This is a genomic window from Micromonospora acroterricola, from assembly GCF_003172955.1.
GTDB classification, from domain to species: Bacteria; Actinomycetota; Actinomycetes; order Mycobacteriales; family Micromonosporaceae; genus Micromonospora; species Micromonospora acroterricola.
Genome location: NZ_QGKR01000178.1, coordinates 57,672 through 115,053, shown reverse-complemented (window position 1 = coordinate 115,053; position 57,382 = coordinate 57,672). Strand labels below are relative to the sequence as shown.

The following is a 57,382-nucleotide window of genomic DNA, read 5'->3' as shown; positions in this document are numbered from 1 at the left end:
GCCGGGCCGAACCACTCCTCGGCGGCAACCTGCCGCGACCCTTCGGGCCCCCTGCGCCGTCGGCCACATCTCAGAGCCGTTGGACGTTGCGTCCCGTCGATACCGTGCAGGTCGTGGCCACGGGGACGCTCATCTTTCTGATCATCGGTGGGGCGGGTGTCGGGGTGCTGGCGCTCGCCCTGCTCGGCACCGAACTCTTCCAGTTCGGGCACGGTGACGTGGACGGGCCGATCTCGATCGAGACGGTCGCCGGCTTCGCCGGGGCCTTCGGGTTCGGTGGGGCCATCGTCAACGAGCTGCTCGGCGCCCGTACCCCCAGCATGATCGCGGGCGCGGCGGCCGGTGGCCTGCTCGCCGCCGTGCCCACCGCCTGGTTGGCGTCGCGACTGAGCCGGGCGGCGCGGAACATGCGCACCGACCCCACTCCCACCCGGGACGACCTGGTCGGCGCCCTCGGCCTGGTGGTCACGCCGGTGCCCGCCAACGGCTACGGCGAGGTCCGGGTACGCGTGGCCGGCCAGCCGGTCAAGCTCAACGCCCGCGCCGACCAGCCGATCCCGGTCGGCGCCCAGGTCTTCGTCGTGCAGGCGCTCAGCGAGACCAGCGTGCACGTCGAGACCTACTGACTCCTCTTCGCAGACGGGACTCCTCCATGCCCCTGTTAATCGCCATCGGCGGCGCGATCCTCCTCGTGCTCGTCCTGGTGTTCTTCGTGCTCTCCCGGATCAAGGTGGCCGGGCCGAACGAGGCGTTCATCGTCACCGGCCGCAAGGGCCGCACCACCCAGACCGCCGACGGCGGCCGGTCGACCGACATGTCCGGGCAGAAGGTCGTGCTGGGCGCCTCGGTCTTCGTGCTGCCGGTGGTGCAGAAGCTCCAGTCGCTCGACCTGTCCAGCCGGCGGATCGACGTCGGCATCCGGGGCGCAGTGAGCAAGCAGGGCATCCGCACCGACCTGCACGGCGTCGCGATCGTCAAGGTGGGCGGCACCGAGGACGCGATCCGGGCCGCCGCCCAGCGCTTCCTGCACCAGCAGGACGAGATCGACAACTTCACGCGGGAGGTGCTGGCCGGCGCGTTGCGCTCGATCGTCGGCCGGCTCACCGTCGAGGAGGTGATCCGGGACCGGGCGGCGTTCGCCAGCGCGGTGGCCGAGGAGGCCGAGCACTCGATGACCAACCAGGGCCTGGTGCTGGACACCTTCCAGCTCCAGGACATCCTCGCCGAGGGCTCCTACCTGCAGGACCTGGGCCGGCCGGAGGCCGCCCGGGTGCTCAAGGACGCGGCGATCGCCGAGGCGCGGGCCCGGCAGCAGGCCGAGCAGGAGCGGCTGCTCGCCGAGGAGGCCATCGCCGAGGCGAACCGGAACCTCTCCCTCAAGCAGGCCGGCATCCAGGCGGAGATCGACGCGGCCAAGGCGAAGTCGGCCGCGGCTGGGCCACTCGCCCAGGCCGAGCGGGATCAGGCGATCCTCTCCGAGCAGCAGAAGGTGGCCGAACGCAACGCGGAACTCAAGCAGCGCCAGTTGGACACCGAGGTCCGCAAGCCGGCCGACGCCGCCCGGTACAAGGTGGAACAGGAGGCCGAGGCATCCCGCAACGCGGCGGTGCTGCACGCGGACGCCCAGCGGCAGTCGGTCATCGCCGCCGCGCAGGCCTCCGCCGAGCAGGCTCGGCTCACGGGTGAGGGCGAGCGCGCCCGGCGCGCCGCGCTCGCCGAGGCGAACGCCATCGAGGGCGCCAAGGAGGGTGAAGCCGAGCAGCGCCGACGCTCCGCGATCGCCGAGGCGGTGGAGCGCGAGGGACAGGCCGAGGCGGCGGCCATCCTCGCGAAGGGGCAGGCCGAGGCGGACGCGATGGCGCGCAAGGCGGAGGCGTTCGCCGCGTACGGGGAGGCGGCGGTGCTGGACCTGCTGGTCAAGGTGCTGCCGCAGGTGGTCGAGGCCGCCAGCGCACCGATCGGGGCGATCGACAAGATGACCGTCATCTCCACCGACGGCGCGTCGTCGCTGACCAGGTCGGTGGCCGGCAACGTGGCCCAGGGGCTTCAGCTCGGCAGCGACCTGACCGGGATCGACCTCGCCGGGCTGCTGGCCCGGCTCGGTGCCGGGCGGACCGACGCCACCGCGCCGGCCACCGGGGTCGGCACGGTGGACGGCAGCGCCGTCTCGCGCTGAGCCCGAGGGGCCGGCCGACCGTCAGCGGTTCGGCCGGCACCGGATGACCCACGAACGGCCGGCGCCCGCCGGCACCGTCTCCCGAGGGAGGGGTGCCGGCGGGCGCCGGGGGTGGTTCCGTAGCTGGTTCAGGCGAGGTTGATGACGTAGCGTTCGCCCGCCGAGAGACCGAAGTCCGGAGTCCAGAAGTCGAAGTCCTTGTTCGGGATCAGCTGGCTGGTGCCGGCGCTGCCGGCACTGACCGCCTGGCCGTCGACGTTCGCGTAGATCCAGCCCGACCCGTCCGTGGCACCAACACCGCGGTGCCAGAAGGTGAAGGCCTCCCAGGCATCGATCGTGGGGGCCGAGGCGAGCATCGGCTTCGTTCCCGCACCGGTCGCCGAGACGTACTTGCCATTGGCCAGTGAACGCAGGCCGAAGTAGCCGTAGTAGTCCAGATCGAACAGCTCGAACTTCTCCCAGGTACCGACTGACGAGACCAGCGGGATCAAGGGCTTACTCCCGGCACCGTCCGCGGAGACATACTTGCCACTGGCGGCCGACTTGAAGCTGACGATCAGGTTCGTCTCGAGGTCGAACTTCTCCCAGGTGCTGGCGGTAGCAGCACTGGCAACCAGCGGGCCACCGTTGTTGGGAGCACTGACGAACTTGTTGTTGACCGTGGCCTTCAGGCTCACCGTGCCGTCGATGTTGTGAAGCAGCTGGAACCTCTCCCAGGTGCTCACCGACGCGGCCACGGCGATCAGTGGCTTGGTGCCGGCACCGGTGGCGCTGACGTACTTACCGTTGACGTTCGCCCGCAGTGCGACCAAGCCGTTGCCGGCGTCGACGATGTCAAGCTTCTCCCAGCCGCCGAGCACCGGGCCGACGGCGGCCAGAGGCTTGCTGCCCGCACCGTCAGCCGAGACGAAATAGCCGTTGGAGCGCGCCAGCAGGCCGTGCGAGGTGCGCGCGGGAGAGAGGGCCGACGCAACGTTGAGCAGACGGTCCACCCCGCCCTGAGGGTTCAGCACCGCGCCAGCGAGCCCTCTGGTCACGATCGTGTTGCGCACCTGGGACGGGGACCACGACGGGTTCGACTGAAGCAGAAGCGCAGCGGCTCCGGCCACGTGCGGCGCTGCCATCGAGGTACCGCTGAAGGCCACCGACCCATCAGTGGTTCCGCTTGCCGCCGAGACGATGTCCACGCCCGGCGCCCAGACGTCGACACACGGACCGAAGTTCGAATCGAAGTATTCGGTCGAGGCCCGACGGTCGATCCTGTCGGTGGCTCCGACGGTGATCGCCGCCGACACCCTGGCCGGGGTGTATGAGCAGGCGTCGTCCGCTTCGTTGCCGGCGGCCACCGCATAGGTGAGACCGGTGGCGATGGAGTTGCTGACCGCGTTGGAGATAGCGGGGTAGTTCGGGTCGTGCGGCCCACCGAGGCTCATGTTGACCACAGCAGGCTTCTGTGCGTTGGCGGTCACCCAGTCGATCCCGGCCAAGACCTGCTCGGTGGTGCCAGAACCCTCGCAGTCAAGGACCCGGACGGCGACCAGGTTGACGTTCTTGGCCACGCCAAACTTCGTGCCACCGACGGTGCCCGCCACGTGCGTGCCGTGACCGTTGCAGTCCTGCGCCACGTTGTCCTGGTCGACCGCGTCGTAGCCGTGGGAGGCACGGCCACCGAAGTCGCTGTGATTGATGTCGATGCCGGTGTCTACGATGTACGCCTTCACCCCCGCACCGGTGTTGGGGTAGGTGTAGGAGCCACTCAGCTTGGGCGAAACCTGATCGATCCGGTCCAGGCCCCAAGAGGGGGGCGAGGTCTGCGTGCCGCTCTTGTGGAAGCGGACCACCGGCTCCACGGACGCGACATCCGGGTCGGCGGCCAGCTTGCCGGCCTGCTTGACGGACATGGCGGCGGAGTAGCCGTTGACGGCGCTGCTGTACAGCCGGCGGACGCTGCCGCCGTTCTCCTTGGCCAGAGCCGAAGCGGCAGCCTTGATCTTGGCCGGGGTGGCCTTCTTGTCCTTGAGGACCACGATGTAGCGATCCGGCACGACCTCGGCCGGCTTGGCTGCGGCCAACTTGGCGGTCGGCTTGGCGCCGGTCAACTTGCTTGCGGGTTTCGGCGGCAACGGAGCGGACGGTTCGGCCATGGCGGCCCCACCGGTGCCGACGCTGACGATGACGGTTGCGGAGACGAGAGCAAGGCTCGCCACCGCCGAGCGGCGTATCACGCCACGGCGTTTCACTAGGTGATCTCCCCGTTGGTCGTCGCCCGTCCGATCCGGACGGCCGGACGGGCGGTGGGGTCGGCGGCGGTGTCAGTGCACCGGTAGCCGACGGACGCCAAGCCATCATGGATGACGATCAAAGCGCTCCACCTCAGCCATTCGGTCGATCCGAGCGCGTTTGGTCGCCGACCAGACAGCTGTCCGTTCCGCGTGGACGCGGGGGCGGCGGGCGAACCGACCTCAGCCGAGGATGCCCTCGGCGCGGGCCCAGCGCAGCAGCTCCGCCTCGGCGGCGTCGCGGTCCAGTGGGCCGTGCTCGAGGCGCTGCTCCTTGAGGTGCTTCCAGGCCCGTCCCACGACCGGCCCCGGCGGTACGCCGAGCAGCTCCATGATCGCGTTGCCGTCCAGGTCCGGGCGGACCCGGGCCAGGTCCTCCTCGGCCGCGATCCGGGCGATCCGGTCCTCCAACGCGTCGTAGTCGGCGCCGAGCTGGGCGGCCTTGCGACGGTTGCGGGTGGTGCAGTCCGAGCGGGTCAGCTTGTGCAGTTGCGGCAGCAGGTCACCGGCGTCGGCGACGTAGCGGCGGACGGCCGAGTCGGTCCACTCGCCCCGCCCGTACCCGTAGAAGCGCAGGTGCAGCGCGACCAGCCCGGTCACCTTCGCGGTGAGGTCCTTCGGGTAGCGCAACGCCTTCATCCTGGCCTTGGTCAGCCGGGCGCCGACCACCTCGTGGTGGTGGAAGCTGACCCGGCCGTCGGGCCCGACGGCCTTGGTCGCCGGCTTGCCCACGTCGTGCATGAGGGCGGCCATCCGCAGGACGAAGTCGCAGCCGTCCTCCTCGTAGGAGACCGCGTTCTCGACGACCGTCAGGGTGTGCTCGTAAACGTCCTTGTGCTGTGCGTGCTCGTCGATCTCCAGCTTGAGCCCGGTCAGCTCCGGCAGGAACCGCTCGGCCAGCCCGGTGTCGACCAGCAGCCGCAGCCCGGTGATCGGGTCGGCGCCGCAGAGCAGCTTGGTGAACTCGTCCCGGATCCGCTCGGCGGTGATCCGGTCCAGGTCGGCCGCCATCCGGCTCATCGCCGCGTGCACGTCCGGGTGTACGGCGAAGCGCAGCTGGGCGGCGAACCGGGCGGCCCGCAGCATCCGCAGCGGGTCGTCGCCGAACGACTCCCGCGGAGCGGCGGGTGTACGGATCACCTTGGCCGAGAGGTCGTCCAGCCCGCCGTGCGGGTCGGTGAACCGGTGTTCCGGCAGGCTGACCGCCATCGCGTTGATGGTGAAGTCGCGCCGCTTCAGGTCCTCCGTGAGGTTGGTGCCGTACACCACCACCGGGTTGCGGGTGACCTGGTCGTACGACTCGGCGCGGAAGGTGGTGATCTCCAGCCGGAGGCCGTCGCGCTGGGCGCCGATGGTGCCGAACTCCCGGCCGGTCTCCCAGATCGACTCGGCCCAGCCCTTGAGGATGCGCAACGTCTCGTCGGGGTGGGCGTCGGTGCAGAAGTCCAGGTCGTCCCCGAGCCGGCCGAGCAGCGCGTCCCGCACGGAACCGCCCACCAGGTGCAACTCGTGACCGGCACGGACGAACCGGCGGCCCAACTCGTCGGCGACCGGGGAGACCCGGAGCAGTTCGGCGACGGCGTTGCGCTGCGCTGCGGTGAGTTCGCGGCGGTCGGCGGCGTGGGGAGCGGAGGCTTCGGACATGGGATCGCCAGCCTATCGGGCCGGGTCCGCATCCCCTCCGCCGGGCGCGGGTAACGGGTAGCGGTTGACTATCGTCTGTGACGTGCGGGTCGGTGCCCGGCTCGACGTACCCCTGGGAGGCTGGAGATGAGCGGCGGGCTCTACCGCAGCGCGAACGCCGCGCAGGACGGCGGTGCGGGCGGCGGTGCGGGCTCCGGCGTGCGCCCGGGGGACGGCGCGACGTTCATCTCCGCCGAGCCGCTGAACCAGCCGGCCCTGGAGTCGACCGCGCCACCACAGGAGCAGGTGGGCGAGGCGAGTGCGGCGACCAACAGCGCGGTCATGGCGATCGGCAGCCTGGTCAGCCGGGGTACGGGCTTCCTGCGGACGCTGGTGCTGACCGCCGCGCTGGGTGGCGCGCTGGTCGGTGACGCGTACACGACCGCGCAGATCCTGCCGGGGATGGTCTACGAGTTCCTGCTCGGCGGCATCCTCACGAGCGTGCTGATTCCGGTGCTGGTCCGCCGGCGCAGGGTCGACACCGACGGCGGCCAGGCGTACGCCCAGCGGCTCCTGACCCTCGCGGTGCTCACCCTCGCTGGGGCGGCGCTGCTCGCGGTGCTCGCCGCACCTTTGCTGACCTCTCTCTACGCCAGCGACAACACCGGGGGCGACTACCAGAAACTGGTCACTGCGCTGTCGTACCTGATGTTGCCGATGATCTTCTTCACCGGTCTCAGCGCGCTGATCAGTGCGGTGCTGAACACCCGTGGCCACTTCGCGGCCCCGATGTGGGCGCCGATCCTCAACAACATCGTGGTGATCGCCACCGCGGGGCTCTACATCGCGATCTTCGGTGCGGAGATCATCCGACCCGAGCAGATGACCCCCGGCCGGATCCTGCTGATCGGCGGCGGCACCCTGCTCGGCGTCGCGATCCAGGCCGCCGGGCTGCTGCCGGCCCTGCGCAAGGTCGGCTTCCGCTGGCGGTTCCGCTTCGACTTCCGCACTCTCGGGCTGCGGGAGCTGGGCCGCCTCGGCGGCTGGATGTTCTGCTACGTCGCGGTCAGCCAGATCGGCCTGATCGTGCTGTTCAACCTGCTAAACCGGGCGGGCAAGGAGAACGCCGCCGGTCCACTGATCTACAACAACGTCTTCCTGCTGCTGATGATGGCTCACGGCATCATCGCCGTCTCGATCATCACGGCGCTCATGCCCCGGATGAGCGCGGCCGCCGCCGACGGCCGGTACGCCGACGTCGCCGCCGACCTGTCCCGGGGCACGCGCACCGTCTCGGCGGTGCTCGCCCCCATCGCGGTCTGTTACGCGGTGCTGGCCACCCCGTTGGCCGTGGCGCTGTTCCGCTACGGGGCGTTCAGCGACGAGAACGCGGCGGACACCTCGCTGGTGCTGCTGCTGGCCGCGCTGGCGCTCGTGCCGTTCGCGATCAGTCAGCTCTTCACCTTCGCCTTCTACGCCCTGCCCGACACCCGGACGCCGGCGCTGATCAACATTCCGGTGGTGGCGTTGCGGATCGGCGTGCAGGTGGTGCTCTTCGTCGCCTTCGCCGCCCACTTCGCGGCGGCCGGCATGATGATCGGCAACGCTGTCTCCTATCTGGCTGCGGCGTTCGCCTCGGCGTGGCTGCTGCGGCCCCGGATCGGCCGGATCGGGATGGGTGCCATCCTGCGCACCCTCGGCCGGGTCGCGGTCGCCGCGCTTGGTTCCGCGCTGGTCGGCCTGCTGGTGGTGCACCTGCTGCCCGGCGGCGACACGCCGAGCTGGATCCAGGCCGTCATCCAGCTGGTGATCGGCGGGGCGGTCATCGGTGGCACCTACCTCGGGCTGGCCATGGTGCTGAAGATCGGGGAGATCACCGAGGTGGTCGGCATGGTCCGCCGCAGGATCGGTCGCTGAGCGCGAGCATCCGGGCACCGACAGTCGTACTCACACGTAGGGTGACGGCGGATCACCAGCCTGGGGATGCACCTGTGGATAACTCCGCGATTCGCCGGTCAGCAACCGATTCGACTGTGGATAACCAACCGTACGGATGAGCGTGCGGGTCCGTACGGGGGGAACACGCCTGCTCGTGGGAGCGCCGAACCGGCCCGGCCCCGGCGTCGGTCACTTGCGGTGAAGCCGTAGATTGGCTAGTACATGTGCCAGCAACGTGGCTGACAACGGTCGTAACCGGACGACTCTCCCGACTCCCGGCACCCCGGTGGGTACGGCGGGAAGATGACATGTCGGGGAGACGGGCAACCCGGGTAAGGTCGCTCTGACGGGTACGGCAGGCGCCGACGCTGGGCGTCGACACCGGTCGGCCGGTTCCTTCGACGGCAGAGCGGGAAGCCACATGCCCAGCAGTGCGGGTCCATCGATCGACACGATCACCGAGGGAGGACGGGTGACCCAGGTCGGCGAGGGTCAGGAGGCGGACGAGAGCGCTCCGCCGGTCATGACCTTCGGTGCTCCCACGGCCGGTGAAATCCTCGCCGAGCGGTACGAGCTGGTCGAGCACATCAACAACGACAGCGCGGGTCGGCTGGTCTGGCGCGGGGTCGATGTCATCCTGCGCCGTCCCGTCGCGGTGGTGCTGCGCTACCCGGGTGGCGACTCCGCCACCGAGATGCTCCAGGCCGCCGTCGCGGCCAGCCGGGTCATCCACCCCAACCTGGTCGGCGTCTACGACGCCATCGACGAGGCCGAGCGGGCGTACGTGGTGCGCGAGTGGGTGGACGGGCAGTCGCTGCGCGACCTGGCGACGGAGGGCCCGCTGGACCCGGCCCGGGCCACCGCGATCGGCAACGCCGTCGCCAGCGCGCTCGCCGCCGTGCACGCCACCGGGATGGTGCACGGCAACGTGCATCCCGGCACCGTCATGATCAGCGACGAGGGTCGGGTGGTCCTGGCCGACGCGCGCACCGACGGCGCCGACAGCCAGGAGAACGACATCCGCGCGGTCGGCGGTGTCCTCTACTTCGCTCTGACCGGCCACTGGCCGCACGCCGAGGCGCCGCTGCACGGTGCCACCGCCGGCCACGGCCGCGCCGCCATCCCGGACGCGGTCCGCGACGCCAGCGGCGGCATCGCCGCGCCCCGCCAGGTCCGGGCCGGGGTGCCCGCGTACCTGGACGACCTGACCATGGACCTGCTCGACGCGGAGATCGCGCCGCCCTCCTCGGACGTGCTCGCGGCCGAGCTGGCCCGGCTGGACGTGCCGGCCGAGGAGGAGCACTACCTGGACAGCACCGGGCCGCTGCGGTTCACCGCCGACACCGAGGACGAGCCGTCCCCGTTGGCCGCGGCCGGCGGTCGCAAGGTGGCCGTGGGCATCGCCAGCCTGCTGGCGGTCGCGCTCGTCGGTCTGCTGATCGGCATCAGCGCGCTGAACGGCGACGACAAGGACCCGCAGGGCAACGCCGGGGCCGCACCCACCTCCAGCGCCCCGGCCGGCGAGGCCACCCCGGCCGCCGCCACCGTCCGCAACCTCAACGTGCAGGGCATCCGGATCATCGACCCGGACAGCCGGAAGCGGGACGAGCTCGACGACGCCGACAAGATCATCGACGGCGACAACGACAAGGGTTGGGAGACCGACCGCTACCCGAACGCCACGTACGGCAACCTCAAGGACGGCATGGGCGTCTGGCTGGACCTGGGCTCGCCGCACACGGTGAAGTCGGTGCAGGCCGTGCTCTCCGGTCGAGGCGCCACCGCGCGGCTGCTCGCCGGCACCGGCACCTTCCCGTCCAGCTCCAACGGGGACAAGCAGTTGGTGGAGAGCTACAAGACCGAGATCGGTGTGTTGAAGGAGCACGACGGCACCACGATGACCTTCAACGGCTTCAACGCCGACGAGAAGTACCGCTACCTGCTGCTCTGGTTCACCGAGCTGCCGCCCACCGGCGACGAGGACGGCTTCCGGCTCGGGGTGCAGGAGATTACGGTCCAGGGGTCGTGAGCCGAGCACCACGGACCGGGCGCCGCATCCGCTGGACGTGGTGATGGACGGGCGCGACGCCGCAACGGATCTGGAGCTGCTGCGCGCCCACGCCGCGGGTGAACCGGACGCCTTCGCGACGCTGTTCCACCGACACCGGGACCGGCTCTGGGCGGTGGCCCTGCGGACGCTCGGCGACCGGGAGGAGGCCGCCGACGCCCTCCAGGACGCCCTGCTGTCGGCGCACCGGGCCGCCGGCCGCTTCCGGGGCGACTCCGCCGTCACCACCTGGCTGCACCGCATCGTGGTGAACGCCTGCCTGGACCGGATCCGACGCCGGCAGGCGCACCCCACCGTTCCGCTGCCCGACGGCAACCGCGCCGGGGACGCCTCGGGCACCGGAGGCGTGGAGCCGGCCGCACCCGCGCACGACCACGACACCGTGTTGGTGGTCCGCGAGGCGCTCGCCGCACTGCCCGCCGAGCAGCGTGCCGCCCTGGTGCTGGTGGACGTGCAGGGTTACCCCGTCGCCGAGGTCGCCCGCATCCTCGGTGTCGCCGAGGGCACGGTGAAGAGCCGGTGCGCCCGTGGTCGGGCCCGGCTGGCGGTGCTGCTCGGGCATCTCCGCCCGGCGGCCGGCGCGGCGACGCCATCGGCTCGCCCGGAGCCGACCGGCCCGGTCGCGGACGTGCCCGGCGTCACGCTGGGGAACCCACGGCCGGCGGAGGGCGTCGGATCGGGGTCGGGCCGGTACCGGCGGGACGCCAATCAGGAGGACACGTGACGACCGAGGGGTTCAGGGAGGTCGACGACGACCTGCTCGCTGACTACCTCGGCGGGGCGTTGGACGGCACGCCCCAGCAGGCGGAGGTCGCTCGGCTGGTGGACGAGGACCCGGCCTGGGCCGAGGCGTACGCGCTGCTGGCCCCCGCGGTGACGGAGGTCCGCGCCGACCTGGCCCGGTGGGCCGAGTCGTCCCCCGAACTGCCGCCGGCGGTCGCCGAGCGGCTCGCCGCCGCGCTGGCCGCGGCGGACCCGGTGCCGACCGACGCCACGGCCGACGAGGCGACCCGCACCGGCGCGGCCGACGTCGAGCCGGACGCCGGCACCGCGACGCCGATGGTCGTTCCCGCCCAGGGCGGCAGCGGCCCTGGTCGACGGCCCGCCGGCCCGTCCCCGGCCGATCCGGGACACGGCACACGAACCGGTCCGGGCCGCAGCCGGCGCCGCTGGGCCCGACGCGCCGCTCCGGTGGCCGTCGCGGCGGCCGCCGTCGTCGCGGTCGGGCTGGGCCTCAACCAGTTGTCGATGAACGCCTCGGACACCACCGGCACCAGCGCCCTGGACCGGCCGGCCAGCGCCCCCGAGGGCGCCGCGGCGGCCGGGGCCGTCCGCACCACGGGGCCGTCCCTGCGCAGCGGCACGAATTACACGCCGCAGACGCTCGGCGTGTCGAAGGGGGACCCGTCTCCCCTGCGGGCCGCCAGCAGCGGCCCCGGGGAGCAGCCCGGGGTGGACGCCGAGGGGGGCCGGCGACCCGCGCCGAACGGGCTGAACCAGCTCGCCCGGCTGACCGACGAGGCGGCGCTGACCACCTGTCTGGCCGACGTGGCGACGGAACACGGCTCCGGCCCGCTGGTGGTCGAAGTGATCGACTACGCGCAGTTCCAGGGCGAGCAGGCGTTGGTCATCCGCTTCACCGACGCGACCGGCGCCCGCTGGGCGTGGGTCAGCGGCCCGGAGTGCGGAGTCCCCGGGTCCGGCTCGGACAACCGGTATTCGGCGCGGGTAGGGTGAATCCGCGGTCACCGGCGCGTTCAACGTCCAGTGACCTGACCCACCGGATGTCCTGCTCGGGAATCCCCGGTTCGTACGATGACGTTCTGGAAGTCAGCTGCCGGCACCCTCCAGGCGTCGGCACTCGAATCGGCATCGGTGCGTGCGCCGACGCCGACACACACAACTCGGGAGACGGCAGTGGACGAGGTCCGCAACCTGATCATCATCGGCTCCGGGCCGGCCGGTTACACGGCGGCGGTCTACGCCGCTCGCGCCAACCTCAAGCCGCTGATCATCGAGGGCGTGCAGTCGGGCGGCGCGCTGATGACCACTACCGAGGTGGAAAACTTTCCCGGCTTCGCCGACGGCATCCTCGGCCCCGAGCTGATGGACAACATGCGCAAGCAGGCCGAGCGGTTCGGCGCCGAGTTCCTCACCGACGACGTGACCCGGGTGGAGCTGGTGGACACCGGCGACATCGGCTCCGGCGCGGTGAGCACCGTCTGGGTCGGCGAGACCGCCTACCGGGCCCGCGCGATCATCCTCTCCACCGGTTCGGCCTGGCGTCCGCTGGGCGTGCCCGGCGAGCAGGAGTACCTGGGCCACGGCGTCTCCTCGTGCGCCACCTGTGACGGGTTCTTCTTCCGCAACCAGCACATCGTGGTCGTCGGCGGCGGCGACTCGGCGATGGAGGAGGCCAGCTTCCTCACCCGCTTCGCCGACTCCGTCACCATCATCCACCGGCGCGACTCGTTCCGCGCCAGCAAGATCATGGCTGACCGGGCGCTGAACAACGAGAAGATCAAGGTCGAGTGGAACAGCACCGTCGAGGAGATCCTGGGCGCCGACGGCAAGGTCACCGGCGTACGGGTCCGCAACGTGCACACCGGCGAGACCAAGGTGATGGACGTGACCGGCGTCTTCGTGGCCATCGGCCACGACCCCCGCAGCGAACTCTTCCGTGACCAGGTCGAGCTGGACGACGAGGGCTACGTGAAGGTCCAGGCCCCCAGCACCCGGACCAGCGTGCCCGGCGTCTTCGCCGCCGGCGACGTGGTCGACCACACCTACCGTCAGGCGATCACCGCGGCCGGCACCGGCTGTGCCGCCGCGCTCGACGCCGAGCGGTTCATCGCGACGATCAGCTGAAAACAGAACACATCCCGGAGGAGGGGCATAGTGGGTACAACCAAGGCGGTCACCGACGCGAGCTTCGTCGCTGACGTGCTGCAGGCCGACAAGCCGGTGCTGGTGGACTTCTGGGCCGAGTGGTGCGGGCCCTGCCGCAAGGTGTCGCCGCTGCTCGAGGAGATCGCCGGCGAGATGGGCGACCAGGTCACCATCGTCAAGCTCAACATCGACGAGAACCCGGAGACCGCCCGCGCCTACCGGGTGATGTCGGTGCCGACGCTCACCGTCTTCAAGAACGGCCAGCCGGTGCAGTCGATCGCTGGCGCCAAGCCGAAGGGCGAGCTGGTCCGGCTCATCGAATCGGCGCTCTGACCAGCAGAAACATCACCGAACCCCGTACCCGCTCGCCGGGTGCGGGGTTTCGTGTCTTCCCGGCCCCCGGCCATCGGCGTTTTTCCCGCCCGAGCCACCTCGCCGCCCCGGAACGCATAACCTCAAGCCGGGGCCGCCCGGCCAGCCAGCGTCGTGCAGAGGGGGTCGTGCGTGCGTCCGATCCGACCCGGTGACCGGGGACCAGCGGTCACGGAGATCCGTACCATCCTTACCGGCCTCGACCTGCTCGCCTCCACCGCCGGCCCGCATCTCGACGAGTTCGACCTCGACACCGAGCGAGCGGTCCGCGCGTTCCAGCAGTCCCGCGGGCTCAGCGTGGACGGCCGGGTCGGCAAGGAGACCTGGGGGGCCCTCGACGCCGCCCGCTGGCGGCTCGGCGCCCGCACCCTCTACCACGCGGTGCCCGAGCCGCTCACCGGCGAGGATGTCCGGTCGCTCCAGGAGCGACTGCTGGAGATGGGGTACGACGTGGGCCGCGCGGACGCCATCTACGGCATCCGCACCTCCCGGGCGGTGGCCCAGTTCCAGCGCGAGGTCGGGCTCACGCCCGACGGGGCGTGCGGTCCGCACACGATGAACGCCCTGCGCCGGATCGGCCGCAAGGTGGTCGGCGGCCGCCCCCAGTGGCTTCGGGAGTCGGACGCGATCCGGCAGTCCGGGCCGGCGCTGGTCGGCAAAACGGTCGTCATCGATCCAGGCCACGGTGGCACCGACCCGGGGGTGGTGGTGCCGGACGGGTCGCTGCGCTGGACGGAGGCCGACCTGATGCACGACCTCGCCAGCCGGCTGGAGGGGCGGCTCGCCGCGTCCGGGGTGCGGGTGCAGCTCACCCGGGGTCCTGCTCCGGACAGCTGCCTGCCGGACACGGACCGGGCGCTGCTGGCCAACTCGCTCGGCGCCGACGTGTTCATCTCCCTGCACCTGGACGGGCATGCCAACCCGGACGCCGAGGGGGTGGCGACCTACCACTACGGCACCAACAACGGGGTGACCTCAGCGACCGGCGAGCGGCTGGCCGGGCTGGTGCAGCGGGAGATCGTCGCGCGGACCGGGCTGCGGGACTGCCGTACCCATGCCAAGGCCTGGGATCTGCTGAGGCTGACCCGGATGCCGGCGGTCCGGGTCGAGGTCGGCTACCTCACCTCGCCCACGGACCGCGCCCAGCTGGTCGACCCCCGCTTCCGGGACCGGGTGGTGGAGGCGATCGTCGCCGCGGTGCAGCGGATGTACTTCCCGATCGAGCGTGACGTGCCGACCGGCTCGATCGACGTCAGCGAGCTGCGCGCGGTGGTGACCGCCGGAACGGTCATCGACTGAGACGGTCGGCGCCGCACGGGGTGGCGGGGTCGCCGTTCAGTTGCCGGTGGAGCGGGTCGCCGGGGCGGGGCGGACCGGGCGGAGCAGGGTCTCCGGGCTCATCGAGCCGAGCAGCTTCTCCAGCGCGTACTCCACGTCGGACTTCCAGCTCAGCGCGGTGCGCAGCTCCAGCCGCAGCCGGGGGAACCGAGGATGCGGACGGACGGTCTTGAACCCGACGGAGAGGAAGAAATCGGCCGGCGCCACGCATCCCCCCGCCGGATCGTCCGCGTCACCGAACTTCGCGTCACCGAACGCCTCGATCGCCTTGATCCCCCGCTTCGTCAGATCCCGGGCGACGCCCTGGACCAGCATTCGGCCCAGCCCGCCGCCGGCGAACGCGGCGACCACGTTGGCGGTCATCAGCAGCGCCGCGTCAGCGGAGACCGGCGAGGTGGGGAAGGCCATCGAGCGAGGCACGTAGGCCGGCGGGGCGTACATCACGAAGCCCGCCGGCATGCCGTCGACGTACGCGAGCTTGCCGCACGAGCCCCACTCCAGCAGCGTCTGGGAGACCCACGCCTCCTTCTCCAGGCCGGGATCACCGGCGGCGCAGGCCCGGTCCGCGGAGACCGGGTCCAGCTCCCAGTAGACGCACTGGCGGCACGGGCGAGGAAGGTCTTCCAACGTGTCGAGGGTCAGGCTGACCAGACGTCGCGACATATGGCGCATCCCCACAATAGGCTCGGTGGTGAGACCGGCACGGAACGACAGCGCCGCCTTCCTGCCCCCGACGAGCGATCGTACGCCGCCGATCGACGGTACGGGAGGGGACGCGCAGATGCTCACCGCACCGGGGGACGCCGGCCAAGCCGGTCCGGGATGTGGAAGGTCCACCGCCGCAGGCCGACGACCGGGCTCCGGGCGACTAGGATCGACAATCGGTGTCCCCGCCGCCGCCATGGTCGCCAGCGTCCGGGGTACCCGGGGCGGGAGCCACCCGAGCAGCGATCGAGGTGAGGTCATGACCGGCACGACGCTCGACGACTACACCGACCGGTACGCCCGGCGGGTACGCGGGATGACCGCCTCCGAGATCCGAGCACTTTTCGCGGTGGCCAGTCGACCGGAGGTCGTCTCGCTCGCCGGCGGCGCCCCGTACATTGCCGCCCTGCCGCTCGACGCGGTGGGTGAGATGCTCGGCCGGCTCGGCTCCGAGCACGGCGTGACCACCCTCCAGTACGGCATCGGTCAGGGCACCCTCGAGCTGCGCGAACGGATCTGCGAGGTGATGACGCTCTCCGGGATCGACGCCGGCTGCGGCGCATCCCCGGAGGACGTGGTGGTCACCGTGGGCGGGCAGCAGGCCCTCGACCTGGTGGCCCGACTCTTCCTCGACCCCGGTGACGTGGTGCTCGCCGAGGGTCCGACGTACGTCGGCGCGCTCGGGGTCTTCCAGGCCGCTCAGGCGCAGGTGGCGCACGTGCCGATGGACGCCGACGGGCTGATCCCCGAGGCGCTGGAGGCGGCCATCGACGACCTGGCCCGGGCCGGCCGCCGGGTCAAGTTCCTCTACACCATCCCCACCTACCAGAACCCGACCGGTGTGACGCTCAGCGAGGAGCGCCGGGAACGGGTGCTCGACATCTGTGAGCGCGCCGGCCTGCTCGTGGTCGAGGACGACCCGTACGGCCAGCTCGGGTTCGAGGGCGAGGCGCCGGCGCCGTTGCGGGCCCGCCGCCGCGAGGGGGTCTTCTACCTCAGCACGTTCTCCAAGACCTTCGCCCCCGGCCTGCGGGTCGGCTGGATCCTGGCACCGCACGCGGTCCGCGACAAGCTGGTCATCGCCAGCGAGGCGCAGATCCTCTGCCCCAGCGGCTACGCCCAGGCCGCGGTCGCCACCTACCTGGGCACGATGCCGTGGCGGCAGCAGCTCAAGGTCTACCGCGAGGTCTACCGGGAACGTCGGGACGCGATGCTCGACGCGCTGGCCGACCTGATGCCCGAGGGCACCAGCTGGACCACACCGGCCGGCGGCCTCTTCGTCTGGGCCAGCCTGCCCGACGGGCTCGACTCGAAGGCCATGATGCCGCGCGCCGTCGCCGCGCGGGTCGCCTACGTGCCCGGCACCGGCTTCTACGCCGACGGCACCGGCACAGACGCCATGCGGCTGAACTTCAGCTTCCCGCCACCCGAGCGGATCCGGGAGGGCGTCCGCCGCCTCGCCGGCGTGATGGAGCAGGAGATCGCGATGCGGCGCGTCTTCGGCGCCGTGGGCGGCGCCGGCGGGCGACGCGGCCGGCCCGGCTCCGACGTGCCGGGTCCCGACTTGGCATGATGCCGGCATGGGTACGACCGCTGCCGAGCGCCTCCACGTGACCGACACCGCCGTCGCGGCCGACCTGCGCGTGCTGGTACTCGCCGGTGGGCTCTCCTACGAACGGGACGTGTCGCTGCGCTCCGGCCGCCGGGTGCTCGACGCGCTGCGCGCCGTCGGCGTGGAGGCCGAGCTGCGGGACGCGGACGTCGCCCTGCTGCCGGCGCTGACCGCCGACCCACCGGACGCCGTGGTGATCGCGCTGCACGGCGCCACCGGCGAGGACGGCTCGCTGCGTGGCGTGCTGGACCTGTGCGCCGTCCCGTACGTCGGCTGCGACGCCCGTGCCTCCCGGCTCGCCTGGGACAAGCCCTCCGCCAAGGCGGTGCTCCGCGAGGCCGGCATCCCCACTCCGGACTGGGTGGCCCTGCCGCACGACCGCTTCTCCGAGCTGGGTGCGGTGGCCGTGCTGGACCGCATCGCCGATCGACTGGGCCTGCCCCTGATGGTCAAGCCGACGCAGGGTGGCTCGGGGCTGGGTGCCGCCGTGGTTCGGGATGCCGCGTCGTTGCCGGCCGCGATGGTCGGCTGCTTCGCGTACGACTCCACCGCGCTGGTGGAGCGCTACGTGCCCGGCATGGACGTGGCGGTCTCCGTGGTCGACCTCGGCGACGGACCGCACGCGCTGCCGCCGGTGGAGATCGTGCCGCGCAACGGGGTGTACGACTACGCCGCCCGCTACACCGCCGGCCGCACCACGTGGCACGCCCCGGCCCGGCTCGACCCGGAGGTGGCCGCCACGGTGGCGGACGTGGCGCTCGCCGCGCACGCCGCGCTCGGCCTGCGTGACCTCTCCCGGGTCGACGTGATCGTCGACGCCGCCGGTCAGCCGCACGTGCTGGAGGTCAACGTCTCGCCCGGGATGACGGAGACGTCGTTGCTCCCGCTCGCCGTGCAGGCGGCCGGGCTGGACTTCGGTCGACTTCTCGGCTCCCTGGTCACCCGGGCAGCCTCCCGTCACACCGCTGTCTGACACTCGCTGACCCGCTCGCCGCCGTGCTCAGCCTCCGCGCGGTGCTGCCGGTTGTCGGTCATGGGGTTGGCGGGTGCCGTACGGCCTGCCGCCAACCCCATGGCCGGTCGAGGGTCAGCGGCCGGTGCCTGCGTCCTCCGGCGTGCCGCGGTCGGTGCGTGGAGCGTCGGCCGCAGCGGCCGTGACGGTGCGGCCGGCGGGGGTGTCGGCCCGGTCGGGTGCAGATGCGACGGTGGAGTCGGCCGGGTCCGATGCTGATCCAACGGTGCGCGTGGTTGCCCGGTCGATGTCGGCGGCGGCCTGGTCGGCGTCTGTAGTGGTCGGGTCGGTCGCGCGGTCGGCGTCCGTGGCGGCGGTTGGGTCGGTCGCCGGGCCGGCGTCTGCGGCGGTCGGGTCGATCGCCGGGCCGGCGTCTGCGGTGGTCGGGTCGGTCGGTCGGTCGGCGTCCGTGGCGGTTGGGTCGGTCGCCCGGTCGGCGTCCGTGGCGGTCGGCTCTGTTGGACGGTTGCGGTCCGCGGCGGTCGGCTTGGTTGGCGAGCCGGTGTCAGCGGTGGGCGGCTCGGTAGCCGGGTCCTCGATGGCTGTGGGCCCGGCCGCCGAGCGGGATTCGGCGGCGGTCGGGTCGCCGGTGGATCTCTCTCCGACCTCCGACGCGGCGTCAGGACCACTGCCAAAGGCGGCCTCAGAGGACGGCTCGGGAATCTCCTCGGCAGCCTCGATGATCGACGCCGCCGCGGCCTCCGCTGCGGCGGCGTCCGCGGCGGCGGACTGGGCCAGCAAGCTGGACGGCGCCTGCCACTGGATGCGAGGCGGCTCGGCGAGCGGCCGCCCACCGAACTCTGCGAGCCAGGCAGCGACGAGCGCCAGATTCTCCCGCCACTGCGCCTCGGAGATCGGCGGCAGGATCGAGTCCCAGAGCGACAGGAAGGTGCCCCGCAGCTGAAGCCGGCCGTACGGCCGGGCGAGGAACCACATGTGCAGATGGGCCGAGCCATCTCCCCAACGATTGACGTGCACCCGTGCCACGCCGTCCAGTGACCGGATGGCCCGTTCCAGACGGACGGTCATCACGCCCAGCTCGGCGGCGAGCAGGTTCGGCAGGTCACCGAGGTCGAGGTGGGTCCGCGATTCCAGGATGAGCACCATGGGCAGGCCGGTTGGCCGGTCCATGGCGCGTACCCGCCACCGCTCTCCCACCCAGATGTAGGCGTCGTCGGGTGCGTTGCAGGCGGTGCATTCCCGGAGACCCTCGCCCTTGCGTGGCGGTTCGACCGGGACCGGGTCGTCGAGCTGCTTCACGCGCAGGTCACCCTCGAAGGGAAAAGAGGGCCACTGGGTGAAGTCCGGGACTGAGGGAGGGGTGTCGTGCACGACGCTGACCCTAACCGAGTCTGGCACCGCTGTCCCTACCTGTTCGATCGGTCCGGACCGGCCCGATCAGCGCTCTTCGTCGATCGATGCCGGGGCCATCACCGCCCGGGTCGAGCGATATCCACAGGCTGCCGAGATCGCGAACACGGGCCGTCATCCACAGGCTGGCACCCGCTTTCACGCGGTGTTTCACGTGAAACAGGGGGTGCCTGTGGACAACGGGTGTGGATAACTTTTTGGCCGGCCGGTCGTTGCTCGCGCACCGCTCGTACGCGGCGGCTGTGACCACGCCGACATGGCGTCGAGCCCGGTACCGAGAAGCGAGCGGCGCGGGCGCGCGACTCGCTCGCCTGGCTGCCCCGACCACCCGCACGAGGCAGCAGTTTCACCGATGTTGTCTTCTCCCTCGCGGCGGAGACCGCAGTATCCCTGTAGTTGTTCGGATCTTCGCCTGAGGACGGAGGGGGATGGGCGGCGAGCCGGACGCGGTCACGGGCACCGGACACGAGCATCGGGCGCGGGCACCGGCGCGGGCGCATCGGGCGCGGGCGCCGGCGCGGGCACATCCGGAGCGGGCGCGGGCACATCGGGCGCGGGAGCGGGCGCGGGCGCGGGCGCGGGCGCGGAAGCGGGAGCAGGCGCGGGAGCAGCGGGCGCGGGAGCGACCTGCGGGCGCGGCGCGGATACCGACCTGCGGCACGGGAGCGAGGGCCCGGGTGGGCGCCGGCAGGATCGCCCAGCACAAGAACGGCCACGGGCGCTCGGCACGAGCCCAGGCGCTCGGCACGAGGGCCGGGCTACAGGACTCCGATGCGCAGCATCCAAACCCGGCAAGGCGCCGGTGCAGTAGGCGTGCGCGCGCTGGCGCGAGGAACGACCCACGGCCAACAGGGGCGCGGCACGGCTCAGGTCCGGAGACGGGGGCGAAGCGCACCGAGCGCGGGACACCGCAGCTCGGGACCGGAGACCGGAGCACCGGCACCACACAGCAGCGAACGGGCGCGGGCGATAGGCCGACACGTCGCGCCGAGAGCGCTGCGGATACAGGCGTGGGGCAGCCACGCTCGCCCGCTGGTGAAGCACGGCCGGAAGGCCGCCGCACAAGACCACACCGCGGTGGAACATCCGGGCCCGGTGAGACGGCGGATCGACCCGGCCACAGGCGGGCGAGCCGAGCGGATGAGACCCACGTCCATGGCCCGACCGAGGAGAGGTCGACACGCCCCAGGAGCGGGCCCTGGAGTGGCCAGCCAACACACGACCACCCGCAAGGTCATGGAAGGCCGCAGCATGCCGCTGAGCGGGCCACAGGACATCTTCCTCGCGATCTCCGGACCGCCCCCCGATCGAAGGGCGGGATCCCTGTTTCACGTGAAACGACCCGGTGCGCCGTGCCAACAGTGACCGACCGCGCCGCGCCCGCCGATAGGACACCGCCGACCAGGAAACACCGCCGGAGCCAGCACCCGCCGGGGCACCGTTTCACGTGAAACAGCCAGAGCGGTATGCAGAACGGCCGCGCCCCCCGAGAGGAAGGCGCGGCCGCGCAGGCGGAAGGGGCGATCAGTCCCCGGCTTCCTCCTGCTGCACTCCGATGATGCCGACGATCCGCTCCAGGTCGTCCACCGTCGCGAACTCAATCGTGATCTTGCCCTTGCTTCGGCCGATGTCCACCTTGACCCGGGTGTCGAAGCGGTCCGACAGCCGGTCGGCGAGGTCGGTCAGGGCGGGCGCGTGCGGCTTCGGCCGCCGCTTCGCCGCCTGGCCCTTCGCCGGCCCGTCGTTCAGCGTTAGGGCAACGATCTCCTCGGTCGCCCGGACCGACAGGCCCTCGGCCACGATCCGCAGCGCCAACTGCTCCTGGGCCTCCGACTCGTCGAGGCTCAGGAGCGCACGGGCGTGGCCGGCGGACAGGATCCCCGCGGCGACCCGGCGCTGCACCTGCGGCGGGAGGTTCAGCAGCCGGATGGTGTTGGAGATCTGCGGGCGACTCCGACCGATCCGGCGGGCCAACTCCTCGTGGGTGGCGCCGAACTCCTCCAGCAACTGCTGGTACGCGGCGGCCTCTTCGAGGGGGTTGAGATTGGCCCGGTGGATGTTCTCCAGCAGCGCGTCCCGGAGCATGGCGTCGTCGCGCGTGTCTCGGACGATCGCCGGGATGTTCTCGCGCCCCACGGCCTGGGCGGCGCGCCAACGCCGCTCGCCCATCACCAGCTCGTACTTCTCGTCGTCGAGCTGACGGACGACGATGGGCTGGAGGAAGCCCACCTCCTGGATGGAGGTCTTCAGCTCCTCCAGGGCCTCCTCGTCGAAGACCTGGCGGGGCTGCTTCGGGTTCGGCACGATCGCGTCGACGGGGATCTCGGCGAACCGGGCTCCCGGCACCGGGCTGAGCGTGGGCTCGGGCTGTTGTGCCGCAGCTTCGGCGGGCGCCGCCGATACGGCCTCGACGGCCTCGACCGCCTCGTCGTCCACGTGCCCGTTCTCCGGCTCGGCCGTCATGGTGCCGGCGGCACCCGGTGCCGGCCCGGTCGGGATGAGCGCCCCAAGGCCCCGTCCCAGACCGCCCCGAGGACGGTTCTTCATGCCACGCCTCCCAGCGAATCGTCCGCACTACGCATTCCGGCCCACCGGCTCCTTGACGCCCCGCTCGGCGATCTCCTGAGCGGCCTCGAAGTAACTCGTGGCACCTCGCGAACCGGGATCGTAGGTCATCACCGACTGCCCGTAGCTGGGCGCCTCGGAGACCCGGACGTTGCGGGGGATGACCGCCTGGAGAACCTTGTCGCCGAAGTGGTTCCGGACGTCCTGCTCGACCGCGTCCGCGAGGCGGGTACGACGGTCGTACATGGTCAGCAGGATGGTGGAGACGTCGAGCTTCGGGTTGAGGTGTTGCCGCACCAGGTTGATGTTGTTGATCAGCTGGTTGAGCCCCTCCAGGGCGTAGTACTCGCACTGGATCGGGATCAGCACCTCCTGCGCGGCGACCAGGGCGTTGACCGTGAGCAGGCCGAGCGAGGGCGGGCAGTCGATGAAGACGTAGTCGAACTGGCCCGGGTAGGCGGTGATGGCCCGGTCGAGGCGCGACTCCCGCGCCACGACCGACACCAGCTCGATCTCAGCGCCGGCGAGGTCGATCGTCGCGGGTACGCACCAGAGGTTGGGGATGCCCTCGACCGCCTGGGCCACCTCGGCCAGCGGCACACTGTTGATCAGGCAGTCGTACACGTCGGGTATGCCGGTGTGGTGCGGGACGTTGAGGCCGGTCGAGGCATTGCCCTGCGGGTCGAGGTCCACCACGAGTACCCGGTTGCCATGCAGGGCGAGCGCCACCGCAAGGTTGACCGTGGTCGTGGTCTTGCCCACGCCGCCCTTCTGGTTCGCGACGCACATGACCCGGGTCCGGTCCGGCCGAGGCATGGTCACCTCGCCACTGGGATTCAGGATCTGCACGGCGCGCATCGCCTCCATAGCCAACGGTGGGTCATCCTCTTCGCGCGTCGGGGTTTCACGTGAAACGTACGTGGGATCGGACGCCACGGCGGCCAGCGACTCGGCTGACGCGACCGGCACGTCGGCAACCACCGGCTCGGTGTCCCGAGCCAGCGCCGCAGTGGGTTGGTGCGGGACCGCGGCTTCGAAGCGAACCGCCGCGACAGTGTTCCGCGGACCCGAGGTCGACCGCACGTCGGCGGCGTTGGCCGGTCGGGTCAACCCGTCCGATGCCCGCCGAGCGGATTTCGGGGTGTCCGTTCCAGCCACCTGGCCGGCGGCCTCCTCGTGCATTGCCAGCGAATCGCTGTCCGCCGGCCGAGGCGACGGCCCGGACGCGCCGGGAGACCAGCCTGGGTAGTCGGTTTCACGTGAAACGGGGTCGCTGGTTGACCCGGTCACGCGTGGATCGTCGTACCTGCCGTCGTCATGCACCTGTCATCCCTGCCCGCTTCGGATGGTCGGTCCGCGCCCCGGTCAACTTGGCCGCACCCGTGCTCGCACTCCGGAGCGTACGGCCCCTCGGGAGCGGTCGGAGACCTCGCGACGCCTGCCGCCCGCTCCACACTATCGACGCGCGGTCAGCCTACGGCGGACGGGCGTGGCCGGTCCACGTCGGGTTCTCATCCCCTCGTTCCATCCGTACCGGTACAACGAGGCAACCCGCCGGCCGGACGCCCGATGGCGCCCGGCGTCAACGACGGCGCGGCCGTGCGCCGTGCGATCGCTTGCCGCCGGCCGGGCGAGGCGGACCGACCATCCGCTCGCGAACGATCTCCACGACGGTGGTGGGTGGGTCGATCACCCCGACGCCGCACAGGTGCACCGCCGGCTCCCCACCACCGAGCCGTGCCACCACCTCGGCGTGCTCGCTGATCTCCTCGGCTGCCGACGCACCCTTGAGCGCCAGCAGCCGCCCACCACGCACCGCCAGCGGCAGGCTCCAGGCGGCCAGTCTGTCCAGCGGAGCTACCGCGCGGGCGGTCACGATCTCCCCGCTGATGGGTTCCCGACCGCTCGACCCGCTGGCCGCCTCGTCGGCCCGCCCGCGGAACACCCGCACCGATCTGGTCAGGCCCAGCCGCTCGACGACCTCGATCAGGAAGGACGTCCGTCGGGCGAGCGGCTCGATCAGGGTGACCGTCAGGTCGGGACGGGCGATGGCCAGGACCAGGCCGGGTAGACCGGCGCCGGAGCCGACGTCGAGCACGGTCGCGTCGGCGGGGATCCGCTCGGCCACCGCCGCACAGTTGAGCAGGTGGCGATCCCAGATCCGGGGAGCCTCCCGGGGGCCGATCAGGCCGCGGACCACCCCGTCGGTGGCCAGCAGTTCGGCGTACGCGGCGGCGACATCGAGCCGATCGCCGAAGAGGGACAGGGCAGCGGGGGCCAGCTCGGGCGGCAGTGCCGCGTCGACCGGGGACGGGGCCTCGCCGCCCGAAGCGTCCCGCACCGGGTTGGTGTCGGCGCTCGGGTCGCCGGCCCGGACAGCCGACGGCCCGGGCGGCGTGCCGCCCGGGCCGGTCACGGCGTCGGCCGTGGTGTCGTCGTGGGTCACCCGGTCAGTCCGCCGGCCGTACGACGATGCGTCGGCTCGGCTCGACGCCCTCGGACTCGCTCACCACGCCGGACATGGCGTTGACCACGTCGTGGACGCACTTGCGCTCGAACGCGGACATCGGGTCCAGCCGGACGGGCTCGCCGTACTCCTTGACCTTCTCGACGGCGTTCTTGGCGACCGCGGCGAGTTCCTTGCGGCGGTTCGCCCGGTAGCCGCCGACGTCGAGCAGCAGGCGGCTCGGCGTGCCGGTCTGCCGGAAGACGGCGAGGCGGGTCAGCTCCTGGAGCGCCTCCAGGGTGGCGCCGCGCTGACCGACCAGGTTCTGCAGCCGGGCACCGACCACCTCGACGACCGGTCGGCCGCCGGCGACCAGCTCGTCGATGTCGCCGTCGTAGTCGAGGATGTCGAGCAGCCCCTCGACGTAGTCTGCCGCGATCTCGCTCTGCCGGAACAGTTCGCCCTCGCCCACGGGCTTCTTCTCCCGGACGGTGGAGACCTCGGTGTCCTCGTCGGTCTCCGTGTCCTCGTCGGCCTCGGTGTCCTCGTCAGGCTCGGTGTCGTCGTCCACCGCGAGCGGCGCGGTCTCCTCCTCGTCCAGGGACTGCTCGGCGCGGGGGATGCTGGTCTCGGTCACGGTCTCATCTCCGTACTCGCTCGGCCGGACCGTCGGGTCCGCTGGTTTCCCGGGGCCGGCGGGAGGTCGCCGGTGCCCGCGGGCACGTCTGTACGGGCAGTGTCGCCCGTGGCCGCGTCACGCGCGGTCGGTTCCGTCCGGCGCCGGCCGTACGGCGGCTGCGCGGTGCGGAACGGGCCGCCGTCGGTCGCCCGACGACGGCCCGGGGGGTTCAGCCCTGCCGCTTGGCGGGACGGCTCTTCTTGGGGTTGACCGGCTTGGCGCCCGGCTTCGGCCCGGCCACCTTGGGCGCGGTGGCCTTGACCGGCGCCGGCGGGGCCGACTTGCCGCGACCGAACAGGCCACCCGCCTTGGCGGGCTGCACCGGGTTACGGGTGGCGGGGGCGGCGGCCTTGGTGGCGGTCACCGGCGGCGGGAACTTGCGCAGGACCCACTGCTGCTGGCCGAGGGTGAAGAGGTTGTTGGTCACCCAGTAGATGATCACGCCGATGGGGAAGATCGCGCCGGAGATCAGCAGCGAGGCCGGGATGCCGTAGAGCATCAGCCGCTGGATCATCCGCTGCTGCGGGTCTTCCGCCCAGCCGGTCTTGAGGATCATCTGACGGCTGGTCAGGTAGGTGGTGGCGATCATCACCAGGACCAGGATGCCGGCGATCACCTTGACGGTGGTGCCGTTGGCGCCGAGGCGGGCCAGCTCGTCGGCGGTGGAACCGAACTTGCCCGCGATCGGTGCGGTGAAGAGCTTGGCCTGCGAGGCGCTCTCGAACTGGTCGGCGGTCCAGCCGTAGAGGGTCTTGCTCTGCTTGGCCGGGTCGAGCCGGCGCAGCACGTGGAAGAGGCCGAGGAAGACGGGGATCTGGAGGAACATCGGAAGGCAGCCCATGAGCGGGTTGGCCTTTTCCTTCCGGTAGAGCTCCATCATTTCCTTCTGGAGCGTCTCCCGGTCACCCTTGTGCTTCTCCTGCAGCTCCTTGACCTTGGGCTGGAGGGCCTGCATCGCCCGCTGCGACTTGATCTGCTTGACGAAGACCGGGAAGAGGATCACCCGGACGGTGACAACCAGGAAGACGATGGCCAGGATCCAGGCGAAGTTGGTGCCGATCACCGCGTTGACGGGCACCCCGATGGCGTCCCAGGCGGAGTGCCAGGTCAGCAGGATCCACGAAATCGCGAAGTAGATCCAGTCGAGACTCAATTCGGTGCTCCAGTCACGTCGGCACGGCGGCGACCGCCCGGTTCCGGCACCGGGTCATGTCCACCAGGGTGGAAGGGGTGGCAGCGCAACAGCCGCCGGACCGCCAGCGCGGCTCCCCGGAGCGCGCCGTGCCGGGCCACCGCCTCCTGGGCGTACGCACTGCACGACGGGTAGAACCGACAGCGGGCCGGCAGTGCCGGACTTATCCACCGACGGTACGCGATGATGGGCGCGATCAGCACCCTGGCACCGGTTGTCGGGCGTGGGGCGGGCGGGCCGGCACTCATCGGGACCTCCGCTCACGGGGCGAGCGGGCAGCCGCGATGGCGGCGTCCAGGTCGGCGGCGAGTCGGGGGTACGACGCCTCGGCCGCGGCGGGGAGCGCCCGGACGACGAGGGTGCTGCCGGCGGGCAGTGCGGTCAGCCGCTCCCGGACCAGTGCCCGGAGTCGGCGCCGGACACGGTTGCGGACCACCGCATTGCCGACGGCCTTGGACACGACGAAGCCGGCGCGGGTCGACGCGGAGGGCTGCTCCGCACCGGTGTTCCGCGCCGGCTCCGGCGAGGTCGGTGTGCTGGGGTCGGTGGTGGCGGGCACGTTCAGGTGGACCACGACGGCGCCTCGTCCGGCGCGTCGGCCACCACGGACCGCTGCGGCGAAGTCAGTGCTGCGCCGCAGTCGTTGCGCCGCGGCCAGCACGACTGCCCACGTCCCCCGGACCGGCCCGTCGGCTCAGGCCGACAGGGTGGTGCGACCCTTGGCGCGACGGCTCGACAGGATGGCACGGCCGGCACGGGTGCGCATGCGCAGCCGGAAGCCGTGGGTCTTCGCGCGCCGGCGGTTGTTCGGCTGGTAGGTGCGCTTGCTCACGTCAGGCTCTCCGTTTTCGTACGCGCCCCGGGCGACGGGACCGCCGGGGTCGTGGGGTGGTCCAGGCCACCTCGACGGTGGCCACGATCGGTGCTGCCCTGCGGAGCGGAACCTCGGATGCGGGGATGCGACCGCGGACAGCAAGCACCCATCACCCTAGCAGAGGACGAGAGAGCAGCCGCTCCAGCCTACGCAGGGGTGCAATGACCGTCAAACACCCGCAGCGACGGACATCGGGACGCGCCCGGGACCGAAGGGGCCGTTTTCGCTGATGCCGACAAGGCCTCCGCCGCGTCGCCGGTTGATGGCGCAGGGACAACGCTGTTACCGTGCCCGATTGCGGTGAGCGTCGGAAGCTCCGGTCGTCGTGCGCAGGCAAGACCGGACACGGTAGTGAATCGTTCGGCACGGTGAACCCGCTTCAGCGCCCGTTCAGGCAGGGGGCAGGTCCCACCCGCGTCCGGCGGGCGGCCACAATCGGTCGGTACACAGGCTGTGGATAACCTGTGGACGACCACTGGTCAACCGTCGGTGGGTGATGTTCCACCCGCGAACGCGGCGGGCCCGGAACGGCCGGCTGGCAGACAGCGGCGGCCGGGAGCAGAGGCGAGGGGGTGGCACGACGGTGGCCGGTACGACCGACCTTGCCGCGGTGTGGTTAGCGGCGACCGACGAGCTCGCCGACGAGATCATCTCCGCACAGCAGCGTGCCTACCTCCGGCTGACCCGGCTACGGGCGATCGTCGAGGACACCGCGCTGCTCTCCGTCCCGGACGCGTTCACCCGCGACGTGATCGAGTCCCGGCTGCGTCCGGCGATCACCGAGGCGCTCACCCGGCGGCTCGGCCGGCCGATCCAGGTCGCGGTCACCGTGCGGGTCGCCGAGGACGCCACGGGCCGTCCGGCTGGCACCGTCTACCGCAGCACCCCGGAGCCGGGGTCGGTCGACGCGGAGGGTCCGCCCGCCGGACCGTTCGACGACGAGTACTCCGGCGGCCCGGCGGCCGACGCGGTCATCCCTGAACAGCAGCACCCGCGGGCGCCCGAGCCGGCTGCGCCACCGGCACCGTCCGGTCCGCCGCTCGCGCCGACCGCCGACGGGCACCGATCGGGGCTGATTCCGGCCAGCCGCGACGGGCAGGAGGCGTTGTTCAGCGCCGCGTTCGTGGAGCCGATGCGGTCGTCCCGTCCAGGACCGGACCGACGCGGCTACGACGAGCAGCCCGCCCGACTGGACCCGCCCGCCCCGGACACCCGGCCCTACGAGCCCCGCTACCGGGACGACGCGGCGTCGCCGCGGGACCAGCACGTGATCCGCGCGCTGCCCCGGGACAGCGGGACGGACAGCGGCCCCGGCCGCAGCGGTGTGGACCATCGGACGGGGGGCCGTGACGACCGCCGGCTGCCCGGTGCCGACACCGGCGGTAACCGGCTCAACCCGAAGTACATGTTCGAGACGTTCGTCATCGGCTCGTCGAACCGGTTCGCCCACGCGGCGAGCGTGGCGGTGGCGGAGTCGCCGGCGAAGGCGTACAACCCGCTGTTCATCTACGGTCACTCCGGGCTGGGCAAGACCCACCTGCTGCACGCCATCGGGCACTACGCCACGACACTCGGCAACGCCCGCTCGGTCCGGTACGTCTCGACCGAGGAGTTCACCAACGACTTCATCAACTCGCTCCGGGACGACAAGACCAGCGCGTTCCAGCGGCGCTACCGGGACGTCGACATCCTGCTGATCGACGACATCCAGTTCCTGGAGAACCGCGAGCGCACCCAGGAGGAGTTCTTCCACACCTTCAACACCCTGCACAACGCCAACAAGCAGATCGTGATCACCTCCGACCGGTCGCCGCGCCAGCTCGCCACCCTCGAGGACCGGATGCGAACCCGGTTCGAGTGGGGACTGCTGGCCGACATCCAGCCGCCGGACCTGGAGACCCGGATCGCGATCCTGCAGAAGAAGGCGGCACAGGAGCGGATGTACGCCCCGCCGGACGTGTTGGAGTTCATCGCCTCCCGGGTGTCGAACTCGATCCGGGAGCTGGAGGGGGCGCTGATCCGGGTAACCGCGTTCGCCAGCCTGACCCGGTCCACCGTCGAGCTGTCACTGGCCGAGGAGGTGCTCCGGGACTTCATGCCCGACGGCGCCGGTCCGGAGATCAACGCCGACCAGATCATGGCCTCGACCGCCGACTATTTCGGGGTGAGCCTGGAGGACCTGCGCGGTCAGTCCCGCTCCCGGGTGCTGGTCAACGCCCGGCAGGTGGCCATGTACCTGTGTCGGGAGCTGACCGAGCTCTCGCTGCCCCGGATCGGGCAGGCCTTCGGCGGCCGGGACCACACCACGGTGATGCACGCCGACCGGAAGATCCGTCAGCAGATGGCGGAGCGTCGCTCGCTCTACAACCAGATCGCCGAGCTGACCAACCGGATCAAGCAGAACACCTGAGGGGTACGCCCGCCGCCACGACGGCGCCCAGCCCCGGGACACGCCCGGCCGGATCTCCGGCCGGGCGTTCTTTTCTCGTCCCCGGCTTGACTCTCGACATGGTGTAGACCACAGCATCGAAGCCGTGACCGACTTGAGTCCCACTCGTTGTCCACAGCTCGTTGTCCACCGTCGGTGGATAACTACGGTCCGTCCTTCGCCGGTTACCCACAGGCTGTGGAGAAACCCTGTGTACGAGGCTGTGGACGCCTGGGGACAACCGCCACGTTTTCCACCGGTCGCCGTCGGCCTGTGCACGGGCTGTTGAAGGTTCTGGGGATGACACCAATGGTGATCTTCATGGCGATCCACAGGCTTGGGGAGAAAGTCGGTGGATTACCGGTGGACAACCGGTGGACAACGGTGGACAACCGGCCGGCTCGGCCGGGCTGTGGACGCAGGAGGCGGTTGTACCCCCGGTTCTCCACAGCCAAATCACCGGTGGATAACCTGTCTGAGCTGCGCGGACCCGAGTTCTCCACAGTTTGCACAGGTGCGATGAAGACGATGAGTTATCTCTTCTAAGAGAACAAAAACCAATCATCACCGTTGGACTTTCTGTGGATCGGGCCGAACGCTGCCGGACGAGCCGGTCAGCATCGACACGATCCACGGGGCCGGGCGCACAGCCGATGCCCCCGCGCCCTAAAGTGCGATGGGTACCCGCACGCTTGGGCGGGCGGTAGGCAGCGGTCGGCATGAGAGAGTTGTCGCTGACGTCGACGCGGAGGCATTGATGAAGTTCCGAGTGGAGCGCGACGCGCTCGCCGAGGCCGTGGCCTGGACCGCGAAGAGCCTGCCGAGCCGGCCATCCGTACCGGTGCTGGCCGGGGTGATGCTCCGCGTCACCGACGGCAACCTGCGGGTCTCCGGGTTCGACTACGAGGTCTCGAGCCAGGTCACCGTCGAGGTGCAGGGCGACGCCGACGGCGCCGCCCTGGTCTCCGGCCGCCTCCTCGCCGAGATCACCAAGGCGCTGCCGGCCAAGCCGGTGGACATCGCCGCCGTCGGTGCGCACCTCGAGCTGGTCTGCGGCAGCGCCCGGTTCACCCTGCCCACCATGCCGGTGGAGGACTACCCCGCGCTGCCCGAGATGCCGCAGAGCGCCGGCACGGTCGACGCCGCCGCCTTCGCCACCGCCGTCGCCCAGGTGGCCATCGCCGCCGGCCGTGACGAGACGCTGCCGATGATGACCGGCGTCCGCGTCGAGCTCTCCGGCAGCACCCTGTCCATGCTCGCCACCGACCGCTACCGGCTGGCGCTGCGGGAGATCCAGTGGCGTCCGGACGACCCCGACGTGAGCTTCAACGCCCTGGTGCCGGCCCGCACCCTGAACGACACCGCCAAGGCGCTCGGCCCGCTGGGCGGCGAGGTCACCCTCGCCCTCGCCCAGGGCGCCGCGGGCGAGGGCATGGTCGGCCTCGCCGGCGGCACCCGGCGCACCACCAGCCGGCTGCTCGACGGCGCCAACTACCCGCCGGTGCGCTCGCTCTTCCCGGCGACCCACAACGCCGAGGCCCGGGTGCCGGTCAGCACGCTGATCGAAGTCGTCAAGCGTGTCGCGCTGGTCGCCGAGCGGACGACCCCGGTGCTGCTCAGCTTCAGCGCCGACGGGTTGGTCGTCGAGGCGGGCGGCTCCGAGGAGGCGCGGGCCAGCGAGGCGATGGAGGCCACCTTCGCCGGCGACGCCCTGACCATCGGGTTCAACCCGCAGTACCTCATCGACGGCCTGGCCAACCTGGGCTCCCAGACCGCCGTGCTCTCGTTCGTCGACGCCTTCAAGCCCGCGGTGATCTCGCCCGCCGGCGAGGATGGCGAGGTCATTCCGGGGTACCGGTACCTCATCATGCCGATCCGCGTGTCCCGCTGATCGCGCCCAGCACCACCCAGATCCACGGAGGTAGAAACACATGCAGCTCGGCCTGGTAGGACTCGGCCGTATGGGCGGCAACATGCGGGAGCGGTTGCGGGCCGCCGGCCACGAGGTGGTCGGCTTCGACCACAACGCGCAGCTGAGCGACGTGCCGACCCTCGCCGGGCTGGCTGAGAAGCTGGAGTCCCCACGCGCGGTCTGGGTCATGGTGCCCGCCGGCGTCACCGACGCGACGATCGACGAGCTCGCCTCGGTGCTCGGCGAGGGCGACATCATCATCGACGGCGGCAACTCCCGGTTCAGCGACGACGCTCCCCGCGCCGAGCGGCTCAACGAGCGGGGCATCGGCTACCTGGACGTCGGGGTCTCCGGCGGCGTGTGGGGCCGGCAGAACGGCTACGCGCTGATGGTCGGCGGCGCCCAGGAGCACGTCGCCCGGCTGATGCCGATCTTCGAGGCGCTCAAGCCCGAGGGCGAGTTCGGCTTCGTGCACGCCGGGCCGGTCGGCGCCGGGCACTACTCCAAGATGGTGCACAACGGCATCGAGTACGGCCTGATGCACGCCTACGCCGAGGGCTACGAGCTGTTGGCGGCCTCCGAGCTGGTCACCAACGTGCCGGGCGTCTTCAAGTCCTGGCGTGAGGGCACGGTGGTCCGCTCCTGGCTGCTCGACCTGCTGGACCGCGCGCTCGACGAGGACCCGGAGCTGGCCGAGCTGAGCGGCTACACCGAGGACACCGGCGAGGGCCGGTGGACGGTCGACGAGGCGGTCCGGCTGGCCGTGCCGCTGAACGTCATCACCGCCTCGCTGTTCGCCCGGTTCGCGTCCCGGCAGGACGACTCGCCCGCCATGAAGGCCGTCGCCGCGCTGCGCCAGCAGTTCGGTGGCCACGCCGTCCACAAGCGCTGAGCGGTATCCACACCCTGTGTACGTCCACCGGCTGGAACTGGTCGACTTCCGCTCGTACGAGCGGGTGGCCGTCGACCTCCAGCCGGGGGCGAACGTCCTGACCGGCGCCAACGGCGTCGGCAAGACCAACCTCGTCGAGGCGCTGGGTTACGTGGCGACCCTGGATTCGCACCGGGTCGCCACGGATGCGCCGCTGGTCCGGATGGGCGCCGCCTCGGCGGTGATCCGGTGCGTGGTGGTGCACGACGGGCGGGAGCTCCTGGTCGAGCTGGAGATCGTGCCCGGCAAGGCCAACCGGGCGCGGCTGGGCCGCTCTCCGGCGCGGCGTGCCCGGGACGTGCTGGGCGCCCTGCGTCTGGTGCTCTTCGCTCCGGAGGACCTGGAACTGGTCCGGGGTGACCCGGCTGAGCGCCGCCGCTACCTGGACGACCTGCTGGTCAATCGGCAGCCCCGGTACGCCGGCGTGCGGGCCGACTACGAGCGGGTGGTCAAGCAGCGCAACGCTCTGCTGCGTACCGCGTACCTGGCCCGCAAGACCGGCGGGTCCCGGGGCGGCGACCTCGGCACCCTCGCCGTCTGGGACACCCACCTGGCCCAGCACGGCGCGGAGCTGCTCGCCGGCCGACTGGAGCTGGTGGCCGCGCTCACCCCGCACGTCGCCAAGGCGTACGACGCGGTGGCCGCCGGGCGCGGCGCGGCGGGAATCGCCTACCGGCCCTCGATCGAGCTGGCCGAGCCGACCACCGACCGGGCGGCGCTGGCCGAGGCGCTGACCGCGGCCCTCGCCGCGTCCCGCTCCGCCGAGATCGAACGGGGCACCACCCTGGTCGGGCCGCACCGCGACGAGCTGGCGCTGTCCCTCGGTCCGCTGCCCGCCAAGGGGTACGCCAGCCACGGCGAGTCCTGGTCGTTCGCGCTCGCGCTGCGACTGGCCGGGTACGACCTGCTGCGCGCCGACGGCATCGAACCGGTGCTGGTGCTCGACGACGTCTTCGCGGAGCTGGACACCGGGCGCCGGGAGCGGCTGGCCGAGTTGGTGGGCGGCGCGAGCCAGCTGCTGGTGACCTGCGCGGTGGACGACGACGTGCCGGCCGCGCTGCGCGGCGCCCGCTACCAGGTCGGCGAGGGGACGGTACGCCGTGTCGGATGAGCCACGAACAAACCGACCCGACAGCGGTCGAGGGGACCGGCGGGCCGGCGCTCCCACGCCCGCGCCCACCGCGAAGGCGGAGGCCGCCGAGGGGAGCGGGCAGCCGGACACTGCCACCGGGCCGGAGCTGGCCCGTGCGGTGCTGGACGCGGCGTTGTCCCGGCGGCAGGCGGCGGCCCGCGCCCGGCGTACCCCTGGGGCTGGCGGGGGTGGTGACGGCGCCGGCGGCTCCGGGCGGCGCCTGCGCGGCTACTCCGGCCCGGGCCCGGACCCGCGCGACCCGCAGCCGCTCAGCGTGGTGCTGGACCGGTTGATGAAGGCGCGTGGGTGGCAGCAGCCCGCGGCCGAGGCCACGGTGTTCGGCGCCTGGGAGCGGGTGGTGGGCGCGGAGGTCGCCCAGCACAGCCGCCCGGTCAAGCTGGAGAACGGTGAGCTGACCGTGGAGGCCCGTTCGACCGCCTGGGCGACCCAGCTCCGGCTGCTCGCCGGCTCGCTGCTCAAGCAGATCGCCCGGGAGGTCGGCCACAACGTGGTGCGCAAGCTGCACATCCACGGCCCGGCCGCGCCGTCCTGGTCGAAGGGGCCGCGCCGGGTGCGCGGTCGGGGGCCGCGGGACACGTACGGCTGATCCGGCAGTCAGCTCCGGCGGTCGGCCTCCTTGGCGGCCCGCTTACGTTCGCGCTGCTCCCGGGTGTAGCGCTTGCGCTCGGCCAGGTCGCGCTTCCACAGCTCGCGGGCCTCGGTCGAGCCACCCTGCACCGCGCCGTGCACCTCGGCCGGGCCGGCCAGGTGCCGGTACGCCCAACGCATGAAACGGCCGCCCTCGCCGGGGGACCTGGTGGCCGCGCCGTCCTCGCTCATCTGCCGCCCTCTCCTGCGCGCCATCGCTCCGCCCGTTCCCGAGCGGATGATTGGGACACCAATGGTTGGTGCACCAACGATCTGTACGATAGTCATCGTGCTGGGGGAGGGCAACCGATGAGCGAACGACCCGACGGCGTCGACCCGTTGGCGCTGGAGCAACAGGTGTGCTTCGCCCTGTCGGTGGCGGCGCGCAGCGTCGTGGCCGTCTACCGTCCGCTGCTGGAGCCGATGGGGCTGACCCATCCGCAGTACCTGGTCATGCTTGCGCTCTGGCAGCACGCGCCGCTGTCCGGCCGCGACCTCAGCCGCCTGTTGCAGCTCGACCCGGGGACGCTGTCGCCCCTTCTCAAGCGGCTGGAGGCCGCCGGCTACCTGCGCCGCGAGCGCGACGCCACCGACGAACGCAGCCTCGCTGTCACCCTCACACCCACCGGGGCCGCCCTGCGTGGCGAGGCCGAGCGGATCCCGGCCGCGATCGTGCAGCGGCTCGGGCTGCCGATCGAGGACCTGCAACACCTGCACGCGGTGCTGACCCAGGTGATCGCCGCGGCCAACCGGCCCGGGGGCGACGACCAGGTCGCCACCGAGCCCGGGACGGCCGGTCAGGCGTCGGCGTAGACGGCGAAGCCGCGCTCGGCGCAGCGCCGGTAGAACGCGGCCAGCACGCCCAGCTCGGCGCAGGTGAAGTTCCACTGCGGCGGGTCGCCGCTCTCGTCGCGCAACGCGTCCAGCCGGCTCTCCAGCCAGCGCAGCTGCTGCTCGGCCAGCCGCCCGTCGCCCAGCAGAGAGCGCAGCACCGTGCTCACCGACTCGAAGGTGACCGCCTCGCCCTGCGGCCGGTGGCCGGCGACGAACCGCTCGATGCCGCCGGCGATCCAGGCGCAGCCGTCCGGGTCGATCACCGGGTCCTCGTCCTCGGCGGCGGCGTCTGTGGCGTACAACACACCTTCGAGGCCGAGCAGCAGATCCACCAGCTCGGTGTACGCGGTCGCCCGGACGGTGCCGGTCTTCGCGATCAGCTCAGCCAGGGCCGCTGTCGGCGCCGAGATTCGCGGCAGGTCGACGATCTCGCCGAAGTCGACGAACTCGGCCGGCGCGACCGGATCGTAGAAGCGGCCGGTCCGCGGCCAGTGCACCGCGACGTTGTCCAGCCCCATCTGTCACCTCTTAAAGAGCACGTGTCGGGTCGATCGGGTCGATCGTCCCGGTTCCGGCCCGTAAAGATCAAGCCCGCTTCCGGGGCGCCGCAAACGTACGGCACGGGCGGTCCGGCCGCGACCCCCGACCCGCCCGGGCGCGGGTCAACCCGTTCGGGGGCGGCGCGTCCGATCGAGGGCTGGCGTGTGGGGGGAGTCGCGGGCAATGGGGTTCTGCCGGCTATGGACTTCTCAGCCGCCTCGTTGAGGGTGCCGAGTGGTGGTTCTGTCCTCCGCGCACAGTAGGATTGACGGTGAGACGAAGACCCGGTGTGGAGCGAGGGACGGGGCCGGTGGCCCCAGGATCATTCTCCACGTCGGGTCGAGCCGATCGCGATCCGCGGGCAACCGCGGCGACCGGCGCGTTCGACCCGCTGTCCGGAGATCCCCGGCGCCGGTCCGCGCGCCGACGTCGCGTCCTGTCCGCCGAACCCGCGCCCGACGCGCCCCTCCCGGCGCCGACGACGCGAGAAAGTGGCCGAGGGTGGCAGCGCAGGACAAGCAGGAGTACGGCGCAGAGTCGATCACCGTTCTCGAGGGGCTGGAGGCCGTTCGCAAGCGGCCCGGTATGTACATCGGGTCCACCGGCGAGCGCGGTCTGCACCACCTCGTCTGGGAGGTCGTCGACAACGCGGTCGACGAGGCGCTGGCCGGATACTGCGACACCATCGACGTCGTGCTGCTGGCCGACGGCGGGGTCCAGGTCACCGACAACGGTCGTGGTTTCCCGGTCGATCTGCACCCGAAGCTCAAGAAGCCGGGCGTCGAGGTCGCGCTGACCGTGCTGCACGCGGGCGGCAAGTTCGACGGCAAGGCGTACGCGGTCTCCGGTGGTCTGCACGGCGTCGGCGTGTCCGTCGTGAACGCGCTCTCCACCCGGATGGCCGTGGAGATCCACAAGTCCGGTTTCGTGTGGCGGCAGCAGTACAACAACTCCAAGCCCGGCCCACTGGACAAGGGTGAGACCACCGACCGCACCGGCTCGGCGGTCACCTTCTGGCCCGACGCCGACGTCTTCGAGACCGTCGACTTCGACTTCCAGACCATCTACCGGCGCCTGCAGGAGATGGCCTTCCTCAACCGTGCCCTCCGCATCCACCTGCTCGACGAGCGGGTGGCCGAGGAGGAGGACGGCCGGCAGCGTGAGGTGACCTTCTTCTACGAGGGCGGCATCGCCGACTTCGTCCGGCACCTCAACGCCTCGAAGAACCCGATCCACAAGACCGTGGTCGAGTTCGGCGCCGAGGAGGAGGGGATGTCGCTCGAGATCGCCATGCAGTGGAACGAGTCGTACGGCGAGTCGGTCTACACCTTCGCCAACACGATCAACACGCACGAGGGCGGCACCCACGAGGAGGGCTTCCGGTCCGCGCTGACCAGCGTGGTCAACCGGTACGGCACCGACAAGAAGCTGCTCAAGGGTGACGAGAAGCTCTCTGGCGAGGACATCCGGGAAGGGCTCGCCGCGATCATCTCGGTCAAGCTGGCCAACCCGCAGTTCGAGGGCCAGACCAAGACCAAGCTCGGCAACACCCCGGTGAAGAGCTTCGTGCAGCGGGTCTGCAACGACCGGCTGGTCGACTGGTTCGACCGCAACCCGGCCGAGGCCAAGATGATCATCCAGAAGGCCTCCCAGGCGGCTCGCGCCCGGATCGCCGCGCAGCAGGCGCGCAAGCTGGCCCGGCGCAAGTCGCTGCTGGAGTCCGGCTCGATGCCGGGCAAGCTGGCCGACTGCCAGTCCACCGACCCGCGCGAGTCCGAGGTGTTCATCGTCGAGGGCGACTCGGCCGGTGGCTCGGCCAAGCAGGGCCGTGACCCGCGCACCCAGGCGATCCTGCCCATCCGCGGCAAGATCCTCAACGTGGAGAAGGCCCGGATCGACCGGGTGCTGAAGAACAACGAGGTCCAGGCGCTGATCACCGCGCTGGGCACCGGCATCCACGACGACTTCGACATGGAGAAGCTGCGGTACCACAAGGTGGTGCTGATGGCCGACGCGGACGTCGACGGCCAGCACATCCAGACGCTGCTGCTCACCCTGCTGTTCCGCTTCATGCGTCCGCTGGTCGAGCTGGGGCACGTCTACCTGGCCGCCCCGCCGCTCTACAAGATCAAGTGGAACAAGAAGGGCGACGACGCGCAGTACGCCTACTCCGACCGTGAGCGGGACGGGCTGATCGCGCTGCGCCAGCAGAAGAAGCCGAACGCCAAGCCGGACGACATTCAGCGGTTCAAGGGCCTCGGCGAGATGAACTATCCCGAGCTGTGGGAAACCACGATGAACCCGGCGACGCGTACCCTGCGTCAGGTCACGCTCGACGACGCGGCGACCGCCGACGAGTTGTTCAGCGTGCTGATGGGTGAGGACGTCGAGGCGCGCCGGTCGTTCATCCAGCGCAACGCCAAGGACGTCCGCTTCCTGGACATCTGACGGAACCTCGATGGATCGGCCGGGACGCTGCCCGGCCGATCCACTGGTCCACAGAGTTATCCACAGCTTGGCCGGTATCCACAGCCGTTATCCACAGCACGAAAACGACTCTGAGTCTGATAAGGGTATACAGTGACCGATTCTCCCGAGTCCACACCGAACGAGCCCGAGGTCCCCACCGAGGCCATCGCCGCGGTGGTCGCGCACGACCGGATCGAACCGGTCGGGCTCGAGGTGGAGATGCAGCGCTCCTACCTCGACTACGCCATGAGCGTCATCGTCGGTCGCGCGCTGCCGGACGTCCGGGACGGGCTCAAGCCGGTCCACCGCAAGATCCTCTACGCGATGTTCGACTCCGGCTACCGACCGGACCGGGGCTACGTGAAGTGTTCCCGGGTCGTCGGCGACGTGATGGGTCAGTTCCACCCGCACGGCGACTCGGCGATCTACGACGCGCTGGTCCGGATGGCGCAGCCCTGGTCGCTGCGGTACCCGCTGGTCGACGGCAACGGCAACTTCGGCTCTCCGGGTAACGACCCGGCCGCCGCCATGCGGTACACCGAGTGCAAGCTCGACCCGCTGGCCATGGAGATGCTGCGGGACATCGACGAGGACACCGTCGACCTGCAGGACAACTACGACGGCCGGGCCAAGGAGCCCACCATCCTGCCGTCGCGGATCCCCAACCTGCTCGTGAACGGCTCCGAGGGCATCGCGGTCGGCATGGCCACCAAGATCCCGCCGCACAACCTGCGGGAGATCGGCGCGGCGGTGCAGTGGTGCCTGGAGCACCCGGAGGAGGACGAGGAGACCACCCTCGAAGCCCTTCTCGGCATCGTCAAGGGCCCGGACTTCCCGACCCACGGCCTGATCGTCGGCACCACCGCCATCCAGGACGCGTACCGCACCGGTCGCGGCTCGATCCGGATGCGCGCCGTGGTGGAGGTCGAGGAGGACAAGCGGGGCCGGCCCTGCCTGGTCGTCAGCGAGCTTCCCTACCAGGTCAACCCGGACAATCTCGCCGAGCGGATCGCCGAGCTGATCAAGGAGGGCAAGCTCGCCGGGATCGCCGACATCCGCGACGAGTCCTCCGGCCGTACCGGCATGCGCATCGTGCTGGTGCTCAAGCGCGACGCGGTCGCCAAGGTGGTGCTCAACAACCTCTACAAGCACACCCAGCTCCAGGAGACCTTCGGCGCCAACATGCTGGCCCTGGTCGACGGGGTGCCGCGCACGCTCAACCTGGCCCAGTTCATCCGCTACTACGTCGAGCACCAGATCGACGTGATCCGCCGGCGGACGGCGTTCCGGCTGCGCAAGGCCGAGGAGCGGGCGCACATCCTGCGCGGTCTGGGTAAGGCGCTGGACGCGTTGGACGAGGTCATCGCGCTGATCCGGCGTTCGCCGACCGTGGACGACGCCCGGCAGGGCCTGATCCGGCTGCTGGAGATCGACGAGATCCAGGCGACCGCGATCCTCGACATGCAGCTGCGCCGGCTCGCCGCCCTGGAGCGGCAGCGGATCGTGGACGACCTGGCCAAGCTCGAGATCGAGATCGCCGACCTCAAGGACATCCTCGCCAAGCCGGAGCGGCAGCGGAAGATCGTCTCTGAGGAGCTCGGCGAGATCGTGGCCAAGTGGGGCGACGACCGGCGGACGCAGATCATCCCGTTCGACGGCGAGGTCTCGATGGAGGACCTCATCGCCCGCGAGGACGTGGTCGTCACGATCACCCGGACCGGGTACGCCAAGCGGACCAAGGTTGATCTCTACCGCTCGCAGCGGCGCGGCGGCAAGGGCGTCAGCGGCGCCACGCTGCGGCAGGACGACATCGTCAGCCACTTCTTCGTATGCTCAACCCACGACTGGATTCTGTTCCTCACGAACAAGGGCCGCGTCTACCGGGCCAAGGCGTACGAGTTGCCGGAGGCCAGTAGGGTAGCCAAGGGCCAACACGTGGCCAACCTGCTCGCGTTCCTGCCCGACGAGCAGATCGCGCAGATCATCGAAATCCCGAACTACCAGGTAGCCCCCTATCTGGTACTGGCCACGAAGAACGGCCTGGTGAAGAAGACGCGGCTCGAGGAGTTCGACTCCAACCGTTCCGGCGGAATCATCGCGATCAACCTGCGCGATGAGGACGAGCTGGTCGGTGCTGCGCTGGTGGCACCCGAGAACGACCTGCTGCTGGTCTCCAAGAAGGCGCAGGCGATCCGGTTCAACGCCTCCGACGAGGCGCTGCGGCCGATGGGTCGGGCCACCTCGGGCGTGATCGGCATGCGCTTCACGGACGACGACGTCCTGCTCGCCATGGAGGTCGTTCGGGAGGGTCTGGACGTTCTGGTGGCCACGAACGGGGGATACGCGAAACGTACCCCGATCGAGGAATACCCGGTGCAGGGCCGGGGAGGTAAGGGCGTGTTGACTGCGAAGATCACCGAGCGGCGCGGTGGTCTGGTCGGCGCGGTGGTGATCGACCCGGACGACGAGCTGTTCGCGATCACCAGCAACGGTGGTGTCATCCGGACTCCGGTGAAGCCTGTACGCCGTACGCGTGACCGGAACACAATGGGGGTCAAGCTGATGGACCTCCCGGACGGCGTGACTATCGTGGCTATTGCTCGCAATGCCGACGAACCTGACGAACAGGACTAGTTGAATGACGGAGACACAGGCGAAGTCGGGGAACACGGGGACCTCGGCCAACCCGGTCGACGAGGAGGCCGCCAAGGGCGGCACACCAGCGACCGGCCGCGCGGCCGTGGGCCGGGCAACGGTTCCCGCCGACGCGCCTGCCCCGAAATTCACCCGGGCCCCCGGCATGACACCCCCGCCGGACCAGCCCGGTGAGGACGCTGGATCGGGCGACAAGACCGAGACGTCTGGTACCGAGGCACCGGCGCCCGCCGCTGCAACCCCGGCGCCGGCGGCCCCGGCTCGTCCCACGACCACCCAGCCGATCAGTGTCCGGGCCGGTCAGGCGACGTCCACCGGGTCCACGGGCACCCAGCCCCGGATCACGCCCGGCATGACCCAGCCGCAGCCGGACGGGGCGGCGCGCACCACCGGCGCCGCCCGGCCGGCCAGCGGTGGTGGCCTGCCGCCGGGCATCGGAACCGCCTCCGCCGTCGGGGCTGCCCGGGTCGGTGACGCGGTACGCGCCGCGCGTACCTCGGTCAGCTCGGCCGCCTCCCGCGGACCGCGCCGGGCCCGGCTGAACCTGAAGCGGATCGACCCCTGGTCCGTGATGAAGTTCGCGTTCGCCGTCTCGGTGGTGCTCTTCATCGTCGTGGTCGTGGCCACCTCGGTGCTCTACCTGGCGCTCGACGCGATGGGCGTGTTCCAGAGCGTCAACGACAGCCTGAGCGACCTGGTCAACGCCGGCGGTGGGCAGAGCACCAGCGGCTTCCAGATCACCGCCAAGGGCGTGATCCTCAGCTCGGCGCTGATCGGCCTGGTCAACGTGGTGCTGTTCACCGCGCTGGCCACGCTGGGAGCGTTCGTCTACAACGTCTGCGCCGACCTGGTCGGCGGCATCGAGCTGACCCTCGCCGAGCGGGACTGAGCGATCGGGACGCCGGGGCACCGCGGAATGCGGTCGCTCCGGCGTCCCGTACTCAGGTAGGTTTCGCAGGCGTCGACGACCCGGCTCGCAGGCCCGGACCCCGATTTGGGGCCGACTCAGCGGATGGGTTAACCTTGCTCGTCGCAACACGGGGCTATAGCTCAGTCGGTTAGAGCGCAGAGCTGATAACTCTGAGGTCGCTGGTTCGATTCCAGCTAGCCCCACCGCACGTCGTCCGACGCTAGTCGAGCGCGAGGGGTGTCCCCATGTTCAAGAAGCTGCTGATTCTGGCCGGCGTCGTCGGCGTGGCCGCCGTCGTGTTCAACAAGGTCAAGGCCTCCAACGACGAGCGCGCCCTGTGGCACGAGGCGACCACTGCGCCCGACCTGCGCTGACGTCCGGCACTGCGGCGAGCGATCCGCGACGCCGCAGCCGCTCACGGGGCCCTAGCTCAACTGGCAGAGCACTGCCTTTGCAAGGCAGTGGTTAGGGGTTCGAGTCCCCTGGGCTCCACCAGCACTCTCCTCCGTTGATCTCTGGGCAACCCGGCCGCGCTGTGGTCAGTGCCCTTTGACGCAGAACTCGTTGCCGTCGGGATCGGACAGCATGACGGCCCCGTTCTCATCGACCTCGAGCCGAGTGGCCCCGAGGGACACCAGCCGGTCGACCTCCACCTGCTGATCGTCACCGATGAGGGCGAGGTCGAAGCGCTGCCGGTTCCTCGCCTCTTTCGGGGTCAGGGGCGGGCCTCCCCACGCGACCTTCGTGCCGCCGTGCGGTGACTGGATCGCGGTCTCCTGGTCCTGGTCCCAGACCAGCGGCCAGCCCAGCGCCTCGCTCCAGAAGAGGCCGACCTCCCGGGTGCCGTCGCAGGCGAGTTCCCCGAGCAGGCCGCACCCGGCGAGGAAGCCGTTATCCGACTCGATCACGCAGAACGGGTTGTCCTCGGGGTCGGCCAGGACGATGTGCCCCTCCTCGGGGCGCTGCCCGACGTCGAGGTGGCCACCGCCGAGCCCCAGCGCCGTTGCCACCCTGTGCTGCTGGTCGGCGTTGCTGGCGCTCGTCAGGTGAAGGTGCATGCGGTTCGGCCCCACCTTCTTGGCACGGCTCGGGACGAACTGGAGGCTGAGCTGAGTGTCATCGCCGGGCAGGAGCACGCCACCGGCGTCCTCGACGACCTTCCGGCCGAGCATTCCGGCCCAGAACCGCGCCAGGCGAGCCGGGTCGTGCGCATCGAAGGTCACCGTCAGCTTTCGCGAGAGCATCACCGCACCGTAGACAAGGGCCGGCACGACAACAAGGCGGTTTCGGAGAAGTGGCTGCGACAGTGGCGGGCGTCGATCGTGTTGCCTCCGACGAAGCTCACCCGCACGGGGCAGACGAATCCCTTCTGACGGGGATCACCCGGTCCGACGGCGGGCGGATCGTCGAGTCATGTCGGAGACTCGAAGACTGGCCTGGCGCAAGGCGGCCCTGACCTTCTCGTTCGGCTACGGCCTGTTGCGGCTCTACTGGGCGGCCGGTGGTCGCTGGGGCTGGACGGCGTGCGACCGCACCGACCCGCCGACCGCGGTCGAGTCCGCCACCGGCTGCGGCGCGGACCAGGTGAGCGACCTTCCGTTTCTCCAGGGCTGGGGTGCGGTGCTGCTCAGTGGGCTGCTCGTCGCCACGGCGGTGCTCGCCGTACGCCGGCCCGGGCGCCTGGTGTCGGTCGCCAGCGGCACGGCCGCCGTCGCCCTGGTGGTTCTGGCGTTTCCCGCGCACCTGCTGTTCCAGGTGCCCGCCGGGCTTGCGGGCCGTCCAACCGACTGGCGTGACGTGGCGGGACGCCTCCTGCTGCTGACCGGCGGACTGCTGTTCGGGGCGGTCGCGACAGCTCGCGCCCGCTGCACCCACCGTCTTCCTGAGGGTCCGCGAGCGGTGCCGTCCTGGGTCCGGCGCTGGGCGTACGCGGCGTGCCTCGTGCCCGTGCTCGGCTTCTCGGTGCCGCACGCTCTGTGGCTCGCGGGCGTGCCGTTCGGCATCTCGGCGGAGCTGATCCACGCGGCCGAGGACGACCTGAGCTGGACCGTCGGACTGTCGATCACCCTCGCGCCACTGGCCGGTGGTCTGCTCACCCTCGGTCTGGCGCAGCGCTGGGGGCAGGTCTTTCCGCACTGGTTACCGGTGCTGGGCGGGCACCGGGTACCCCGCGCGTTGGCACTCGTCCCCGCCACCGTGGTCGCGTTGGCGTTGATCGCGTACGGCCTCATCGGCATCTGGGTCGTCGCCTCGGCTCTCGCCGCGGGGACGACGAGGTGGTCGGAGCTGGCGGAGGGTTGGCTGGCGGCCGGCACGGTGCTGGTCTTCCTCGCCTGGGGTTGCTGCCTTGCGGTCGCCACGTACGGATACCGCCTGGTCACCGTGCCGGTCTGCGCGGCCTGTGATCCGTCGCCCGCGGAGCGACGCCCCGTCCGCGCCGGCTGACGTCTTCTGTTCGGCCGGGCCGCTCGGCATGATCTCCGGGTGGATGAGAACGCGACGCCGGTCACCCTGCACGTCTACTGCCGGGTCGACCTGGTGGTCACCGACCCGGCAGCCGTCACCGCTCACGCCCTCGCCGAGCTGCGGTCGGCGAACATCGACTGGTCCACGGAGGAGGACGACGTCGACACGGCGGCCGCGGAGTTGCGCGGCGACCTCGCCAGGTCGCTGGCGAGCGTGGTGGACATCCGTCGAGTCGGTGACGGTGTGCCCGGTGTGGAGTTTCGGGGCGGCCTCTGCTGGGCCGAGCCCGGCCCACCCCGCGACGGCTTCTGAGTCTGCGTGACAGCGGCGAGCGGCGACAGGTGGTTCGCATGGTCGGGAGACGTGGGGGTAGGAGGAACGGCAACAACCCCCCGGAAGTGAGGTGTCAGACCAATGCCGACCGCACGCGAGATCATGACGAACGACGTGAGCTGCGTCCGCGAGCAGGACGACCTGAGGTCGGCCGCGAAGCGGATGGCCGAGCTGGGGGTCGGTTCGCTGCCGATCTGCGGTGACGACAACCGGCTCAAGGGCATGCTGACCGACCGCGACATCGTGGTGAAGGTGCTGGCCGAGGGTCGTGACCCGGCCAACGTGACCGCCGGTGAGCTGGCCCAGGGCGAGGTGGTGACCATCGGCGCGGACGACGACGCGGCCGAGATCCTGCGGACCATGGGGCAGCACAAGGTACGCCGGCTGCCGGTGATCGACGGGCACGAACTCGTCGGCATCGTGGCGGTGGCCGACGTGGCCCGGTCGCTGCCGGAGCGCCCGGTGGGTGACCTGATCGAGGCCATCTCCGAGCGCAGCTGACCGTTCCCTGTCATCGATCGCCGCCGCCGGTTCGCCGGAGGCGGCGATCAGCGTGTGCGCCGGCCCGGGCGGTGCCTAGGAGGGCGGGGTGAGCGGGGCGGTCTCACCGCGGGCGATGGTGCGTACCTGCTTCACCCAGCCGCGGCGGCGGGCCTCGTCGACGAAGTGCGCCAGCGGGGAGCGGAAGACCCCGTAGTCGTCGTAGTGGATCGGCACGGTCAGCTTCGGCCGGATCAGGTCCACCAGGTCGGCGCCCTGCCGGGCGTCCATGGTGAGCAGGATCCCGGCGACCTTCGTGCCGCCGAGGTGGATCAGCATCGCGTCGATGTCCGGGTACCGCTCGGGGATGGCGGTGAGCAGCGGTCGGTTCAGGGTGTCGCCGGTGACGTAGAGCCGGAACTCACGCCGCCCGGCGCGCTCCACGTCGATCATCGTGCCCATCACGTCGGGCATCAGCACGTCCAGGGCGCCGGGGCCGTGCTGGCCGGGCATCGAGGTCAGCCGTACGGTCGTACCGTCGCGGTGCAGCTCCCGCGACGACCAGGTCGGCAGGCCCTCGGCGGCCCGGAAGCCCCAGCGGCGCAGCTTGCGTTCCGCGGCGGGCGTGGTGACGATCGGCAGCTTCCGGTCCAGCTCCCGACGGGCCACCCGGTCGAAGTGGTCGCCGTGCAGGTGCGAGAGGACCACCGCGTCCAGCTCCGGGAGCTGGGCGATCCGCAGCGCCGGGTCCGTGCGCCGGCGCGACCACAGGCCCTTGCCCAGGTACGCCCGCTGGCCCCGGTGCAGGAAGTTCGGGTCGGTCAGCAGGGTGAACCCGCCGATCCGCAGCACCGTCGTCGCGGTGCCGATGAATGTCACCTGCGGCTGCTCCGTCACGTGCCCACCTCCTCCGTCTGCGGTACCCCGGCGGGCCGGGCGCATGCGCGCGACGGTGGTCAGCCCTCGGAACTGTTCGCGTCGTTGCCGTCGGGGCGGGTCTGCGGAAGGTGTTCCACCAGCTTGGTGAGGGCGCCGTTGGCGAAGGTGGCGCCGAGCGCCGAGCCCGCCCCGATGGTCCAGCCGATCGGGCCGAGCGGGGTGCAGCCGAAGAACTGGCTGACCCCCGGCGTCTGCACCACCACGACCAGCGCCCCCAGCGACGCCGCCGTGGACGCCAGCACCGCCGGGCTGGTGCCGCCGGCCAGGATGGTCTGGCCGAGCTGGGTGCCGACCAGGGAGACCAGCGCGACAGTGCCGGCCCGCCGCCGCCGACCGGTGTACCGGGCCAACGTCCAGCCGGCGGTGGCGCCCAGCGTGGTGGCTGCCGCGCGCAACCCGATCTCCCTGGTGAGGGTCTCTCCGAGTGACGTGTCCGGACCCTCCCGGAGCAGGCTGTCGGTACGGTCCGACGCGGGCGGGCGGATCGCGATGGCCAGCGCGGGTGCCAGGTCGGTCAGCAGGTTGACCAGCAGCAGCTGCCGTCCGGTGAGCGCGGAACGGCCGGTCGCCGCGGCCGTGAGCACGCTGAACGCGATCTCGCCGAGGTTGCCGCCGACCAGGATGCTGAGCGCGTGCCGGACCGACGACCACATCGCCCTTCCCTCGACGAGGGTGGCGATGATGGTTTCCAGCCGGTCGTCGGTGACCACCAGGTCGGCGGCGGCCCGCGCCGCCGGGGTGCCCCGCTGGCCGAGAGCGATGCCGACGTCGGCCAGCCGGATCGCCGGGGCGTCGTTGGCGCCGTCGCCGGTCATCGCCACGGTCCGCCCGCACTTCTGCAACGCCTGGATGATCCGCACCTTGTGGGCCGGGGTGCAGCGGGCCACCACGTCGGTGTTGGCCAACCGCTCGGCGAGCGCCTCGTCGTCCAGTTGGTCGAGTTCGCCCGCGGTGACCACCCGCTGCTCGTCGTGCTCGCTGATGGTGGCGGCGATCGCCTCGGCGGTGGCCGGGTGGTCACCGGTGATCATGATGGTGTGCACACCGGCCTCCCGGATCCGGCGTACCGCCGGGGCGGCGCTCTCCCGCACCCCGTCGGCGAGGGCCAGGAAACCCACGAACGTCAGACCCTGGACGTCCCCGTCGGTCACCTTCGGGTCGTCCACCTGGCACTCGGCGACCGCCAGGATCCGGTGCCCCGCGCCCGCCCGGTCGGCCAGCACCCGGTGCAGCTCCGCGCGGCCGGCATCGTCCAGCGGCTCCGTGCGGCCGTCCGCACGCCGGGCCGTGCATCGCGGCAGCACCGTCTCCGGCGCGCCCTTGACGCTCAACAACAGGTGACCGTCGGTCTCCCCGACGCTCGCGTGGTACCCGCGGGACGGTTCGAACGGCAGCCCGCCGGCCGCCCGCCAGTCGGCGGCACCGGTCTGCTCCACCACCTCGGCCACCGTGGCACCCCGACGGACCGCGCGGTCGGTCTGGAGCGCCAACTCCTCCGGGTCGGTCGCGGCGGGGGTGGCCCGCAGCGCCGTGGCCAGCGTCAACCGGAGCCGATCGTCCAGCCGGTCCACCGCGGCGTACCGGTCGCCGACGCCGTCACCGACCCCGGCGAGCAGCAACTGGCCCTCGGTGAGGGTGCCGGTCTTGTCGAAGCAGAGCACGTCCACCCGGCCGAGCGCCTCGATGGTGCGCGGGTTGCGGACCAACGCGCCGTGCTCGGCGAGCCGCCGGGCGGCGGCCAGCTGCGCGGCGCTGACCAGGAACGGCAGCCCCTCCGGCACCGACGCCACCGCGAGGTTCGCGGCGGTCGCCGCCGTCTCGGCCAGGGGTACGCCCCGGAGCAGGCCCGCGCCGGCCACCGCCACCGCCGACCCGGCTGCCAACGGGATGGCGGCACTGGTCAACGAGCCCAGGCGGGCCTCCACGCCGCTGGTCGGTGGCGCCTGCCGGACCAGCGCCAGGCTGCGCCCTGCCTCGGTGTCGGCGCCGGTGGCCACCACCACGGCGGTGCCGTGCCCGGCGGCTACGGTGGTGCCGTCGTACAGCATCGAGTGCCGGTCGGCGACGGCGGCGGCGACCACCGGCCGTTCGGTCTTGGCGACCGGCAGCGACTCGCCGGTCAGCGACGACTCGTCCGCCTCGAGCCCCACCGATTCGAGCACCCGGCAGTCGGCGGGCACCGAGTCACCCGGCTCGACGACGATGACGTCGCCGAGGACCAGGTCCTCGGCGGCGACCACGCGCTCGTCGCCGTCGCGGCGGACCCGGGCGGTCACCGCCGACCGGGACAGCAGCTCCGCCAGCGACCGTTCGGTGTTGCGTTCGTGCACCGCCCCGATCAGGGCGGACCCGCCCACCACGCCGCCGACGAGCGCGGCGTCGACCAGCGACCCGAACGACGCGGAGAGCACCGCCCCGGCGGCCAGCACGGGGGTGAGCGGGTTGGACAGCTCGCCCACGAAGGCACGCAGCAGGCCCCCTCCAGCGGGTGCGTCGCCGCCGCCGCTCGCGCCGCGTCCGTCCTGTCGACGCCGCACCTCCGCGCTGTCCAGCCCGTCCGGTCCGGTGCCGAGCCGGTCGAACACGGTGCGGACCGGCATCAGGTGCCAGGCGGTCGCCACCGGGGTCGGGGTGCTCGGCTGGTCCGGCAGCCGGTGGGCACGCCAGACACCGTGCGCGAAGGCCAGTCCCGACGTGCCGTTCACCGCGACCAGCGACCGTTGGGGCAGTTGGGTCGGTGCGGCGGTGAACGCGCCCAGCGCCCCGAGACCGGTGCCGACCATGGACAGCCGGATGTTCTGCTCGGTCATGCGCCGGGCCACCCCGGTCGCCTCGATCAGGAGGGCCACCACCCGCAGGTCCGCGCCGACCAGGAGGTGCGCTCCCCATGGCGGCAGGTCCTCCGGAGCGGACATCCCGAGACCGCAGTCGGACGCGCCGAGTGCCGTCCGGTCGCCGGACACCAGCATCACGACCGCCCCGTCGCGCTGCAACCCGCGTACCGACTCGGTCAGCCGGTCCCCGCCGGGCAGCATCGCGTCGGCGAAGCCGTACCGCTGCTCGTCGCCGCCGGCGACGACCAGTCGCAGGCCCGCCTGTCGGGCGGCGGACGGCAGGCCGTCGACGCCCGGCGCGGGCTCCGGTTCGACCCGCAGCAGGGCGGTGAGCCGGTCGTCGTGGGCCAGCCCGAGCAGCTGGCCACCGGCCGTCCGCAGCCGGTCGCTGTCCGGGATGTCACCCGGATCGCCGGGTAGCTGGTCCACCGGGCCGAGGCGCCAGCCGTCCACCGCCCGCGAGCCGGCCGGATCCGCCGGGTCGAACAGCGCGAACGCCCGTTCCGCCACCTGGTCGACGTCCACCCCGCGCGCCGGCGCCAGGTCGGCCAGCACGCCCCGGTCCGAGCCGAGCACCGCGGCGTCCAGCACCAGCGTGTCGATCCGGTCCAGCTCCCGCAGCACGCCGCGGTCCATCGCGATCACCCCGCGCCGGGCCAGGATCCGGCCGAGCTGGGCGGCGTACCCCTCGCGTCCGCTGCCCGGAGCCTTGGGCAGCGCGGACAGGCCCAGCGCGGCGGCTCGCTTGGGCCCGGCGAAGGGTGTCGCCGCCGCCGCGGCCGCCACGCCGGCGGCCAGCATGCGGTTGACGTACCGCTCGACCGGGCCGTCCGGCTTCGGCCGGGGTCGGTCGGTCACCGGCCACCGTGCGGCGGCGCGTTCCGGGTCGCCGGTCAGCCGCGGCTCCGCCCGCTCCCACGCCGAGAGCTGCGCCCGTGCCTCGCCCCACTGCACGATCCGCTGGGCGCCGTCCACGACGATCCCCGCCCAGCCGCCGGCCAGGCCCTGCGCCACCGCCTCGGCGAGCGGAAAGATGACGTCGGCGCGTGGATCGGCGCGCAGCCCGCGGCTGGCGAGCGCGTGCAGTTTCGGTTGCAGGTCCACTGCGGTGAGCAGCCCGGCCACCTCGCCGGGCACCGGCGTGAACGGCAGGATCCGGGTGGCCGCCGAGATGGTCAGGCCCAGCGCGTCCGAGGCGAGTGCGCCCAGGGTCCGCGGGGTCCGGGGCCCCTCCTCGGGCGGGTGCGGGGGCGGGATCTCCGGGTCAGGGTCGTGGTCACAGGTCTTCTCGACCCGGGCGATGGTGGTGATCAGGTCGCGCAGTTGCGGCTGTGGGTCCTGTACGGCCACCACCACCCGGCCGGACGGGGCGTTCACCCGGGCCCAGGCCACTCCGGGCAGCCGCTCGAGGGCGCCCTCCACCTGCCGAGCCAGCTGGTCGCCGCCGTCCTGGCAGACGCCGTGCACCTCGATGTGGTGCCGGCCCGGCCGGGACCAGACCCGACGCCGCGTCAGCCCGGCCGTCCGGGCCAGCCGGGTCGCGGCCGAACCGACGGTCCGGGACGCCTCGCCGATCAGGCTCGGCACGCCGATGGACGGCAGGAGGCGGCCGGCTGCTCGACCCGCCGCGGTCATCGAGGCGTACGGCCGGACGGACGCCGGCGCGACTCCCCGCTGCTGCTGGTCCTGCCGTCGCCCATCATCGCCCTCCCACCGCCTCGCGTCCGGCGGCCTGGCTTCCCGACCTGCCATCCGTTATGCCCGGCGAACGGGGGAACTTTCCGCCGTCGACGGCGCATGGACGGGGTGGGCGGTGGAATCCGGCGACCATCACCGGACACGGGGAGGCCGGAATGAGCACGCTGACGCGACACCTCAACGGAGCGCGCGAGACCGTTCACATGTACAGCCGGCGGGTGGAGGTGCCGATGCTGGGTGAGGTCGCGGTCCCGCCGCCGGACAAACTCGCCTACTACGCGGGGCTCGGAGTGCTCGCGGCGCTCCAGGTCATCGAGTGGCCGATGGCCCTGGTGATCACCGCCGGCCACCTTCTGGCCGACCAGCATCTTTCGGGACTGGCCCGGGGGGTCGGGAGCGCGTTGGAGAGCGCCTGACGAGAGCCGGGTCACCCCCCGATTGACATGAATCCCGGTTGAGGTCGCAGGCTCGGTGCATGCTGAGTCCTTCCGTCACCGCCGTACCGGCCCCACCGGGACTGTTCGCGCCCCGGCTGCGGGCGATGACGGTCGGCAGCGTCGCGCTGATCTCGCTGCTGGCGTTCGAGGCACTGGCGGTCGGTACGGCGATGCCGACCGTCGCCCGCAGCCTGGACGGGCTGGCGCTGTACGGCATCGCGTTCGGCGGCCCGTTCGCCGCGGGCGTGCTGGCCATGGTGGTCTCCGGGATCTGGTGTGACGCCCGAGGACCGAAGGGGCCGATGTGGCATGGCGTCGCCTGGTTCGTCGTCGGGTTGGTGATCGCCGGTACCGCGCCCGTGATGGGTGCGCTGGTCGTCGGCCGGGTGGTGCAGGGGTTCGGCTCCGGGCTGCTCTCGGTGGCGCTCTACGTGATCGTCGGGCACGCGTACCCGGAGGAGTTGCATCGGCGGATCTTCGCGGCGTTCGCGGCGGCGTGGGTCGTTCCGTCGCTGGTCGGGCCGGCGTTGGCCGGCCTGATCGTCGAGTACCTGGGCTGGCGGTGGGTCTTCCTGGCGGTGCCGGCGGTGGCGGTGCCGGCCGTGTTGCTGATCCACCCCGGGCTGCGCTCGCTTGAGCGGAGCGTGCCGACCCGGCCGGCGGCGGGCGCGGTGGCCCGGATCGGTTGGGCCTGCGGGGCGGCGGTGAGCGCCGCACTGCTGCACATCGGGGGGCAGCAGCGCGGTGCCACCGCCCTGGCGTTGGTCGCGTTCGCGGTGGTCGGCCTGCTGGTCTGCGCCCCGCGCCTGCTGCCTCCCGGGTTCCTCCGGGCGGCCCGGGGGCTGCCCACCGTGGTCGGGCTCCGGGGGCTCGCCTCGGCGGCGTTCGTCGGCGCCGAGGTGGTCATTCCGTTGATGCTGTCCCGGGAGCGGGGCCTGTCGCCGACCGCCGCCGGCCTGGTCCTCACGGTGGGCGCCCTGGCCTGGTCGGTGGGCTCGTGGGTGCAGGGCCGGATCCCCGTGCCGGCGTCGCGGGCCACCCTGCCCCGGGTCGGGCTGAGCTGCATCACGATCGGCACCGTCACGGTGGCGCTGGCCGTCCGGCCCGAGCTGCCGGTGGCCGTCGCCGTGCTGGGCTGGGCGGTGGCCGGCGTCGGCATGGGGCTGCTCTACCCGTCGTTGTCGGTGCTCACCCTGGAGCTGTCCGCTCCCGGCGAGCAGGGCCGCAACAGCTCGTCGCTGCAACTGGGCGACTCGCTCTTCGCGGCGACCGTGCTGGCGCTCACCGGGGCGGTGCTGGCGGCCGGAAGCGCGCCCGGCCCGGCCGACTACACCGTGACGCTGGTGGTGGCCGCCGGTCTGGGGCTGCTCGGAGCGGTGCTGGCCGGCCGGGTGGTAGTGGGCGGGAGCGCGCGACCGGGCGGCTGATCCGCGGATTCGACGGCCTCGCGCACCAACCGGCCGGGAGGATGGCGGCGATGAACTTCCTGACCGTCCTGCCGCTGGCCGTGGTGATGGTGGCCGGGACCCAGTTGGTCGTGGCGGTCTTCCTCGCCTCGTCGGATCGTCCCCGGGCGGCGTCGCTGGGCTTCCTCGCCGGTGCCGGGCTGGTGGTCGCCGCCGGGGTGACGGTGGCGTGGCTGCTCGTCCGGTTGGTGGGCGGCCTGGCCGCCGACGCCACCGCCGCCGTCGGCCGGATCGAACGCGGGCCCGCCATCGATCTGGTGGTGCTCGTCCTGCTGGTCGTCCTGGCCGTGGTCGTCTGGTTGCGCCGGCACCGGGCCGGGCAGCCGAAGTGGCTGGGGAGCATCGGGCACGCCGATCCGGCCTGGGCGTCGCGACTGGGCGCGCTGCTCTTCGTCGTGACGCCCACCGATGACCTGACCATGGCGGCGGTCGGGGCGAGCGTGGCCCGGCACGACCTGCCGTGGTGGCACCTGCTGCCGTTCGTGCTGCTCACGGTGACGCTGCTCGCCCTGCCGCTGCTCGCGTTGCTGCTGCTCGGGCGGCGGGCCGCGCGGGTGCTGGCCCGGATGCGGGAGTGGGCCCAGGGGCACGCCTGGGTGGTCAGCGAGGTGCTGATCGCGTTCTTCGCGCTGCTGACCGTGTTGGACCTGATTCGCTCGGGGTGAGCCGGCGCACACCCGGTCACGGGTCGCTCCCGGGTGCCGTCAACAGCAGTGGCCCACGGGCGGCGTGAACCCGCGTCGGGATGGACCGGTGGGCTCGCGGATGCCGCGGTGTCGCGGCGGGACAGGAGGACGGGATGAGGGTTCTGGTCACCGGGGCGAGCGGTCGCCTGGGCCATCCGGTGCTGGCCCGCCTGGGCGCCGACGGGGTCAGCGTCCGGGCCACCAGCCGACAGTCGCGTACCGGCGGTGACGTGGAGTGGGTGGTGACCGACCTGGCCACCGGTGAGGGGCTGACCGAGGCGGTGACCGGGATGGACGCGGTGCTGCACCTGGCGTCCGCACCCCAGGGCCGGCGGGCTTATCAGGTGGACGTGTTGGGCACCCGCCGGCTGGTGGTGGCCGCCGGTGCGGCCGGCGTCCAGCACCTGGTCTACGTGTCGATCGTCGGCGTGGACCGGGTGCCGATCCCGTACTACCGGCACAAGCTCGCCGCCGAGCAGGTGGTCGCGGCCGGGCCGGTGCCGTGGTCGGTGCTGCGGGCCACCCAGTTCCCGCAGCTCCTGGACGACCTGCTGACCGCCGGCGCGCGGCTGGGGCCGGTGATCGGCGACCGGGCGGTGCTCGCCCAGCCGGTCGACCCGGCCGAGGTGGCGGCCCGGCTGGCCGCCCGGCTGGTCGCCGGCCCGCTCGGCGGCATCGAGGAGTACGGCGGGCCGCAGGTGCTTCGCTTCGACGAGGCGGTCCGCGCCTGGCGGGAGGCGCGGGGCTCGCGCCGGCCGCTGCTGCCGGTGCGGATCCCCGGCCGCCTCGGGCGGGAGCTGCGCGCCGGTGGCCTGGTCACCGAGGCGCTGCCCCGGGGCGTACGCACCTGGGCCGACCACCTCGCTGACACGTACGGGGGAACCGGGCGGAGATGAGACGTACACCGGTTCACGTTCGTCTTACGGTGACGCCATGTTCGCTGTCGTCACCACCGTGATCCTTTACGTCTTCGGCTTCGTCTTCCTCTACGGCGTGATCCGGCTGGGTGTCCGGCACGCGTTGGAGGACCTGGAGCTGTATCGAGCGAAGGCTCAGCGCGCCGAGGAGTTGGCCGCCTCCCGCGACCGCACCTTCCTGCGCGAGAACGCCTTCCTCTCGGGCAGTTGAGCAGCCCCGGACGGGCGGCGCCGCGTGGCGGCTCCGGAGTCGCCGGGCGGTTCGATGCGGCGGGTGCGAGGATGCCACCCGTGATGGGAACGCTGAAGACCGAACCGGCCCGCGCCCGCCTCGACCTGCTCGCCCCGCCCGTGGCGGCGGCGATCGCGGAGTGGCCCGCCGACGCGCCGGTGGACGTCGAGGACGTGCTGGTCGCGCCGATCGACGCCGAGCTGGCCGACACGGCCGCGTTCTGCGCGGCGTACGAGGTGGGGCTGGAGGTGTCGGCCAACTGCGTCGTGGTGGCCGGCAAGCGCGAGGGTGTGGTCCGCTACGCGGCCTGCATCGTCCTGGCAACCACCCGTGCCGACGTGAACGGGGTGGCCCGCCGGGCGCTGGACGTCCGCAAGGCGAGCTTCGCCCCGATGGCCGACGCGGTCGAGCTGACCGGCATGGAGTACGGCGGCATCACCCCCATCGGGCTGCCGGCGCAGTGGCCGATCCTGGTGGACGCGCGGGTGATCGCCACCCCGCACGTGATCATCGGATCGGGCGTACGGCACAGCAAGCTCGCGCTGCCCGGGCCGGCGCTGGGCGCGCTGCCCGGCGCGCAGGTGGTGGAGGGACTGGCCAAGCCAGCCTGACCGGGCACCGACATCGATGTCGTTGCACGTGAAACATCACGTCGGTCGATGCCGGACGGCTGCGGCCCGACTCAGTGCGTGTGCGCCCCGGATTCGCGTTGCTCAACCTCGGCCAGTGCGGCGAGCAGCGTCTGCGCCTCCTGGGCGCCGGTGACCGCGTACTTTCCGGCCAGCACGAACGTCGGCACGCTGGTGACCCCCAGCTCCCGGGCGGCGGCCAGCTCGGCGGCGACGTCGGCGGTGCGCTCGTCGGAGTCGAGGAACCGGCGCACGTCGGCGGCGTCCAGGCCGATGCCCCCGGCCAGCGTGGCCAGGGCCTCCCGGGAGCCGACGTCGACGCCCTGGGTGAAGTGCGCCTGGTAGAGCGCCTCCACCATCTCGGCCGCCCGACCGTGGTCGGTGGCGTACGAGACCAGCCGGTGCGCGTCGAACGTGTTGGAGATCACCGCCCGGTCGAAGTCGAGCCGGAGGCCGTCACCCGCCGCGACCTCGGTCACGTGGGCGAACATCTGCCGGGCCCGCTCCGCACCGCCGAACTTGGCGGCCATCGCCTCCACGAGGGGTCGGGGCTCGGCCACCGGCGACGGATCGAGCTGGAACGGCCGGTAGCGGACGGTCACGTCGCCGTCGTAGCTGGCGAGGGCCGTCTCCAGCCGCCGCTTGCCGATGTAGCACCACGGGCACACGACGTCCGCGTAGATCTCGATCTCCATGATCGATGCCAACTTCCAGGTCAGCCCAGTTGTTCCCGGACCTGGCGCTTGAGTCGGCCCAGGATCGCGGTGCCGCCGCGGACCCGCAGCGGGCTGATCGCCTGCGCCAGGCCCATCCGCTGGTAGAGGTCGTCCGGCACGGCCAGCACCTCCTCGGCGCTCGCGCCGGCCAGCCCTTCGGCGAGGATCCCGGCGAACGCGCGGGTCGTCGGCGCCTCCGGTGGGCAGTCGAAGAGCGTCTCGACGGCGCCCTCCGGCGTGACCCGGGCGCGCAGGAAGAACGCCGTCTGGCACTCCGGCACCTGCTCCATGCCCTCGCGTCCGGTGTCGTCGGGCAGCGGTGGGATGACGTCCGCGTACTCCAGGAGCATCTCCAGCACCAGGTCCCGGGGAGCGGCGGCGAACTCGTCGACGATCTCGGCCAGTCGGGCCGGCATGTCAGCCATGCGTCGAGGCTACCGCTGCCGACGAGGGGCTTCCCCGCGCCTCAGACGGTCGGGGACTGCTCGCTGATCTCGCTGAGGGCGCTGGTCGGGTCGAGCTGCATGGCCAGGTCGCCGAGCGAGACGATGCCGACCAGCTTGCGGTCGGTGTCGCAGACCAGCACCCGCCGGATGCCCCGCTCCCGCATCAACGCCGCCGCCTCGCCCGCCGTGCAGTGCTGCTCGATCATGACCACCTCGCGGGTGACGATCGAGCCGATGGTGGTCGCCGCCGGTGAGCTGTTCTCGGCCACCGCCCGCACCACGATGTCCCGGTCCGTGAGCATGCCGGCGAGGCTGGCGCCGTCGGTGACCACCACGTCGCCGATGTCCGCCTCCTTCATCACCCTGGCCGCCTCGTCCAGGGTGGTCTCCGCCGGCAGGTAGACCACCTGCTTGGTCATCACGTCACTGACCCGGTAACCGGTCATGAGAGCCTCCGAAAGCGTTTCCACCCGATCGAACTGCGGTACCCCGTGACGCGGTGGCTACACCACGTTCCCACGTTCCCGGCGCACCTCGTCGACCAACCGTTCCACCACACCCTCCAGCGGCAGCTCGACGCGCCCGTCGCCGGCCCGCTCGCGCAGCTCGACGTACCCCTCGGCGAGCCGGCGGCCGACCACGACGGCGCGCGGGATGCCGATCAGCTCGGCGTCGGTGAACTTCACCCCGGCCGAGACGTGCGTCCGGTCGTCGACCAGCACCCGCAGGCCGGCGGCGGCGAGCCGCCCGCCGAGCTCCAGCGCCGCGTCGAGCTGCGGCCCCTTGCCCGCCACGACCAGGTGTACGTCACACGGCGCGACCGCCGCCGGCCAGACCAGCCCCCGGTCGTCGTGGTGCTGCTCGGCGATCGCCGCCACCGCACGGGACACCCCGATGCCGTAGCAGCCCATGGTCGGCCGGACCGGCTTGCCCGCGGGGCCGAGCACGTCGACCGCGAACGCGTCGGTGAACCGGCGGCCGAGCTGGAAGATGTGCCCGATCTCGATGCCCCGCCGGATGGTCAGCTCGCCGGGGTCGCAGGCCGGGCAGGGGTCGCCGGCGCGTACCTCGGCGGCCTCGATCGTGCCGTCGGGCGTGAAGTCCCGCCCGCAGACCACGTCCGTCGCGTGCCGGCCCGGCTCGTTCGCCCCGGTCAACCAGGCCGAGCCGGGCACCACCCGCGGATCGACCAGGTAGCGGATGCCCAGCTTGTCGAGCAGTTGCGGCCCGATGTACCCGCGCACCAGCTCCGGATGGTCGGCCCACTCCTCGAAGACGGCCACCTGGGCGGGGTGCAGCGCGGCGCCCACCCGCTTCAGGTCGACCTCGCGGTCACCGGGAACCCCGATCACCAGCGGCTCCGCTTGCTCCGCGCCCGGCTGCCGCACGGACAGGACGACGTTCTTCAGGGTGTCGGCGGCCGTCCAGCCGTCGCGGCCACCCAGGCGGCGGGTGTTGGCCAGCTCCACGAGGCCGGCGATCGTCGGGGTCTCGGGAGTGTCGTG

The 57,382-nt window shown here is 71.8% G+C and carries 50 protein-coding genes, 2 tRNA genes and 1 pseudogene (1 of these 53 running past the window's edge); 32 read left to right on the top strand and 21 right to left on the bottom strand.

What is annotated here, in order from left to right:
- Positions 1-104 precede the first annotated feature (104 nt).
- Positions 105-626: an NfeD family protein gene (locus DKT68_RS12345; protein ID WP_236646853.1), complete on the top strand. Its 522-nt coding sequence runs from the start codon at positions 105-107 to the stop codon at positions 624-626.
- A 26-nt stretch (positions 627-652) separates the two neighbouring features.
- Positions 653-2,176, top strand: coding sequence for a flotillin family protein (locus tag DKT68_RS12340; protein ID WP_109817554.1), 1,524 nt, complete (start codon positions 653-655; stop codon positions 2,174-2,176).
- 128 nt (positions 2,177-2,304) lie between these two features.
- Here DKT68_RS12340 and DKT68_RS12335 read toward each other — a convergent pair whose 3' ends face one another.
- Together DKT68_RS12335 and DKT68_RS12330 are read right to left on the bottom strand one after the other, a co-directional pair.
- Entirely contained in the window at positions 2,305-4,416 is a 2,112-nt protein-coding gene (locus DKT68_RS12335; protein ID WP_109817553.1) for a S8 family serine peptidase, read from the bottom strand.
- 222 nt (positions 4,417-4,638) lie between these two features.
- Complete coding sequence (locus tag DKT68_RS12330) at positions 4,639-6,099, bottom strand: CCA tRNA nucleotidyltransferase (protein ID WP_109817552.1); 1,461 nt, start codon at positions 6,097-6,099, stop codon at positions 4,639-4,641.
- A 126-nt stretch (positions 6,100-6,225) separates the two neighbouring features.
- Here DKT68_RS12330 and murJ point away from each other — a divergent pair, with 126 nt between their 5' ends.
- From murJ to DKT68_RS12295, 7 genes are all read left to right on the top strand, one after another.
- Positions 6,226-7,995 carry a murein biosynthesis integral membrane protein MurJ gene (murJ, locus tag DKT68_RS12325; RefSeq protein WP_109817551.1) on the top strand — a complete coding sequence of 590 codons (1,770 nt, stop codon included), beginning with the start codon at positions 6,226-6,228 and terminating at the stop codon, positions 7,993-7,995.
- A 442-nt stretch (positions 7,996-8,437) separates the two neighbouring features.
- Entirely contained in the window at positions 8,438-10,045 is a 1,608-nt protein-coding gene (locus tag DKT68_RS12320) for a protein kinase family protein (protein WP_109817550.1), read from the top strand.
- Positions 10,046-10,088: 43 nt separating this feature from the next.
- A complete protein-coding gene (sigM, locus tag DKT68_RS12315) occupies positions 10,089-10,808 on the top strand; it encodes an RNA polymerase sigma factor SigM (protein WP_109817549.1) in 720 nt (239 codons plus the stop codon).
- Positions 10,805-11,821: a hypothetical protein gene (locus DKT68_RS12310; RefSeq protein ID WP_109817548.1), complete on the top strand. Its 1,017-nt coding sequence runs from the start codon at positions 10,805-10,807 to the stop codon at positions 11,819-11,821. The genes sigM and DKT68_RS12310 overlap by 4 nt, the downstream gene beginning before the upstream one ends.
- A 180-nt stretch (positions 11,822-12,001) precedes the next feature.
- Entirely contained in the window at positions 12,002-12,952 is a 951-nt protein-coding gene (trxB, locus tag DKT68_RS12305; protein ID WP_109817547.1) for a thioredoxin-disulfide reductase, read from the top strand.
- Between the two features lie 30 nt (positions 12,953-12,982).
- Entirely contained in the window at positions 12,983-13,306 is a 324-nt protein-coding gene (gene trxA, locus DKT68_RS12300; RefSeq protein WP_089018414.1) for a thioredoxin, read from the top strand.
- Positions 13,307-13,477: 171 nt separating this feature from the next.
- The gene (locus DKT68_RS12295) at positions 13,478-14,644 is read left to right on the top strand and encodes an N-acetylmuramoyl-L-alanine amidase (RefSeq protein ID WP_109817546.1); all 1,167 of its coding nucleotides are present in this window, start codon (positions 13,478-13,480) and stop codon (positions 14,642-14,644) included.
- Between the two features lie 36 nt (positions 14,645-14,680).
- Here the strand turns inward: DKT68_RS12295 and DKT68_RS12290 are convergent, their stop codons facing one another.
- A complete protein-coding gene (locus tag DKT68_RS12290) occupies positions 14,681-15,346 on the bottom strand; it encodes a GNAT family N-acetyltransferase (RefSeq protein ID WP_109817545.1) in 666 nt (221 codons plus the stop codon).
- A 301-nt stretch (positions 15,347-15,647) separates the two neighbouring features.
- Here DKT68_RS12290 and DKT68_RS12285 point away from each other — a divergent pair, with 301 nt between their 5' ends.
- Both DKT68_RS12285 and DKT68_RS12280 read left to right on the top strand, forming a co-directional pair.
- Positions 15,648-16,961: an aminotransferase-like domain-containing protein gene (locus tag DKT68_RS12285; RefSeq protein WP_109817563.1), complete on the top strand. Its 1,314-nt coding sequence runs from the start codon at positions 15,648-15,650 to the stop codon at positions 16,959-16,961.
- A gap of 7 nt (positions 16,962-16,968) precedes the next feature.
- Positions 16,969-17,973, top strand: a complete 1,005-nt coding sequence (locus DKT68_RS12280) for a D-alanine--D-alanine ligase family protein (RefSeq protein WP_109817544.1) — start codon at positions 16,969-16,971, stop codon at positions 17,971-17,973.
- Positions 17,974-18,752: 779 nt separating this feature from the next.
- Here DKT68_RS12280 and DKT68_RS32650 read toward each other — a convergent pair.
- From DKT68_RS32650 to rpmH, 9 genes and pseudogenes are all read right to left on the bottom strand, one after another.
- Positions 18,753-19,119: pseudogene (locus tag DKT68_RS32650) on the bottom strand (hypothetical protein); the annotation flags it as partial.
- A 1,788-nt stretch (positions 19,120-20,907) separates the two neighbouring features.
- A complete protein-coding gene (locus DKT68_RS12265) occupies positions 20,908-21,930 on the bottom strand; it encodes a ParB/RepB/Spo0J family partition protein (RefSeq protein WP_109817542.1) in 1,023 nt (340 codons plus the stop codon).
- 27 nt (positions 21,931-21,957) lie between these two features.
- Positions 21,958-22,929: a ParA family protein gene (locus DKT68_RS32535; RefSeq protein WP_407940729.1), complete on the bottom strand. Its 972-nt coding sequence runs from the start codon at positions 22,927-22,929 to the stop codon at positions 21,958-21,960.
- A 601-nt stretch (positions 22,930-23,530) separates the two neighbouring features.
- Positions 23,531-24,289: a 16S rRNA (guanine(527)-N(7))-methyltransferase RsmG gene (rsmG, locus tag DKT68_RS12255; protein ID WP_236646854.1), complete on the bottom strand. Its 759-nt coding sequence runs from the start codon at positions 24,287-24,289 to the stop codon at positions 23,531-23,533.
- 109 nt (positions 24,290-24,398) lie between these two features.
- The gene (locus tag DKT68_RS12250; protein WP_109817539.1) at positions 24,399-25,031 is read right to left on the bottom strand and encodes a Jag family protein; all 633 of its coding nucleotides are present in this window, start codon (positions 25,029-25,031) and stop codon (positions 24,399-24,401) included.
- A gap of 211 nt (positions 25,032-25,242) precedes the next feature.
- Positions 25,243-26,226 (bottom strand): membrane protein insertase YidC, encoded by a 984-nt coding sequence (gene yidC / locus DKT68_RS12245; RefSeq protein ID WP_109817538.1) that lies wholly within the window; start codon positions 26,224-26,226, stop codon positions 25,243-25,245.
- Complete coding sequence (yidD, locus tag DKT68_RS12240) at positions 26,223-26,513, bottom strand: membrane protein insertion efficiency factor YidD (protein WP_109817537.1); 291 nt, start codon at positions 26,511-26,513, stop codon at positions 26,223-26,225. Before yidD ends, yidC begins: the two co-directional genes overlap by 4 nt.
- Complete coding sequence (gene rnpA, locus DKT68_RS12235) at positions 26,510-26,926, bottom strand: ribonuclease P protein component (protein WP_109817536.1); 417 nt, start codon at positions 26,924-26,926, stop codon at positions 26,510-26,512. The genes yidD and rnpA overlap by 4 nt, the downstream gene beginning before the upstream one ends.
- Before the next feature lie 33 nt (positions 26,927-26,959).
- On the bottom strand, positions 26,960-27,097 hold the full coding sequence (gene rpmH / locus DKT68_RS12230; RefSeq protein WP_007453904.1) for a 50S ribosomal protein L34: 138 nt from the start codon (positions 27,095-27,097) through the stop codon (positions 26,960-26,962).
- Between the two features lie 625 nt (positions 27,098-27,722).
- Between rpmH and dnaA the strand changes: the two genes are divergently transcribed.
- From dnaA to DKT68_RS12205, 5 genes are all read left to right on the top strand, one after another.
- The gene (gene dnaA, locus DKT68_RS12225) at positions 27,723-29,549 is read left to right on the top strand and encodes a chromosomal replication initiator protein DnaA (RefSeq protein ID WP_109817535.1); all 1,827 of its coding nucleotides are present in this window, start codon (positions 27,723-27,725) and stop codon (positions 29,547-29,549) included.
- 775 nt (positions 29,550-30,324) lie between these two features.
- Positions 30,325-31,458: a DNA polymerase III subunit beta gene (gene dnaN, locus DKT68_RS12220; RefSeq protein WP_109817534.1), complete on the top strand. Its 1,134-nt coding sequence runs from the start codon at positions 30,325-30,327 to the stop codon at positions 31,456-31,458.
- A gap of 40 nt (positions 31,459-31,498) precedes the next feature.
- Entirely contained in the window at positions 31,499-32,371 is an 873-nt protein-coding gene (gene gnd, locus DKT68_RS12215; RefSeq protein WP_109817533.1) for a phosphogluconate dehydrogenase (NAD(+)-dependent, decarboxylating), read from the top strand.
- A gap of 16 nt (positions 32,372-32,387) precedes the next feature.
- Entirely contained in the window at positions 32,388-33,521 is a 1,134-nt protein-coding gene (gene recF, locus DKT68_RS12210) for a DNA replication/repair protein RecF (protein ID WP_109817532.1), read from the top strand.
- Positions 33,511-34,149 carry a DUF721 domain-containing protein gene (locus DKT68_RS12205; RefSeq protein ID WP_109817531.1) on the top strand — a complete coding sequence of 213 codons (639 nt, stop codon included), beginning with the start codon at positions 33,511-33,513 and terminating at the stop codon, positions 34,147-34,149. The genes recF and DKT68_RS12205 overlap by 11 nt, the downstream gene beginning before the upstream one ends.
- 8 nt (positions 34,150-34,157) lie before the next feature.
- Here the strand turns inward: DKT68_RS12205 and DKT68_RS12200 are convergent, their stop codons facing one another.
- On the bottom strand, positions 34,158-34,382 hold the full coding sequence (locus DKT68_RS12200; RefSeq protein ID WP_109817530.1) for a hypothetical protein: 225 nt from the start codon (positions 34,380-34,382) through the stop codon (positions 34,158-34,160).
- 117 nt (positions 34,383-34,499) lie between these two features.
- Here DKT68_RS12200 and DKT68_RS12195 point away from each other — a divergent pair, with 117 nt between their 5' ends.
- A complete protein-coding gene (locus tag DKT68_RS12195; RefSeq protein ID WP_109817529.1) occupies positions 34,500-35,003 on the top strand; it encodes a MarR family winged helix-turn-helix transcriptional regulator in 504 nt (167 codons plus the stop codon).
- On the opposite strand, the gene DKT68_RS12190 is transcribed toward DKT68_RS12195, so the two are convergent.
- Positions 34,988-35,542, bottom strand: a complete 555-nt coding sequence (locus DKT68_RS12190; RefSeq protein WP_109817528.1) for a hypothetical protein — start codon at positions 35,540-35,542, stop codon at positions 34,988-34,990. The genes DKT68_RS12195 and DKT68_RS12190 overlap by 16 nt on opposite strands.
- Before the next feature lie 523 nt (positions 35,543-36,065).
- Between DKT68_RS12190 and gyrB the strand changes: the two genes are divergently transcribed.
- From gyrB to DKT68_RS12165, 6 genes are all read left to right on the top strand, one after another.
- On the top strand, positions 36,066-38,012 hold the full coding sequence (gene gyrB, locus DKT68_RS12185; protein ID WP_109817527.1) for a DNA topoisomerase (ATP-hydrolyzing) subunit B: 1,947 nt from the start codon (positions 36,066-36,068) through the stop codon (positions 38,010-38,012).
- 132 nt (positions 38,013-38,144) lie between these two features.
- Entirely contained in the window at positions 38,145-40,667 is a 2,523-nt protein-coding gene (gyrA, locus tag DKT68_RS12180; protein WP_109817526.1) for a DNA gyrase subunit A, read from the top strand.
- A gap of 4 nt (positions 40,668-40,671) precedes the next feature.
- Positions 40,672-41,577 carry a DUF3566 domain-containing protein gene (locus DKT68_RS12175; RefSeq protein ID WP_109817525.1) on the top strand — a complete coding sequence of 302 codons (906 nt, stop codon included), beginning with the start codon at positions 40,672-40,674 and terminating at the stop codon, positions 41,575-41,577.
- Positions 41,578-41,727: 150 nt separating this feature from the next.
- Positions 41,728-41,801, top strand: a tRNA-Ile gene (locus DKT68_RS12170).
- 42 nt (positions 41,802-41,843) lie between these two features.
- Positions 41,844-41,972, top strand: a complete 129-nt coding sequence (locus DKT68_RS31880) for a DLW-39 family protein (protein WP_208869723.1) — start codon at positions 41,844-41,846, stop codon at positions 41,970-41,972.
- A gap of 45 nt (positions 41,973-42,017) precedes the next feature.
- Positions 42,018-42,093: transfer RNA gene (locus tag DKT68_RS12165), tRNA-Ala, on the top strand.
- Positions 42,094-42,137: 44 nt separating this feature from the next.
- Here the strand turns inward: DKT68_RS12165 and DKT68_RS12160 are convergent.
- The gene (locus DKT68_RS12160) at positions 42,138-42,842 is read right to left on the bottom strand and encodes a VOC family protein (RefSeq protein WP_109817562.1); all 705 of its coding nucleotides are present in this window, start codon (positions 42,840-42,842) and stop codon (positions 42,138-42,140) included.
- A gap of 169 nt (positions 42,843-43,011) precedes the next feature.
- On the opposite strand from DKT68_RS12160, the gene DKT68_RS12155 reads away from it, so the two are divergent.
- From DKT68_RS12155 to DKT68_RS12145, 3 genes are all read left to right on the top strand, one after another.
- Positions 43,012-44,043 (top strand): hypothetical protein, encoded by a 1,032-nt coding sequence (locus tag DKT68_RS12155; protein WP_109817524.1) that lies wholly within the window; start codon positions 43,012-43,014, stop codon positions 44,041-44,043.
- Between the two features lie 39 nt (positions 44,044-44,082).
- Positions 44,083-44,376: a hypothetical protein gene (locus tag DKT68_RS12150; RefSeq protein WP_236646852.1), complete on the top strand. Its 294-nt coding sequence runs from the start codon at positions 44,083-44,085 to the stop codon at positions 44,374-44,376.
- A gap of 102 nt (positions 44,377-44,478) precedes the next feature.
- Entirely contained in the window at positions 44,479-44,898 is a 420-nt protein-coding gene (locus tag DKT68_RS12145) for a CBS domain-containing protein (RefSeq protein ID WP_109817523.1), read from the top strand.
- 75 nt (positions 44,899-44,973) lie between these two features.
- Here the strand turns inward: DKT68_RS12145 and DKT68_RS12140 are convergent, their stop codons facing one another.
- Together DKT68_RS12140 and DKT68_RS12135 are read right to left on the bottom strand one after the other, a co-directional pair.
- Positions 44,974-45,774: an MBL fold metallo-hydrolase gene (locus DKT68_RS12140; RefSeq protein WP_236646851.1), complete on the bottom strand. Its 801-nt coding sequence runs from the start codon at positions 45,772-45,774 to the stop codon at positions 44,974-44,976.
- Positions 45,775-45,833: 59 nt separating this feature from the next.
- Positions 45,834-50,285 (bottom strand): cation-translocating P-type ATPase, encoded by a 4,452-nt coding sequence (locus DKT68_RS12135; RefSeq protein ID WP_109817521.1) that lies wholly within the window; start codon positions 50,283-50,285, stop codon positions 45,834-45,836.
- A 218-nt stretch (positions 50,286-50,503) separates the two neighbouring features.
- Here DKT68_RS12135 and DKT68_RS12130 point away from each other — a divergent pair, with 218 nt between their 5' ends.
- The 6 genes from DKT68_RS12130 to DKT68_RS12105 all read left to right on the top strand — a co-directional run bounded on the left by DKT68_RS12130 (position 50,504) and on the right by DKT68_RS12105 (position 54,697).
- Positions 50,504-50,764: a hypothetical protein gene (locus DKT68_RS12130; RefSeq protein ID WP_109817520.1), complete on the top strand. Its 261-nt coding sequence runs from the start codon at positions 50,504-50,506 to the stop codon at positions 50,762-50,764.
- A gap of 59 nt (positions 50,765-50,823) precedes the next feature.
- Positions 50,824-52,212: an MFS transporter gene (locus tag DKT68_RS12125; RefSeq protein WP_109817519.1), complete on the top strand. Its 1,389-nt coding sequence runs from the start codon at positions 50,824-50,826 to the stop codon at positions 52,210-52,212.
- Between the two features lie 50 nt (positions 52,213-52,262).
- Positions 52,263-52,916, top strand: coding sequence for a GAP family protein (locus DKT68_RS12120; RefSeq protein ID WP_109817518.1), 654 nt, complete (start codon positions 52,263-52,265; stop codon positions 52,914-52,916).
- A 134-nt stretch (positions 52,917-53,050) separates the two neighbouring features.
- On the top strand, positions 53,051-53,833 hold the full coding sequence (locus DKT68_RS12115; RefSeq protein ID WP_109817517.1) for an SDR family oxidoreductase: 783 nt from the start codon (positions 53,051-53,053) through the stop codon (positions 53,831-53,833).
- Positions 53,834-53,870: 37 nt separating this feature from the next.
- Positions 53,871-54,065 carry a hypothetical protein gene (locus tag DKT68_RS12110; RefSeq protein WP_109817516.1) on the top strand — a complete coding sequence of 65 codons (195 nt, stop codon included), beginning with the start codon at positions 53,871-53,873 and terminating at the stop codon, positions 54,063-54,065.
- A gap of 83 nt (positions 54,066-54,148) precedes the next feature.
- Positions 54,149-54,697 carry a YbaK/EbsC family protein gene (locus tag DKT68_RS12105; RefSeq protein WP_109817515.1) on the top strand — a complete coding sequence of 183 codons (549 nt, stop codon included), beginning with the start codon at positions 54,149-54,151 and terminating at the stop codon, positions 54,695-54,697.
- Positions 54,698-54,768: 71 nt separating this feature from the next.
- On the opposite strand, the gene DKT68_RS12100 is transcribed toward DKT68_RS12105, so the two are convergent.
- The 4 genes in view from DKT68_RS12100 to DKT68_RS12085 are tightly spaced (at most 57 nt apart) and all read right to left on the bottom strand, a layout consistent with a single transcriptional unit that may run on beyond the window.
- Positions 54,769-55,410: a DsbA family oxidoreductase gene (locus tag DKT68_RS12100; RefSeq protein WP_109817514.1), complete on the bottom strand. Its 642-nt coding sequence runs from the start codon at positions 55,408-55,410 to the stop codon at positions 54,769-54,771.
- Between the two features lie 20 nt (positions 55,411-55,430).
- The gene (locus tag DKT68_RS12095) at positions 55,431-55,856 is read right to left on the bottom strand and encodes a SufE family protein (RefSeq protein ID WP_109817513.1); all 426 of its coding nucleotides are present in this window, start codon (positions 55,854-55,856) and stop codon (positions 55,431-55,433) included.
- Between the two features lie 41 nt (positions 55,857-55,897).
- Positions 55,898-56,323, bottom strand: a complete 426-nt coding sequence (locus DKT68_RS12090) for a CBS domain-containing protein (protein ID WP_109817512.1) — start codon at positions 56,321-56,323, stop codon at positions 55,898-55,900.
- 57 nt (positions 56,324-56,380) lie between these two features.
- Positions 56,381-57,382, bottom strand: the 3' portion of a protein-coding gene (locus DKT68_RS12085; protein WP_109817511.1) for a proline--tRNA ligase. 768 nt of this gene lie beyond the right edge of the window; the window shows 1,002 of its 1,770 coding nt (coding positions 769-1,770); its start codon lies off the right edge, out of view — the gene reads right to left on this strand; the stop codon is at positions 56,381-56,383.

What these genes read in the sequence shown, in the direction of transcription:
- DKT68_RS12340 (WP_109817554.1), top strand. Translation starts at nt 653, where the DNA reads ATGCCCCTGTTAATCGCCATCGGCGGCGCGATCCTCCTCGTGCTCGTC.
- DKT68_RS12330 (WP_109817552.1), bottom strand. Translation starts at nt 6,099, where the DNA reads ATGTCCGAAGCCTCCGCTCCCCACGCCGCCGACCGCCGCGAACTCACC.
- murJ (WP_109817551.1), top strand. Translation starts at nt 6,226, where the DNA reads ATGAGCGGCGGGCTCTACCGCAGCGCGAACGCCGCGCAGGACGGCGGT.
- DKT68_RS12320 (WP_109817550.1), top strand. Translation starts at nt 8,438, where the DNA reads ATGCCCAGCAGTGCGGGTCCATCGATCGACACGATCACCGAGGGAGGA.
- sigM (WP_109817549.1), top strand. Translation starts at nt 10,089, where the DNA reads ATGGACGGGCGCGACGCCGCAACGGATCTGGAGCTGCTGCGCGCCCAC.
- DKT68_RS12290 (WP_109817545.1), bottom strand. Translation starts at nt 15,346, where the DNA reads ATGTCGCGACGTCTGGTCAGCCTGACCCTCGACACGTTGGAAGACCTT.
- DKT68_RS12285 (WP_109817563.1), top strand. Translation starts at nt 15,648, where the DNA reads ATGACCGGCACGACGCTCGACGACTACACCGACCGGTACGCCCGGCGG.
- DKT68_RS12280 (WP_109817544.1), top strand. Translation starts at nt 16,969, where the DNA reads ATGGGTACGACCGCTGCCGAGCGCCTCCACGTGACCGACACCGCCGTC.
- DKT68_RS12265 (WP_109817542.1), bottom strand. Translation starts at nt 21,930, where the DNA reads ATGAAGAACCGTCCTCGGGGCGGTCTGGGACGGGGCCTTGGGGCGCTC.
- yidD (WP_109817537.1), bottom strand. Translation starts at nt 26,513, where the DNA reads ATGAGTGCCGGCCCGCCCGCCCCACGCCCGACAACCGGTGCCAGGGTG.
- dnaN (WP_109817534.1), top strand. Translation starts at nt 30,325, where the DNA reads ATGAAGTTCCGAGTGGAGCGCGACGCGCTCGCCGAGGCCGTGGCCTGG.
- gnd (WP_109817533.1), top strand. Translation starts at nt 31,499, where the DNA reads ATGCAGCTCGGCCTGGTAGGACTCGGCCGTATGGGCGGCAACATGCGG.
- DKT68_RS12200 (WP_109817530.1), bottom strand. Translation starts at nt 34,382, where the DNA reads ATGAGCGAGGACGGCGCGGCCACCAGGTCCCCCGGCGAGGGCGGCCGT.
- DKT68_RS12195 (WP_109817529.1), top strand. Translation starts at nt 34,500, where the DNA reads ATGAGCGAACGACCCGACGGCGTCGACCCGTTGGCGCTGGAGCAACAG.
- DKT68_RS12190 (WP_109817528.1), bottom strand. Translation starts at nt 35,542, where the DNA reads ATGGGGCTGGACAACGTCGCGGTGCACTGGCCGCGGACCGGCCGCTTC.
- DKT68_RS12175 (WP_109817525.1), top strand. Translation starts at nt 40,672, where the DNA reads ATGACGGAGACACAGGCGAAGTCGGGGAACACGGGGACCTCGGCCAAC.
- DKT68_RS31880 (WP_208869723.1), top strand. Translation starts at nt 41,844, where the DNA reads ATGTTCAAGAAGCTGCTGATTCTGGCCGGCGTCGTCGGCGTGGCCGCC.
- DKT68_RS12160 (WP_109817562.1), bottom strand. Translation starts at nt 42,842, where the DNA reads ATGCTCTCGCGAAAGCTGACGGTGACCTTCGATGCGCACGACCCGGCT.
- DKT68_RS12155 (WP_109817524.1), top strand. Translation starts at nt 43,012, where the DNA reads ATGTCGGAGACTCGAAGACTGGCCTGGCGCAAGGCGGCCCTGACCTTC.
- DKT68_RS12145 (WP_109817523.1), top strand. Translation starts at nt 44,479, where the DNA reads ATGCCGACCGCACGCGAGATCATGACGAACGACGTGAGCTGCGTCCGC.
- DKT68_RS12135 (WP_109817521.1), bottom strand. Translation starts at nt 50,285, where the DNA reads ATGACCGCGGCGGGTCGAGCAGCCGGCCGCCTCCTGCCGTCCATCGGC.
- DKT68_RS12130 (WP_109817520.1), top strand. Translation starts at nt 50,504, where the DNA reads ATGAGCACGCTGACGCGACACCTCAACGGAGCGCGCGAGACCGTTCAC.
- DKT68_RS12125 (WP_109817519.1), top strand. Translation starts at nt 50,824, where the DNA reads ATGCTGAGTCCTTCCGTCACCGCCGTACCGGCCCCACCGGGACTGTTC.
- DKT68_RS12120 (WP_109817518.1), top strand. Translation starts at nt 52,263, where the DNA reads ATGAACTTCCTGACCGTCCTGCCGCTGGCCGTGGTGATGGTGGCCGGG.
- DKT68_RS12115 (WP_109817517.1), top strand. Translation starts at nt 53,051, where the DNA reads ATGAGGGTTCTGGTCACCGGGGCGAGCGGTCGCCTGGGCCATCCGGTG.
- DKT68_RS12110 (WP_109817516.1), top strand. Translation starts at nt 53,871, where the DNA reads ATGTTCGCTGTCGTCACCACCGTGATCCTTTACGTCTTCGGCTTCGTC.
- DKT68_RS12105 (WP_109817515.1), top strand. Translation starts at nt 54,149, where the DNA reads ATGGGAACGCTGAAGACCGAACCGGCCCGCGCCCGCCTCGACCTGCTC.
- DKT68_RS12100 (WP_109817514.1), bottom strand. Translation starts at nt 55,410, where the DNA reads ATGGAGATCGAGATCTACGCGGACGTCGTGTGCCCGTGGTGCTACATC.
- DKT68_RS12095 (WP_109817513.1), bottom strand. Translation starts at nt 55,856, where the DNA reads ATGGCTGACATGCCGGCCCGACTGGCCGAGATCGTCGACGAGTTCGCC.
- DKT68_RS12090 (WP_109817512.1), bottom strand. Translation starts at nt 56,323, where the DNA reads ATGACCGGTTACCGGGTCAGTGACGTGATGACCAAGCAGGTGGTCTAC.